Genomic DNA, 57,671 nt, shown 5'->3' with positions numbered 1-57,671 from the left:
TCAATGTCTTTTTTCTTTTTAAATGTTTGTATACTCAAAGTATAATTTTTCTGGTTTTCCATACATGTTAATTTCATTTTGATATAGGACAGCTAATGGCTGAGACATCTCAATGCTTTCCACATAGGATAATGAAGCAGTTGCTTCTATTTTTTCTTTAATCTCATTAGGAATGGCTGAGTAAGATAAGTTATTCATTTTACTTCCTAGTTTAGTATCTGTAGCAGCTTCATAATAAATCTCGGTAATTAAAAATTCATCATCTTCCGGATCATACATGTATCCTCGATTAACTGTAATCATATTATATAACTCCTCTCAAGTTTCATATTCTGATTCCTCGTGCTTTTAGCATTGCAACAAGTACTTTCCATATTTAGATTCCCTTTTTCTTCTCTTTCGAATGCCATTATGAATGGATACTTATTATCTTACTTCATCGTAAAATTTTGGAATTTCCAACAATATAAAGGTTTGATTTTATAGATAGTAAGTTCATAACTTTTAACGCGGTAATTAATTTTTTTCTTTTGAAAGTTTTAAATGATTTCTCCTATTGATAATGTTGGCTTATCTAAAGTAATTGCATGTTCATATTTCATCATAAATATCCTCTTTTCTAAATAAAAAGCACGAAATATGTGCGTTTATCCATATTTTTTTATGCTATGCTCTGTAAAACTTCATATAATCTCCCCTCTAAATTAAACAAAAAGCACAAAATATGTGTTTTCTCATTTAGCATACTTTTAGTCCTAAAAGTTTATGTATAAGTGATTCCTAACTCGAAGACAACACAAAAAGGACTTCTTCAAGTCGATTAAAATGTGCATAGCAAAATAAGCTATATATACACTAATCGGCTCAAAGAAGCCCTTTCATAATTGAAACAAGAATACAACTTGTTTCTAAAACTCAACCACAACACATAGGGTGTGGGAATAAACGGAATCAATTAAACAATAAATATAGATTTATATTAAACTATTTTTATATTATATTCAATTATTTTCAATAGAACAGGGATAAGAAGGAAGTTTATATGCAGATCCCACATGTATTGTATAATAATGCCCCTGAATCCCCTGCTATAAATCCCCTCTTATATTCAGTCCCTGGAGTTACTTCATGTACTGTATTTCAAAATATAGCTTTTCTGGCTTTTGATTTTGAACTAAATAACAAAGTATTTCCTTTATATTTTTTTCTTCTACTTCAACACTTTCCATATAGGTCATACTTTCGTTTTCCTGGACCTTTTGAAAAATAGCAACAGGTACTTTAACTGCATCAAATACACCCATTTTACTGCCTAACTTTTTTTCTGATGTACCATCATAGAAAATTTCATTTACTATTACCTCATTATCATCAGGATCGTACATGTACCCTCTTTGTATACGTAGCAATATAGTACTCCTTTCTTGTATATTCCTCCAATGAAATAACTATATTTGTATATAATGTTATTTTATTAACAGGTGTCAAAGAATATTATTTCGCAAAATCTGTGCTTTGTATAGAGGTAGATACAGGATTATTAATTTTGTTAAGTTTTTTTGAATACTCCAAGCTAATTATAAAATAAACAAGCCACCCTTAAAGCGAAAGCTTGTATGGTGGCTTAGTTTTCTATAAATAGCTTTGTATCTAATTGTTTGATCTCCCCTTCTGCAAGAGGTTGATAAAAAGCGTGTTGTAATCCTTGAAAATGTAAAGATTCCCCTATGCATAACAATACTTTACCAGGAATTAAATCAAGTAATAGTTCATTATTAATTTGCTTTGCTTGTTTTTTAGTAGAAACATAAATAACTAAGATTGTAGGGTTATTCCCTAAGTCCTGCATAATAACATCTTTTCCTGACTCTACAAAAGTCTTCCATCTAGCAATTATTCGTTTTAATCGATCCTTTTGATCAGATAATAAGGTGGAGTATACAACAAAGTTAAATTTACGTTCTTTTCCTCCATTTACTATAAAACTTAAAGAAGGGGTAAAAACCCCTTTACTAATAGATGGATGCATAATATGACCTAAAAATGAAGAAGCGTAGCGTAAATGACAAAGTAGGTCTATGTCATGCCAATAACGCAGGTGAACATATTTACCATGATTGTCAAGACGCTCTGGGGCAAAGAAGAACATATTTCCTTGCCAGTATTTTAGTAGTTTAAATCCATTATTTGATAAGGTATATGTTTCTTCAAAGATTTCTATATCCAAAATTTCTACTTGCCATTTTTCGATAAATTGATAGTAAAGTAATCCTTGAATTGCATTATTAATTTTCTTCCGCGAAAATTTATTCTTGAATAGATATAATAAATGATTAAACCGAACGGATGTATGAACACCAATAAAATTGAGTATAGCATATTGTTCCTCTGTTAAAAGCTGCTTAAACTTAACTAATTCGTCATAAGAGTGGAATACATAGGTTTTATCCAAATCATGTATCCGATATATTTGAAGTCCTTGTACATCCTCACTTGATAAATGAGGAATAGAAGGAATATAAGTATACATTTGTTTCTCTATTGTACGCATAATCATCGATTAAAATTGGTAAATTGACGAATTAGATTTTTTACTTTGGCCTTGCGGATAATTTAGGATACGTACAGTTCCTCTTCTATTTTTAGCATCAATATTAAGCAGCTCACATGTAACAATTGTTTGGTTTATTGCGTCATCCACGGTTGGATTTGCCAGATTACGACCTTTTAGCCCTTTAAACTGAATACCTGGTGCAACTTCTACGAAAATCCCAGCAATAGCATCTACACCTACAATTTTACCTACAAAGCGGTCACGTCGTTTGTTTAATTCTAATAATTTTTCCATTGGATCCGTTTCTAGTTTCTTTTTATTTCCTCTAAACTCGTAGCGCCCATCCTTTTCCACTACTTTATCGATGATAAGCTCTACAACATCACCAATAATAATATCCGCCGAGCGAACGAATGAATGGGACCATTGCGAGTATCTTACTCCCACTGTTACACCATGAACTTCAACCAGAATTGTTTGTGCAGATGGAATATGTCCAGAAACTGTTCCTGTGTATACTTTATTCCCCTCTTGTTCTACTATTTCTTCATATAATTTTCTTTGCAGTGCAAGTTCTCCTGCGGTGATAGATACAACAGCAAAGTTCCCTTCCTCAGTTCTTTGGAAATGCTCAATAATAACGGGTTTTGTTTTACCTATCAGCCATTGAGGATTTTTAGGAATATTTATACCTGCCTCTGTAAGTGGACAATATGCTGTCGTATGAGTACCAATTTGCATTGTGAGCACTTGTATCCGCTCAGATGTCCCGTTTTTAGTTGGGAATAATTTTTCAGATACTATGGTAATTAAGCCTTTCCCTACAGTACGTTCACGTTTCATACGAGCTAATTCTTCTAATTCATGTTCACGTATTCTTTCAAATTGATTGAAAGTTGATTCTATAAAGATGTCCTCTAGCGTGTTATCCGGTTCAAATGCCATCCCTAGTTCTTTTGTAATATGAGTATTTACCTTATCTTCAACCATTATATTTTCCTCCTAGAACGCAAAAAAGGACACACCTGTACCGTTGGAATGGTACGTAAGGTGTGTCCTTCACGTAAGTCATGTTTTATTTGTATAATTATTAATTAAAATATAACGTTTTTATGTAATTTGTGCAAGTATTATTTTTTGAAAAGGGAAAAGTTAAAATACTATATCTAACCTTTCCTCCTAATTTAAGTTAGATTTTCCCTAAAAATATAATCTTGAATAAAAATTTATTTTAGGTTTCTATAGGTATTAATCAAAAAAATCATCTAATTCCTTACTCATTACATTAGATGTATTTTTCTTTTGTTGCTGGTTTTTATTAAGTAGTGAATTTGTATTGTTATACGTATTCTTTTGTTTGGCTTTTAAGTTTTTTTTGCGTTCTTTATAGTCGATATGTTTATCTTCATGCTGCTCTTCATTATTTCTAGTGTTCTCTACCATATTCTTTTCTAAGTTTTGATGAACAGTAATGCTAATAGATTCGTAAACTTTTGCAACCTCTTCATCAAGTTTATTTTCTTTAGTGGGATTAACTGTTTTTGTAGCTGGTTTCAAATTAGTTTTCATATCTGTTTTTGTTTCCTCTAATACTGTGGTTATAAGTCCCTCTGTTAGAAGCTTTTTTTGCAATGGATGAGTTTCTACAGGAATTCCTAAATGAATTGGGTAATCTATATCCCTTTTTGGTTCCAACATAGTATTAGATACCTCTTTCTTCCGTTCTGCTAGCTCCATATTTTTTTTAGGACTTACAAGTTCCATATGTGTCTCCTTTGTTATATTCGGCAGCTCGTCATTCCGTTGTAAGGCATCTTGTAATCTTGAAGCACGTGTATAATCGATTTTAAATGCGTTCTGTAGTGCATTTATAGAAGCAGTCCCTGATTCCTTAACAAAGGATACTACATCATCGTATAGGATATCTTTAAAGAAGCTTGTTTCCTCTTGCTTGGCTTCTATGTCTTCGTTTGGAATGCTCTCTCCTCGTGAAGTTGTATTATCTAAATCTGTATTAGATGAAGGAGTAGTATTGATTTGAGAGCCCTTTAATAATATCGATGTACTATTATTGTTTGTTTCTATGGACTGATTTTGTCCTATTTTATCACCATGCATAGGTGGAAATGATTCTATCTGTTTTATATTATTTGCATCTACATGTTTCATAGGATTTGATTTTGCGATAGATTCTTCAATGAGTCGTAGACGTTCAGTTTCCCAATATTGTCCAGACTTAAGCTCTACTTGAATGATTGCTTGAGCAAATTCCTCTTTGGGTACAAAGTTACTAGTAATTTGTTGTACAGGTTGTACATGATTGTCTTGTACAATACGTGCAGCACAAATGAAGGCACCTTGTGCCATGATATCTCCTGGTGACATAACGACTTCTTTTAATTTTTGATATGTCGAACCTAAGCGACTAACGGGGTTCTCTTGCATAGGAGAGATCCCTTGTTCAGATTCGGATTCTTTAAATTCCTCTGTTTCACCAAACATGTCAGAGAAAATTTTCGCATCATATGGTGTTACATCACCAAATATCATCTTGTTACGGAACGAACCTAATAAAGTAAACATATACTGCTCTGTGAAATCTAAAGCTAATTGAGATAGTGTTTGACTTGCAATTGTCAGAATGACTTTATATTTACGAGATTGTGCAGGGAACTCTTTGAACGGGCGCACAAATGTGTAGCATCCTAGCCCGAGAGGGCTGGGGTAGCTACTAACCCTTACGGGTCGCGATAGGTAAAGCTTTGAATTTATCTCTACTTTTTCCCCCGCCCCACACCGTGCGTGCGACTTTCACCGCACACGGCGTTCCATCGGTTCAGATTGATAATCCCTAACAAATTCAGTTAGTATCATCCTTATACTTAACCTCGCGATTAAGATAAGGTGGACAATGGAGTATATTTCAAATATGTATCAGCTCACGGTATTTCGTTAGTTTCGGTAGTTCGTATAAGATACTGTCTTCTAAGTCTTTTTGATGTATAAGCTTATGGCATCTTATGCACATGGTGGCAAGATTGCTGAGTTTGTTGATTTTCTCTAAAGGTAGTCGATTATTAACGTGATGACAATGTATGTTAGTTGGGATCAACCCTGTCTTACATATGCGGCACTTTCCTTTGTCACGATTATATGCATAATCGCGATTAAGTATATATTCAAAGTTATAGAGCCGTTTGTTCCTAGTTTGTCTAAGCATTTGATACAAGACTATTTGGTTGATTTGATCGTTTGAATAAATGGTTGGTCTCATTTTCTTATCGCCCTTACCATGCCTTCTCGAATAAATCGCCCTTCCTATCTGTGTATAGGGAGTCGTATCGTAATTGTATAGGAGTGCTTTAGTACTAGGCGTAAAACTCATTTTGGTTAGTCCTATCTTAACTCCATCAACTTCAACGAAGGGAACTTTGGTTTTGTGCCCTTTATGTCTATCTTTACGGTTATCGAGGTTTTCAGCTGGGGTGAGCATTTTTTCAAATACCCCTCCACCATGTTTTCGTTTAATAGACTTGTAAAATGTATATCTTATTTTATCATCGCATCTAACAAAAATTCTGGCAGAATTTCCGATACGAAAATAGTTACTAATACCGATAATTTTGGTGTTTATAAGTTCTATTTTGGCGGCAACATCATAACAAGTGGTGGTTTTTCGAATATTGTAGACGTCTCGAAGAACTTCTCTCATTTTAGATGTTAATTTCTTTTTATTTGGGATAGCTTTACCTGCAATACGGTCTTTTAGTCTCATCTTCTCGGCTTTAATATCAAAACCGAGAAATCGAGCGGGCTTTTCCCTTAAATCGGTGATGAATGTTTTTTCTTTGGATAATTCTAATTTGAGTATGTGTTTGTAATATTTATCAATTTTGGTCAATAGAATTCTTGCTTGTACTGTATCCTCACATAAAATTATCCAGTCATCTGCATATCTAATAAGAAAACATTTCTTATGTCTTCTCCCTACTTTAGTAAGGCCCGAACGGAAAGCATGCTTGACGGTATAGCGGGCACGATGTTCCTCAAACTCTTTAGCTACCATCCAGTCAAAGTTGTTTAGGTATATGTTCGCTAATAGAGGCGATATAATCCCACCTTGAGGAGTTCCTATTTCTGTAGGAAGAATAACTTTATCCTCAAGCACACCTGCTCGCAACATTTTCTTAATGATAATTAGGAATCTTTTATCCTTGATGCCCATATTCCACATCATCTCGACGAGTTTATTATGATTGATATGGTCAAAGAAACTTTTGATATCCCCTTCAATAGCTATGTAAGTCTTTGATCTAGAGATGGTATTCAAGACCCTACCTATAGCATAATGACATGAGCGATAGGGACGAAAACCATAACTGTGATTGAAGAATTTTGCTTCTGCTATGGGTTCTAAAACAATCCTTGCTATTTCTTGGATTATCCTATCTATCATAGTTGGGATACCTAGAGGTCGTTTCTTTCCATTACCCTTGTTTATATATTCACGCCGAACAGGATTAGGTTTGTAATTATCTATATGTTGCCTGATAAGTTTAATAAGCTGTTTGGCTTCCATTTGCAGGTAATAGTTTACATCCTTTTTATCAATTCCGACTGTCATACTACCACGGTTACTTTTAATGTTATGAATTGCCGTTTTAATAGTTTGCTTATTTTTCATGAGCTCTATGATGCCATGAAAACAAGAATTTTCTTCTTTAGCCTTTTGATATATTAGGTCTAGTTTATTTTTGAGCTGAGTTTCATTTTCTATCAAATGTCCTTTAATCCTCATTACATCTCCCCGTTGTTTAAGTGATTGTAACGATGTGCTGTTTAATTCCCACTCTTGAAAGAGGTTCATTTAGACATTTGAAATACCCATTGTATTGTTCTGAATCGACTGGTCGCCTTCGCTCCACGGGCATTACCCCGTTTCTTCACTACTACGCGACCGCTGCCACTTACATTGCTTCAAGCAGGATCACACTCCCTATAGCAATGCAAGCTTCCCAAGTCCCATTAGTTCTATCCCTTGTTTTACAGTCCCTTAGGTGCCCACTTTACGCCGACGGTACTCACCAGTCTTGATTAGCTCAAACATACTGGTTCAACTCAATTAGCAACTACGAGACTAACTGAGCGCAAGGATTGGAATTACAAGCCTATCCTCGTTCCCGTTATTCCTTCCGTTTTCTCACATTAAGAAGGGATTCCCTCACGGCGCTTCTGACATGGATTTCTTTCGTCACCATAGGATTGTTTTTAAAGACCACCGCACCATATAGGCATTAGTGAGATATGCCATCAGGTTACGACCTTACCTAACTTCAGACCCTAACTCGTGTGGAAGTTAGCGCATGTAGGGGTATTATGGCTAGGATTAGTGAGCTATTATCCTAGAATGGGGTTTACACCCATAAAATTCGAACAAATAGTTAGGCTGTGTAAAAATTAGCCTCTCCATTTCACGCTACTGCGTTTATAGGAGAACTTGGCGTACCATAATCAGGGAATTCATCCACAATAATATGATGGTATGGTGAAATATTTGGTTCTCTTCGGAATACAGCATTTTGCATACTTAGTAATACGAATTTTCCTAGTACATTAGAAAGATCTGCAAGTTCTCCTTTGGCTGTATTTACTAGTAAAATACCACCTTGCTCTAAGTGAACATCAAAATCAAAATCTGATTTTCCAAATAAAACACGTCGTATTAAAACATTTGAGGCTAAATCTTTTAAGATGTTACGCAAACCTTTTACATATTCTTCTTCCCGGTCATAATGCATTGGTTTTCCACGATATTTTCCAGATTTATAAACGGCAGGTTCCCCATGGAAACCTGTTTTTTCACGAATGGTATTATCGAACCATTCATCGATACCTTTTATAATCTTATATTCGTTTTTTTGGTCACGTGAAGCAACACCACTTTGAACAAAATCATATAGTTTTTCTACCTGTACTTTTAATAGTTTGTGCATACAGTGTACACGTTCTACATCGTCGTACATATCTATTAAGTCATCAAAGGTCACATCTTTTTGTGGGTTATGTAGTTTTAATAAATAAATATGTTGCTTAAGGTGGTTCCGTTGTGCTTGTTCAAAGAATGCATTATTAGATTCCGACAAACCCTGGATAACCATTGCAAAAACCTCGGCTACTTTATCAACTGGTCCACGTAAAATATTAATGTTTTTGGTATCAGGGTTTGTGGGATCAATATAATAAATTGAACTTTCAGGAATCTTGTGTGCTTGTACTAATTTAAATACCTTTTGACATAAATCATTACTCGGTTCAATAACAGTTATCCCATTTAAAAATGTTCCTTTTACTTCTTCTGTATCATAATTATTCTTTTTATACGTATTTTCAAACTTATTTATAAAACGTACCATCCAGTGTAAATCTTGATTAATCATTGGAATAATTAAACTAGATGTCTTACCAGAACCAATAGGACCAATAATAATTTCATTTAGGGTTCTATCTTTCCCCTTAATTCGAATCATTTCTTTGTGCTTAATATGAGGACCTATCTCAACATCAGGATATATTTGTTCCTCTTGGCTATTAAACCACTTTTGCAACTTATGATTTTTATATTCGTATTTTTGTACCCACTTTAAGATTTCTTCTCTGTAACGGACAATATGGCCACTATACCAAAGAGTAAACAAAATCATAAATACGGTCGGTAAGAATACAAATATCATGGTGAGTGTATGGAAATTTCCTGTTAATACATCCCCCATTGCTTGATATTCACCAAAATTAACATGTTTTGCTTTATTCATAAGATAAGGAATAACTTTTGCATGGATAGGAGTAGTTGCAAACCATAAAAACTGAATATCTACTGCAATATGAGAAGCAATTAAAATTAATAACTTGCCATTTTGAAATTGCAAAGCTGGGATACGGCTGTAGAACCTAAAACTAAATTCTCCTAATAGCAAAGAGAAGAACATTAAAAATAGTGGTACATATGTAATTTCTATAGGATAAGACGGTGGTTCAAATGCATAGTAGAGTAACTGTATGTAGTTTGCCACACCAAATCCAAATGAAAGGATAAATCCGCTAATTAAGGCGATTGTAGTGTATAATGGTAATCTTTGCTTAGATGTCTCCATAAAGGTTCACCTACTTTTTACAGACATAGTTGAGCTTTATGGTGTAATGTAAAACGATTATGAAGTTCTGGCCTGAATTGTTCCTTTGATTTTTTTAGAAAGAACTTCGCTGCATCTTCAGTTTGTTTTAAATATAAGTCAATACTATCTCCTTCACACAATTGGTTATATTCTTCTTGAGAAAGTACTGCAATATTTATCTCTAGTTTGTTATTCGTCGCAGTTTCAATTATTACATCGTACCAATAATAATTAGGTTTCCCTGGAATTTTGATATCTTGTAGGGAAACGCAAAATTTAGCTCCCCCTTCTGTAATATGTTTAAGGACTAGTTCTGGAGTTTTAAATGCTTCTCTTGCTGAGAGCACTCCCCCAGTAGTAGTTGCAAATTGTAAGTTCATTGTCATTTTCCACTTCCACCTTTCTCCATACAAAAAAAGGTAAGCGACACCCACTGTAAAAACAGCGTGTGTCGCTTGCCTTAATTTCATATGTTCTGATTTGATTGTAGTTTTGAGTGTTTAGTTCAAACGTTATTCTATCACCTTAAATAATAAAAATCAATAAAGTTATATAAAATTATATGAAAAATAAACGATTAATATAATTCTACAAGTTTACGTCTTTTCGGATTAACGTTATTTGCAGCATGTACCATGATCTGTTCATCGGTTGCTATATTTGTATTTTGAATGGATAGAAGTAGTACATTATCATAAGTGTCCATCAGTAGAATATCTCTAGGATTTTCACGTTTAGGATAGATAACTACAAGCGGAATGCCTTCATCTCCATTCCTTCTTGAAAACACGACATCATCTAATCTTGCAATCATTCGGTAATCATTTTCATTTCCAAAAATAAAAAAGAAATCTTGAATAGAAGCTTTATCTCTCTTGTATGTGCGTCGAAGGCCACCATCTATTGATTCTTTAAACGTTTGAATTTTTTCGACAAAAGTGTAACGCCAATTAACATCTCCTACTGTACGTTGAGATAAAGGAAAAAGAATATCTTGTTCCCAGTTTTGATTATCATCTGTTCCTAGAATGATATCTGAAATAACATCCCCAGCATCTTTCAATGAGCAAATGTGTACATTTAGATTTGGTATATTCATTAATAATTCATGATGCTTCCGCATAGAAAATAATAGATTTTTCATACGTATGTATGGCGGTTCTGCATCTTCAGCAAGGAACATTGATTTGTCGTACATAACAAAGACAACCGTTACATCCTCATTTGTTTTTTTTGCATATTCTATGTACTTCTCTACTTTTTCAACTAAGGTAGAATTTGTCTCTTTGCACATGTCCATCTCAATATGGATATTTTTATCTTGGTATGAAATATGTTCATCAGGAATCAAGGTCAATTGGTTGTCCTCAATTTTTATATTTTTTTTCTGGTAAAAAGAACGAATATCCAATTCATATAATACTTCATTGGTTTGTGTCTTCTTTGTAGTCGCTAAAAGAGTACGGATCATGACTTCACGTGAACACATAGTGTGAAGAGAAGTTGTTCTTGAGTACCGTCTTTTTGAACTTTTTTTTGGAATTCTTCCTATTTCCAATAAGAATTCAATTGTCTTTTCTTTTAAGGAAAATAAAGCGCGTTTCGTAATACTATCAGCCCTTTTATCTATTCTTTTAGTTAGCATAGCTCCATATTGTGAGTAACGGTCAAGCTTTGTAAATATGCTAGCTTCAGAACATTCTCTTCCCTCAAATGCACTATATAACTGCGTGATTTGCCTTGTTGTAAGTGCTCTTTTGTAATATAAAACTGTAAAGACAAATATGTCAGCTTCTTTTAAGTGAAAATGTTTTTGGGTACCTGATCTTCTATATTTATACACTTTTTCGGACAATGCATACACCTCTTATATTGAATTAAACTAAATTAAATACTTATTATTTTTAATATACTATTACATTGATGTAGTGGTTGTAAAACCCGAAAAAATAAATAAGACATTTTAATTTTTAGAGGTACTTCATTTTGTACGTTGAAGTTGAGATGAAAACTACTCTTATAAATCTCTTATAAATTATTGATTTATAAGGCTTTATTAAATCGTTTGTTTTGTTAGGACGAGCTACTACTGGATACCTAACAATAGTTATAATGAAATTCTATTTATAAAATAATGTTATGACGTCCTAACATTTATTAGATAGCCAAACTACTATTTTAATTGATTAAAATTATTCAAGATTTATAAAAAGGTTTATTGATAATAAAGATTAATTTTTTCTATCCTTAATTCGAAATTTAACTTTTTATTTGTGATGAAACGCTCTTTTCAACTTCTGCTATTTGCTCAATGTAAAATTCCAACTTTTTCTTTTATGTTTTTTCTTGTATAGAATCATAAATTCACTTAGACAAATAATATTAATTGTTTCTACCAAATCATAAATAAGTTAACAATATGTCTATAGATACTTAACATATTGGTTTTAGTCACTTGAATTACCTTCACTTTTTCTTCGTTAAACAAGGAGTTATCTTAACTGAAATAATAAAATTGAACAGTTGTTAATTTTATGTGAGGTTGTAATTGCTATCATCATTCCTCCTGCATTACAAAAAAATTATTGTAATGTAAGTATCACTTTGATGTTAATAAGATGAGATTTCCCTTTTAATAATCTAGTTTGAACAAATGTTTCTTTTTTATAGTAGAGATGTGATTGTTAGCCTACTACTTTTAGAATGTCAAAGTTGATTTATCCTAGTCCTCCCTTTTTAATATGTAGAATATTGAGGGTATTGATGCTGTTCATATGAAATTAACAACCTCTTCTACTGGCTTTTGAGGAATGAATGAAATTGACAAGGAATTGAATTCAAATGAGGAAAAGAGGATAATTTTTCTTATAACATATATAATAATGTGAACTAACAAGTACTAAGTGAAGAACAGTACATTAACATAACATTAACAATGAGCGGTCTTATAAGTGATAAATCCCGTTAAAACAGCTAGGTAACAAAGAAAACCTTAGTGTGAATTGCTATAAGAATGTCTTGAAATCTCCCTAGTAATATAAATACACTCGAACAATATTTATTGTCGGAATATTAAAAAAGTTTTGTTGAATTATATAAGCTTTACAAATACGGTTTACATACAAGTTTTATATAAGAGTCTTATATAAAACTTGTATGTAAACTAGATAATTTGTTTTTCGATTTAACTACGATATAAAAGCATTATATTATACACTTTATATGTAAAGCTTATATATAAAGTGTATAATATTTACTGGAATTTTTACGCTAAAAAAATTGGTGGTTTTTAATCTGTTTTTTAGAATTTCGATTTGGTTTTTTTAATAATCTTTTTTGAAATGTCAATCACATGAAATTTAAGATTGATATAACATGTATACGCATTATATATAAGGCGTATACATAAACCCTTATAAAATATATATTAATTCTATTTTTAATTTTATAAGTCTTATATACAAGTCCTGTATATAAGTTTTATTTATAATGACTTGATATACGACGTGTAATGATGTACTATGTTTCTAGGAATAATTAACCAGTGTTCTAAGGGGGGGGACGACTTGAACGAAGTTTTAAGTGAAAAATATCAAACAATCAAGTTTGCAGATGAAGTAGTAAACATGTTTGCTGATATACTTGAACAAGATGAGATACTCTATAGTGTATTTCTATACATAGGAAACATAGTAAATAAACAATTTCAAGAGACGAAGTACATGAGGGGCATATCTATTAATGAAATAGTGGAAAATGTAGTTATTGATAGGAGAGTAAAGAAAAAAAAGGGAAAATCCTATTCTTTAGAGGTTGAACGTACGAATATATCTAGACGTTCAGCTGAAATAAGTGTGAGTACACTATCATCAATGTCTTTAATCTATGAAAAAACCATGCACCCATATAAATTTTTAATCTCAACTTATAGAGGGCAACAAGTACTGATTGAGTTAGGGAAAAGAAAAAAGATAAATAAGGAGAGATAAAATAATGGCAAAAAACTTCTTGAAGAATGAAGTGGCAGTTAAAATGACGATGGTCGGTTTTGGTCAAGCTGGTACTAGAATGGTAGATAAATTTGCGGAATATACACATACAGATGGTACAGCAGTATATAATTGCTTAGCACTAAATAGTAATGATGGAGATCTAGCTGAATTAAAAAATGTACCCAAAAGTAATCAAGTTTCACTGAAATTAGGTGGTTTAGGTAAGAATCCTGAGCGTGCAGTAAAAGTCCTTGATTCAAATGAGGAAGCAAAAGAAAAGCTAAAAGAATTTATTACTGAACGAGTAAGACCTTCGGATGAACTTGTTTTATTTTTTGCAGGTTTAGGTGGAGGAACTGGAACTTCTACAATCATTAAGGCTATTGAAGAATTTTCGGCTTTCCATAACAAGCCAGTAATCAGACAAGAATTACAAAAAGTTGCGCAGCTATATCCAATGTCTGAAATCAAGGCGAATCAAGCGAAGTTTGCGAGAATAGCCTTTGAAAATGCTATTGAGCGCAAAGACTTTATTAAAATGGGGATTGTTGTAACTCTTCCCGTCCGAGCAGATGGGCCTGATGTATTACGACAAGTAAATAAATTTTCACAGGAAATTTGGAAATTAGCAAATGATAAATCAAAAGGTGTAGCATTTGTTGTGTTTGCTGATAACCAGCATTTTTACGATGAATTTAAGGAATTGAATGAAAATGAGAAAAAAGGTATTGCTAATTCACGAGATTATGCAAATCAACGTATTAGTGAAATTATTCATGAGTTAAATACCGCTGCTAATGGATCTGGTACATCTGTAATACTGGATTCTCAAGATTTTAAACGTATTTTACTTGAGAAAACGGGCTGTTTAGTAATTAATAAGGTTTCACGTAATATGAATCAAATAGAAAATAGCCATGCAATTATAGAAATGTTCCAAGAATCATTAAGAGGAAGCTCTTTCCATCCCCCGATTGATTTGATGAAGAAGAACGATGATGGTTCTGTTGAAGCATCAAAAGTACATCATTTTGGTATGCTTGCTATCCTAGATGAGCAAAAGAATATTAATGATTCCTTTATGGATGACGCTAAGGTAGAAGTTTCAAATAATTTACCTATAAATGGTACAGTTTTTAATGGATATTTGGTAAGTAAGAATGATTTCTTAGGAACTGTATATACCTTCTATAAAACCGATGCATTACCATCGAGATTATCTAAAGGTTTAGTTGAAGAATTTAATGAATTTAAAGAAAGACAAAGCCAAATTCAGTATAAAAAGTCTCAAATTAGTACGATTGAAAGTATAGATGAGGATGAGGATTTAGGTTTTGCATTTGGAGATTTTATTGATATGGGTAGTGACGAAGAAAATAATAATGCTGGAGCAAATGAAGATGAAGATTTAGCAGATTTTCTAGATCCAGATAAGATGTTTGGTACTACAAAATAATAAAAAAGTCTGGACTAAGTTCCAGACTTTTTTATTATTCCACTGAATCCATAAGAGATTTTATATACTCAATAATATTATCTTGTATGTACTGCTCTATGAAGAGTTGTTTTTTACTCAAGTCTTCCTCTTTTTTAAACCAGCCTGCTTTTTTAGTGCGCTCTTCCTCAGGTTTATTATTCCATAAGCTCTCTGCTTGTTTTCTTAATTCCTGACGTGCCCTATGCTCAATAATAAAATTATCAAGCCTATCTTGGCGTTGACGCAATTTTAGCGTTTCTACATCTTCTGGTTGTGGTAACTGCTTTAATATACTTTCTACCCTCTCTTCATAATGAGATTCAATATGTTTTATTTTTTCTTCTAACTGTTTAGTTACCATTTTTTCAATAATTTCAGCAGTAGCTTGAAGGTTTAATTCAGTGGATACCTCATTTGTTTGATGTTCTGGTGAAACTGGTCTTAAATCAAATTGGTGTGGTAAAAGGTCAATAATTGCATCTAGAGACCATTTCTCATCCCTTTTCTGCTTTATAAATAGAGCAATTTCAAGATCTAAAGCATTATAGAGTTTTTCATTTGTATTTTGAGTTCTTAAAGTTTCATGAAGTCCCTTTTCTTCTAGGATATTGAACCAATTATAAACTGTATTATGATGACGTCCTACTAGTTTTGAGAATTCTGTTATCCGCCATGCTTTTTCGAAAACATTATCATCTAATATATCATCATCGTTAATTTGATGGTCTTGTTTTTCATTTTTTTGCTCAATCATTGTAACTACCTCCTCAAAAATCAACTCATAAATAACTAATTATAATTAACATGTGAGCTGAGATTAACATGTTAGCTAGTATTTCGATAATATTAGTAAAAATCCCTACCAATCCAGTGAATTACATGAAATATAGAATTAACATGTAAACGTATACTTGTTAACAAAACATTAACGTTTAGTATAGAATTCGGTGAATCAGTAACTTTATTACCAATTTGAAATATATAATTGGTAATGTTTTGTTAATGGGGATATATATATTATTGTAGTAGCGCTATTGATAGTTGCTATGAGATTAACAAATTAGGCTACTTAATATTAATGATAAGGAAATAAAGCTGTTTTGTAAATAAGTTATAAGGATATAATCCGGGTATATAACGGAAAATACACAAAGTAACGCCCAAAATCTAATTATCACGTATAAAAACTAGTAAAAAGTAAATAATATTAATGTAGAGTTAGTATTGTCCAATAAACAAAACGGTATTTAAGGATATAGGAGCACAATCATAATACTTCGAAGAGGTTCGTCCTACTCCCTATTTACTTGCTACATACAAGTTAGGATCTACTTATGTATATTAATTTAGTGTAGAATGTACAATTTAAGTTGTATATTGCATGTCGTGATAGAAATTTATGTAGTCAGTATCAACAAAATAATCTTTATCAGCATTAAAGAACAGATTGAGCCCGCGACTTGACATTAACATGAAACATGACATTGACATGAAATTAACACTACAACCACCTACTAATAACATACGAACACCTATTGTTAATGTTTTGTTAACTATAATAGATATAGATCAACCCTTTGTATACATGTTAATCTAAAAAGATTACCTTTTAACATGAAATGTGAACCATAAACGAAGGATTTTATAGATAATTTTGAGGAAGTTTTTAAGATACCAAGGTTCGACTTAGAATACTAGAATAATCCAAGTGATGTATTTTGTAGATATCCGATTTCTAGTATATGTTCGTATATATTAATAAGTTCATAAATAAGACAATGAGATTGATATGTTAACGAAAATTAGATAAGCATACTTCGAATATCCACAAAGATAACATTGACATGAAATAAGGTATTGCTATGAGATTGATACGACATTAACAAAAAAATATCCAAACAAAGGATAAATCATCCTAATTGTTAATGTTATGTTGATCAGAAATAGAAACCGCCATTTACATTTAGAGATATTAGTTATTCTAATGGGTATTTATGACTTAGATACCCATTAGAAAGTAATTAGTAATAAAATATAGCATGCGCTGGTTTGTTAGTTATTACATTCCAGTAACTAATGATAATAAATGTAAATCTACTAATTGGTTTTACGTTAATTTATATCTGAGTATCATTGGATTGATATAACATGTAAAATATCAATATGAAATTAACATCTACACATTTTTGTTTCGTTTCATATCAATGTCGGTTGATATGTTAATTTCATTCAAGGGTATTAGCGTTAGTTAATTGTTTATATGACATTAACAAATTCAGGTTGTGTACTTCAAATTGTGTTAAAAATTAAATGGAGATAGACTTTCTTTGAAACCTTCTTGATCAAGGAGGTTTATAAAAAGAACGTTGTAGCATATTGGGAGTTTTAGTTATAAATAGCAGTTGTAATACTTAGGTATACGACTTATTTATTTGGGCATACTATAAGTATGGGTTCTTTTCTATGATAAAAAAGTGCAGCTAATATCTTTACAATCTATAATTATAGATTGTAGTTTTTATAGTATTTGAGTAGAAGAAATGATTTTGTGCATCATTCCAATATAAGTATATACTAACTAGAAGTCATTTTAATTGTTACAAGAAAAATATGTTGTGGATGTATATTCATCATTAGCGTGCTTTTTTGTCTAATAACTAAAATAGGAACTTACAAGCTATTTTATAATATTTGTTTGCGAAATAATGTAATTAATAAATTAGCTTAGGTATGAACTGGTTGGGTTAGTTTAACTCGTATTCATCTCTCAATATGAAATTTCATGTCAATGTCAGTTGATATGTTAATATCAACCGAACGAGTTTGTGTCGCTTTATTGTTTACATAACATTAATATGCTTTAGTCGTTTGCTGTTAGTTATGCTATGAGTAATATAAAGATTATTTTATATTTAAAGTTCTCTAAGGTAAGGAATATATTAAATGAATGTTTTTTACTTTTGAAATTTAGTTGTTAATAAAAAAATCGAAATTTTGTTATGAAAATCCTATACTTAGATATACTAATAGTATTACCTGAATTAGGTTATTAAATGACATATGCAAAAAAGAAAAGGTTAATCAATTAGAAGCATTATTTTTGTGAGTTTATTTAATAATTGCGAAGTAGTATTGACATTTAGATATTATATAGATAATCTTATACATAAGTTTTATTGTTTAAAATTAATATACAAATCGAGAGATATTTAATTCTTGCTAAACGGACACACCGAGGGCATATACCTGCCATTGGTGTGTCTTTTTTTATTTAATAACTAGAAAATGATAAGGAGAGTATTAAAGAATGAATGAAATTATTAGTGAAAGTAAAAGAAGATTTGATAAATATTGTAAAGATAATCAAGTTTTTGAGGAGAGAATTAATTCTCTTATTAACTACTATTTTTTACTGCTTGCTGATCGTGTAAACATTTTACAAGATAGAGAATTTAATAACGAGGTCGAAGAGAAGCAATTTAAAAGCAATCTCAAAAGATTTGAAACATTATTCCCAGCTGCTGCTAAGAATGCATTTCTAAAAGGATATCAGCTTGGTTTAGAGTTTTTCAAACATCCAGAGACAGTGATTCCGGATTCTCTATTTATAAATCCTAATTTTGTACAAGATATTCCTTTTGCAATTGTAAATGCAGCGGAATTTAGCATTTATGAATTAGTTCGAACGGATGAAACACAAGAATTTAGTGTATTTGCTGTTCGAACGTATGAAGGCATTAAACCCATAATGGAACAAGTATTTTGTGAAATTGCATTGTTTGGTGCGGAAATTTCGCTTGAGCATGAACGTGAGGAAAGAGGACTGAAAGTAGTTGAAGGAAAAACAACTACTTTTACAAATGTTCCAGTAGATCGTTTATTTACAATTACTCCATCTGTAGCTGCTAATGTTGTGCATGCGGACGGCCGCTGTGAAATCTGGAGTCTAAACTGGAATACAAAATTAACTTTAGATAATCCTTTTATTGAATTAGCACAAGTAACCATTGTTTACAAAGACAAGACAGAAATACAAAAAAATCTTCGGGATGGATTTATATATGAACAAAGTTTATTTAGTGCGATACCGTTAGAAGAAATAGAGGATCGTTTAGAGGTTAGAGTCAAATATAACCTTATTGATAATATGCCATGTAATTTGGATGGATTTGAAATAGAATCACTTCTCACCGAACTATTAACAAAAATACAAAACGCAACAAAAGTGCCTTTTGAAAACATGCTATTACTTTAAATTGATTTTCTATCAAAGAGGAGTTTTTCATAATGAAAAAGATTGTATTAGCTATTAGTGATACTGTGTATACGGCATATTTACGTGAGGATTTTGTTGGTGCAGGATTTGAAGTAGCTGATAGTGATGTCATGCACATAAAGTATTTAGATGAAATTCTAGATACGGAGCAACCTGATATTCTATGTATTAATGACAAACGATTAAATATTGATGCGGGACACGAAGATAAGCGAGAATTAATTATTTTACAGAAGTTAAGAGACATTCGCTTTCAGCGGGATATTCGCATTGTAGTATTTACAGAGCGTGAAAATAATGATGAATTTTTATCGAAGCTGATTTATCTAGGTATCTATGACATTTTTAACTCTCGTAAAATTGATATTGATAATAAAGTCATCCCACAGCTGCTACAGGAATCGGATATTAAAAATGTGGTGGAAATTGTAGGAGCAAGTCAAGCACCGCAACATACGAAATTACCTGTAGTTCCTTTTGATGAGGAAGAAGAGAAAGTATCAAGTGAATTAGAGGAAGGTAACAACAGTGAATCACATTCTAATTTAAAATTATTTAAAAACAAACAAAAGCGTAAGTCTATTCAGGAAGAAACGCCAAAAGCGCCAATTATAAAAAAACAGTATAAATTGGCTTTTGAGCCAGTATATGAGAAACAAATTGGTATTGCTATTCCAAGAAGAACAATTGTTGTGGCCAACATGAATAGGAGAAGTGGTGCCACTTTTGTTTCACATCTTATAGCCGCTTACTTAAATGAGCTACAGATTGATGTGAATTATATAGAGAATCTATATGATGATGGTTATACGTATCCGTTATTAAAGGGATATACAGAAGCGCCAGAAAACTATCGTAGTGAATTTATGTTGCAGCGATATAAAGAGATGCTACAGAAGGAATCTGATATATTATTAATTCCAAAATGGAAGCAAGGAAGAATAAATTATATTGTAAAGAATCCTATAGTTGACCAAGAGCTTCAAAACGAAACAGAGCAGGACTTCGACCATTTTATTAAGGTTTTATTGGCCAACCAAGAAGCACCTATATCTATTATTGATGCAGGGAGCGATTGGGATAAAGATTTATACCATGAGATATGTGAAATGGCGGATTACATATTCTTTGTAGCGGAACCAGATCTGCATCAATTGCTAAAGATAGCGCATCCTCTTACACAAAAAGAGAGAAAGCTCGTTTCTTACTTAGCTTTAGAGAAAGTGAGGATCATTGGGAATAAGTTTTCTCCTGCACTTTTAAAGCATGAAATAGTAGAAGAATGCTTTGGAGATAAGGTATTAACTGCTTTACCACCATATGAAATAGAAGATGTGTTTGAGTCACAATTGAATAGTAATACGTTACTATCAAGTCGTAACTATTATAAAGAGTTAGAAGAAATAATGAAGGAAATAGCAGAGTTATTGCTACCAAATCAATTGTTGAATTCCAAAAAAAGTTCCATTTTAAGTGGATTTCGATTTCGAAAGTCTGAAAGTTAAGGAGGCTGAAGAGGAATGCAAAAGTTTATTGTTGCAGCAAGTATGTTGCTGTTATTTGTAGGTTGTCTATTCTTTGTAACTGATATGGTGATTGGAGATACAACACATACTGATAATAAATCGTCTTTAGAAAGGGGAGGCGAGATAGCTGTGGCTAAGTCTGTAAAAGTAGGTACTCTGCGTGCAGAAGAAGAAATAGCTATTGATCCAGAAAAAGCGAAACAAGAGTTTGAAAGGGCGTATAACGGTAATGCGGATTTTAAAGATCCCGCTTCAAAACGTAACTTCACTGTACATGATGTACAGGAAAAACCAGCAATGATTGCTGTCGAAGGTGATGCAGAAGCTGCTAGTTATTTTAAGCAATTTGATGAAAAAAAAGAAACGATAAAGAGTAAAGCGAGAAGTATTATTATTTATGATGCGAATGGAAAAGAAAAACAATTAGGTGGAAACGTAAAATAAAGAAAAAGAGTAGGTGCATTAAAAATGCAAAATACAGTAACTACGGCTCTATTCCTTACCTTTTCTTTATTATTAATTAGCCTTTTACCTGAAGGCGTTTTGTATGGAATACAGTTAGTGAAAGCACATAACTTTGCTGCTGATATAGTAGAAATCGCAGAAAATAAGGGTGGATTTCAATATGATTACAATGGAAAAAGGGTGGATTTAGTCCCTGGGATAGAGAAAAGAATGAAAGAAGAAAAGATGGATGGATGGAAGTATGAGTATACAAAGGGACGCATCGATCATAATCAATCCCTTTCTTTTAAGGTGAAAGCAGAACACCATTTCTTCATATTTAAGCTGATTGGTGTAGATGGCATAAAAGCTCCGATATGGGCGAGTAAAGAGGGATTGGGACAAGTATATTTTAAATAATGAAAATTCTAAGATTTATACTATAAAAGACTATGCTAAAAAGTATAGTTTTTTTGCCAGGAAAATATACCTATATAGAACAGAAGTTATAAAAAATGTTAATTAATTAATTTATATGTTAAATTATCTGGATTTTATGTTTAAATTAGGTAAAATAAAAGAATCTATGAAAAATTAATATATTTGGAGGAACAATCAATGGCTAACAAATTTTTAAAAACAGCAACAGCACTAACAATTATGGGTACATCATTACTAGGAGCAGGAGCATTTACTGCTAAGGCTGATAACACTGACTCATTAAAATTCAATGATGTTCCAGCAAATCACTGGTCTACAAAAGCAATTTATAATTTAACAAATCGTAAAATAGTGCAAGGGTACGGAAATAATATCTTTGGCTTTGGTGACAATGTAACTCGTGGGCAAGTTGCTCGTATGATTTATATGTACGTAAAACCAGCAGATGCAGATGCTAACTTCAAAAATCCTTTTACTGATATTAATGGACATTTGTTTGAAAAAGAAATCTTAGCACTTGCTAAAGCAGGACTTGTGAATGGATTTGGTGATGGGAAATATGGTCCAGATGATATTTTAACTCGTGAACAAATGGCACAAGTACTTACTAATGCTTTTAAATTTAAGTCAACAAAAACAACAACATTTACAGATGTTGATAAAAACTCATGGGCACTAAAAGCAATCAGCGCATTAGAGGAAAATGGAGTTACAATTGGTACAGGAGATAATATGTATTCTCCAAAGATGTTTGTAACACGTGAAGCGTATAGTCAGTTCTTATATAACTCTATTAATGCAGTTGAAAAAGAAATAAAACCAGAGGAAAAACCAGAAGTGAAGCCAGATTCAAAACCTGAAACGAAACCAGAAGAAAAACCAGAAACTAAACCTGAATTACCAAAGGGATTAGATGCAAGTCTTGTGGCAGAGGATTTCTCTTATTATCCTGAATCGTTAAATACACCGGTAGTACAGAAACAATTATCTCAAGAAGCACAGGGTATTTTGAAGGGAATTAATAGTAAATATAATACAAATCTTCAGTATAAAGATCCTGTACATATTGTAGATAAAAACATGTATCTTCCAGAAGGATCGATCGGAGCTCAATTTTCTGTAGCAGGGAGCCCAGATGATTTTAAAATTTTATTTTTAGATAACAATAAAGCAACAGTTGAATTGGCTAAAAGGTGGACTACTTTACTAAATGGTTTGAATTTAGATAAAGAGATTCAAGAAACGGTTGATGCAAAAACAATAAATAATTATCAAAAAGGAAACTACAAAATTCGCATAGGACAATCTATGACTGAACATACAATGTATATAAACGTTCAACCTAAATAATGATATAATAATTTATAAATATACTATGATTTCATAATGAAATACGTGAAGGACAAACCTTACGTACCTAACCAATGGTACAGGTTTGTCCTTTTTTATGTTTTAGGAGGGGAAATAGTGAAACTAAAAAGTAAAATATTGTTTGTTTGCACTTCAGTTTTGATAGCATTGCCTACAGTAGCTGAGGCGAAAAATGCTGATGTACCATTTTATAATGGGGATGATAATACTTTTGTAACATCGGATGACTTACAAATGACTGGTAAGTTTATTCGGCCAGGGAGTGGTTTTTCACCACCTGGTAGAGATTTATTATACAAAGGAGCTCTTCACTATCCAGCTGTTTATAATGGCTCTTTCAATTTTAGTAATCCATATGAAAATTTGGTTAAGAACGAAGACTTATCTGAACCTTATATTCGAATTGCAAATGAAGGTTATTGGAATAGCGCTGTTACAGTTGGAGATCGTATGGTTACAGAAGTAGAAAGAATGAATAATACTGTTATTGCCGATAAATATTGGGGAAATCCAGAGTTTGTACTAGAAAATATTAATCAACATTTAATAGATAATTTTAAAACGAAAGCACCATACGGTAAATTTTATTGGATTCGTGATGTTGCTTATTTATCAGGAGGATATGCTGGAGCAGGCAGTGTTAATGGAGTAAATAAATATAGCCTATGGTATGTAAGGACTAGTAAACCTGAAATAAAAGAATTTAAAGCGTCTAGTAGTAAAAAAAATGTGCCTGTTAAATTAACATTTAACGGTTTTGAGTATGTAAGTAAAAATAAGGGGTACAATGACCGAGATCCTAATGGAACAACAATAAACCCTTATCAAAAAGCTGCTGGAGAACGAAATCGTCTGAAATGGGTACTAGATATTACAAAAAATGGCGAAACAGTTCATCATCAAGAAATTTACCTGCGTTCAACTCCGCAAAAAGATAATCAAAAACCAAATGAAGGCGATGCAGGACGATTTACGAAAGAAGATGTAAGTTGGCAACCACGAATGTGCGGTCGTTTTACTGCGAAATTAAAAGTTCTTGATGCTGTTCAGAGGGAATCGAACGAGAAAACCGTTGATTTTACCGTAGATGGAAACTGTGGCACAGAAGTAACACCTAATCCAAATCCAGGTGATGAAGATGATTTTAAATATAAAATTGATTTCTCTGCTGACCGAATTGAAGGAGAAACAGCAAGAGAAGGAAAAGATATCAAAACAAGAGTAGATGTATCACGTGATACACTTAAACTAGAGCGTAATCAATATAGAGCAAAAGTAAACAACAATATTAATAAGTCTCAACAAGAAATAAACAGCACTGAATCTGATAGAGATAGTGCACAATCCAGCTTAAGTTATTGTCGTTGTAATCCAATTCATGAAGTAGATGCCGAGGGAAAGGACCACTATTATGATAGAGACTGCTCTTGGGAAGAAAATAAACTAGATAGTGCGGCAAGTAGGCTAGATAATGCAAGGCAGAAACTAGAAAAAGAGAAGAATAAAATTAAAAAGTTAGATGTATTAGAAGAAAAATATATGAATCCTGAAACAGTAGTTGTGTTAAAACATAACGGACAACAAGTAGCTTTACAAAAGGTAAGATTAACTGAGGGAGAAAAGAAAACCCTGAACCTTGACTGGCAACATAAAGGTAAAGGAACAATTCAAGCGGAAATTAACCCTGCTGGTAATCGTATAGACATCGAGGAAACTACGTACAAAAATAATCCTATTAAAACAGCAATCTATGAGCCTTCAAAAGAAAAGGCAATGTGTGGTGTAACGAGTGTAAAAGGTGTAGTAGAAACAGTAAGTGAACGTGTATCAAAAGAAGATATAACTGGGGAAATGTATTATGAAACTTTGACAGGGAGTATTGGTAATTTAGCTCCTTCTAAGCTACATTCTGGTTATGGATTTTCGTATGAAGTAAACGGTAAGTACAAAAATGATTGGAATGCGAATTACCCTGGTGTATTTACTGCTGCTAAGGCACAATACCCATTTGCAGACGAAGGATTAAAGTCTACTCAAGATTTAGAGAAGAAAGAACTTAAAGATACTACAGCAAAATTCCTACCTAAAAATATGTATTTATCTGAAGCAACAGGACATGTTTTTGATAGTAAAAGACCAACTAAGTCTTTATATTGGGATGGACAAGAGAAAATCATTGATGGTGGCCAAAAATGGTATTCACCACTGAAGACAAAAGATGGTGTATACACTTTTAATGTAGAAACAGCTCCAGCAGGTATCAATGAAATGAGTTTATGTTTAACTGAGCAAGTAGAGATTAAGGGTGTTGCGTATGATGATTTCATAAAAAGAAGAGTATTGCCTGACGATCCATTCCCTGGAGGAAGTGGAGTTGGTTGGAATTGGGTTGGTAAGGAAGAGGTACTTTATAAATTAACAGATTGGTATTACATGAGAAATAGGAAATGAGAATAAAATATAGTATAATTAGATGAATCAACACAATAAGATATCCTTCTTAAACTAGTAGCTGAATGGATAAACCAAAGGCACATCCCTTAATGGGATGTGTCTTTTTTTTGTAGAAAGGGGAATATTGAATGGATAAAAAGAAAAAACAACGTATGAAACATGTAATTTTGATTGGAATTATCGTAATGATTGCATCGTTATATATTGGAAGTGAATTTCAGGATCGGAATGGGAAAAGTTATGCTCCTGCAAAGTATTTTGAAACAGGAACAAAATTGATTTCGTTTTAATAATAATTTTGCCTCTTGCATCAACTATTGTGAACAGTATTTCCATGCGATCTCTTCTTTTCTCCATAAAATGAAAGAGAAAGGATAGCAACCGACACCTTGGAATATTCAGTTGTGTTAGATTAATTACAACATATTTTTGGGATGCTTAATAGGTTAGAAACCTTGTTATAACAGGGTTTTTGGAGCGAGGTTAATTATCGATTACGTGGTTTTTAAATAGAAAAAACAGATATTTTTTAGAAATGATTGACATGAAACTATATATATCATAATATTGAGATTGTAATATTAAAGAAAATAAATCCAACATTTTCATATAGACTTTAGATTAGCTAAAAGGACACACCTAAGGCGTTTTACGCCATAGGTGTGTCCTTTTTTGCGTTTAAAGGCTACATAAGGAGGAATATAAACATTGAAGCCGTCTAAGTTTCAAAAGAAGCAGATTACAGCGGTAGGTTTAGCTGCTATAACAGTAGCGGGTATCTATGGATACAATCATTTTGCAGTAGAAAATGCAGTAAAACCAACAAAAGTTGTTGTAGCTGCAAAGGATATACCTGCGCATACAGAGATTAAAGAAGAAATGCTAGTGGAACGAACATTACCTGGTGATGGGATTCCTCCAAATGCATTACGTGTAAGTAAAAAAGAGGTTATAGGTAAGTGGACAAATGATGGGCAGCCAATCACCGAAAATAGCTATCTTTTTAAAAATAAAGTAGTAAAGAAAGAGGAGTTACCTGACTCTGCCATTTTAAATTTGAAAGATGGAGAAGTTGCATTCCCGTTACTCGTTGATTTGGAAACAAGTTCAGGTAATAGTATCATTCCTAACACCTATGTGGACTTATATTTTAAGCAGGTTGTGAAGGACGGGGACAATGAGAAGGTAGTATTCGGTGGTCTTTTCCAACGTGTACGTGTTACTGCTGCAAAGGATAGCAATACAGAAGATGCATTTGTACTAGAAAAAAAAGAATCAAAAGAGGAACAAGAAGGAAAACAAAAGCCAAAAGTAACGCGATTATATACATTGGCTGTTTCACCAGAACAACTTCAATATCTAAATCGTGCGAAAACACTTGGAGATGTAATTCCTGTTGCAGTTGGACAAAAGGTAGAACAAACAGGGAAAGAATTAGAACCAGCAGAAGGATTTTCGCAAATATCTGATCAGAAAAATATTTTAGACTATGTAGAGAAGCATTCAACCAACCCCATATCTAAAAGTGTAAAAGAATATGTTGCACAGTATCTGAACGAATCCAAATAAGGAAGGGGCTTTTAAGATGGACCGGCAAGTAAGAATGGTTGCCTTTTATGCGACAAACGAAAACGTAGGAAAAAGTACGTTAAGTATTGCGATGGCAAATGAGTTAGCTCATTTAGGGAAAAAGGTGCTTTATGTAGAAGCGGACCAAGTAAGACCAAACTTCGCGGTTGGAACAGGTCTTAGCCATGAGAGTAAAAATATGCTAGGGCTTGTAAGAAAAGAAAATGAATACAATCTCTTGCAGTATATTTGTACCAAGCAAGATTTACTAGAAAAAAAAGTGAATCCAAGGTTGACGCAAAAATTACACGATAAGATGGATTTTCTGGTGTTTCCATCAGGTTATAGTTTAACTCAATTTCCAGAGATTCAAAACAAAGAATTGTTTGTAACGACATTTATCGAATCACTTGTAGATACAGAATATGACTACATCATCCTATCGGTACCAACTGAATTATCCGAGGTGCTTAGTTACCCAATCCTATACCAATCAGACCTTGTTGTTCATGTGCTAAATGGCAACCCTCGTGGTGCGTTAGCAATTAAAAGAGAATTACAACTAATAGAAGAAGCAAAGCTAACATTACCTCGTATGATTCATGTTTTGAATATGGGAGACGAGGACTATGTAGAAGATATTGAAAAGCTTTCTTCCCAAAACATTGCAGTGACAATTCCGTATGACAGAGATCGTACGAGTTATGAATGGGGGATGCAATTTGGTTCCCCGCAAATTAATGCAAAGGTCCATCATATTATGGAAGCAGCTGGCCTTGATATTCCATCCCAGCACTCCTCTATGAAAAAGGGTCTCTTTGGTTTACGAAATTAAAAAGGTGGCAAGTAGTATGTGGGGCTATTTACAGGAAAAACAAGTATCCTTAAAGCGAAATCGAGTGGATTTATATCACTTTGGTTATAGGATTCGTTCTAAATCGGTTCGAAAGTTAGGAACAACTACAGCTCAACAAATTAAAGATATTACAGATGAAATTCGTGCATTTTTAGTAAAAGAACATCGTGATATCTTAAGCGAATCCTTTATGAATAAAGAGAAGAGAACAGCTGTGGAGCAAATTATTAAAGGCTTTTTACTAAGCAATCAAGTCGTTGTTTCAGATGTACCTTCGGAACAGTTACTAAATATGGTGTGTGATGAAATTGTTGGATTTGGGATTATAGAACCTTTAAAAGAAGATAAGGATGTAACTGATATTTATATCAATGGCACAAAAGAAATCATTTACGAAAAAATCGGAGAGGGAGAATGTACATTTCCTTACCGATTTGAGACAGAAGAAGAAGTGAAAGCCCTAGCTTATAAGATGGTAAACAGTACATCAGAGTCATTAAATACAGCAAAGCCATATGTTGACTGCGTATTTCCGTATATACGTATCAATATTGCGTTAGATGAACTTGGGGGACTCGGAACAACGATAACGATTCGTAAGAATGCGGATCACCTTCGTGCTTCTGAAGAGCGGATGTTATCTACCAATCAAGCATCGAAAGAAATGTTGAACTTTTTGGCTGCAGCTGTGAAAGCCAAAATGAATATTTTAGTTGCTGGAGCTACGGGTACAGGGAAATCAGAGTTTATGAAATATCTTGCTTCTCACATTCCGAAAGGAAAGAAAAAAGAACGTACTCTTGTAGTAGAAGATAACCCTGAATTATATTTGCATCGCATTTTTCCAGAACATCATTTTGTTCCGATGCAGTGTAGGGCATCGGAAGTAGAAGAAAATGCAATCGACTTTGATAGATTGTTAACAAATGCTTTACGTCAAGGGCCCAAGCGATTAATTGTAGGGGAATCGAGGGGGAAAGAAGCGTTAAAAATGATTAACTTTTTCCAAACAGGACATCCTGGTTTCACTTCTGTCCATGCAAGAAGTGCAAAAGAAGCAGTTAGGCGTTTAATGCTTATGTGTCTGCAAAGTGGTGCGAATATTGATGCCCAGTATTTATATGAATTGATTTCACAGACATTTGATGTAATTGTCTTTTTGGAAAAGAAAGATGATGGAAATCGTTATATTACAGAGATGATTGAACTATTGGATTATCAGGAAGATATACAGTTTAATCCATTGTCTCAGTTTATGCCAACATATGAGAAACAAGATGAAATGAATGAAAGAATAGGGAAAATTCATGGCCAACATATTATTACAGCAAAAATGTCAGCTGAAATGGAGAAGAAATTCCGTTCTTCTACTGTAAATCCAGCTCTTTATGCGCCATTCCTTTCACAAAAGGAGGTGCAGTATGCATAGTTTGTTAGCCTATGGATGTATATTTTTAATCTTTATTAGTGTAGGATTGCTCGTTTTACTTTTTGCGAAATCTAAAGGTTCTGCTCTTTCTCAATTTGTTCAAGAAAATGAGAAAGAAGAAAGGCGCTTGGAATTAAGAAATATCAAAGGGATACGAATGTATTTGCCACAATCCGTTATCCAAGAAGCCCAAAAGTACGAGTGGAAATTAACAAAAAGTATGTACTGGGTATATACGATTCTTTCCGGAATGAGTATTGCAGCAGTATTCTATTTTTCTTTTGGTAGAGATCCTTTTACACTGATTACCGTTTTATCTGGATTTTTAGTTCCAAGGTTTCTTCTTTATCGAAGAAAAAAATGTTACTACTTGGTTGTCATTGACCGTCTTTCTATCTATATGAAAGCTGTAGCAAATGCACTTCAAATTAGTAACAATGCAAAACGGGTATTAGTTCAGGTGAAGCCAATGATGCATGAAAGCATTCAAGAAGAAATAGAGAAAGTTTCTCTTTTATTAGAAGGTGGAACCACAATGCATCGTGCATTTAGAGGATTCAATGAAACGTTTAACTTTAGAGAATTGGTTTTCTTCCATGAAATGTTGGAAGTGTGCAGCCGAGAAGGTGGAACAAATTCAGTTCAAGTCTTACTAGATATTGCAGAAGATTTCGAAAAACAAAAGCTATACCTGGCAAGATTGCGTTCTAGTTTGTCGCAAGCGCAACGTGCCTTTGTACAGAACTGCTTAATTGTCATTGCTATGCCGATTGTTATTATGTTGATGTCAAAAGAAGCATATGGATTTTTAGCAGGTTCTATGATGGGAAAAATCGCGTTAGCGGTAAATATGTTCATTGTCTTTTTCTTAGCAATCCGTGTAGAAAAGATTGCAAATTATAACCCAACAGAAAGAGGGGAATAAGGTGGCTACGATTTTAGCTGTAGTGGTATTCGTTGTCATGTACTGGGTATTCTCTACCTTTCTACAAAGTAAAAAAGATAGCGGTAGCTTACTTACGAACTATGTAGAAAATGCAAAACGAATTGAAAAGAAGAATTTAAATCAGATGATGCTCGCGCCCTTCCAGTCGTTATCACATAAGTACCTGACAGAAGAAAAGAAAGAGCAGATTCAGAAAAAATTAGAAGAAGCTGGCCTGGATACGAAACCAGAAGAATATTTAAAGATGAAGGTAGCATATCCCATCATTTTCACCTCTGTTTTCTTGATATGTACGGTGTTCCATGATTACTACTTATTTAAAGTGGGAGTTTTGATTTCACCACTGCTTTACTTCTATCCTGATTATCTATCAAAGAGAAGAATCAAGCAGGCGATAGAAGCTAGGAAGTTCGAATTACCAGAGTATCTAATTCCTATGCTGCAGCTGTTAAAAACACATACAACATTAGAAGCAGTAAAAAAGGCAGAGATATATGCTGGAAGACATCTTCGTCCGTATGTATCTACACTTACTGCGGAATTAGAAATGTATGCTGGCTCGGATCAACCATTTCGAAACTTTGCTGCTGCTTTAAATAGTCCAGAAGTAAATACCTTTACGATTGCATTGCAACAAGCGCAAAAAACGGACAAGGTACAGAGTCTTCGTATTATGGATGCACAGATTAAAATGCTGCGTGAGTTAAAACATGAGAACTATAACCGTCTCATTCAAAATAAGCCGATGGAAATGAATAAATTTAACGTCGCAGTTATTGGATGTATTGTGATTTATCCAATGGTGATTGTTATTCAATCCTTAATGCAAGGATTTGCAAGTTTATAGTAGATGTTATCAAAAATGGAATAGGTAAAGGAGCATTACACATGTTAACAAAAATGAAGAATTGGTTAAAAAACGAAGACTCACAATTATCATCAGAAAACGGTATGTTAATCGCGTTAGCGGTGATTATCGTATTAGTAATTGGCCCGTTTGTATGGAAAGCAATTCAAGGCGGGTATGATACAATTCTAGCTCGATTTACAAAAGCATCAAACAATGCAGATGTGAATTCTTGGAACAAGTAATAGAAGTTTTAGATGAATGATGTTTATTACGTATAGCTCAAATAAATGGAGAAGGGAGATTCAATCATGTTAGCAAAAATGAAAAATTGGTTAAAAAATGAGGATTCGCAACTATCATCAGAAAACGGTATGTTAATCGCTCTGGCGGTAATTATCGTATTAGTAATTGGCCCATTTGTATGGAAGGCGATCCAAGGTGGTTATGATACGATCCTGGCAAGATTCACAAAAGCATCAAGCAATGCAGACGTAAATTCTTGGAATAAGTAATTAAAGATTTAAATAGATAAGTTCTAATTTTAGTAGATACTTAAAATTGATATATAAAGGAGACGAAATGAAATGTTAGCAAAAATGAAAAGTTGGTTAAAAAACGAAGACTCACAATTATCATCAGAAAACGGTATGTTAATCGCGTTAGCGGTGATTATTGTATTAGTAATTGGCCCGTTCGTATGGAAAGCAATCCAAGGTGGTTATGATACAATTCTAGCTCGATTCACAAAAGCATCAAGCAATGCAGATGTTGATTCTTGGAACAAAAAATAAATATAAAAATAAACGAGGGGGCTACTCTAAAAGTGGTTCCCTTTTTTACACAGTATTTTTATATGAAATTAAGAGGGGAGTAAAGAAAATGAGCCTGTATATCATGGGATTATTTCTAAGTTATATGGTACTTAATGTATTTACCGACTTAAAGTATAGAAAAACAAAAAATATATGGCATTTCATTTTTTTAGTAGTAGGTTTAGGTATCACGTATTTTGCTGGAATACGAACGGGAAAAGAGATTGTAATTGTACTAACTATGGCCTTAGTATGTGGCTTATTGTTAGAGACATTTAAATTTTCTTCACCCGGTGATACGAAAATGCTTGTGGTGGCAGCTCTATATGTTAGCGATGTAGCAGAGGAATCGGCTATGCTTACCGCTATTACATTAACAGCTTTCCATTTACTATTCTTTTGGATTGCTAGCGTGTATCGTTTAATTAAAATTCTAGGGTTTGTAGGAGCGATTAAAGACCAATTGGAGCATGCTGCTTAAAACTACCAAAGAAAGAAATACAGCTGATACAGAGCTTTCCAGGGGCTTGTTCTATTTTATTAGGAGCAATTGTGTATATTGCTTTCACTATTTATCAAAATGGAGGTATCTTGGCTTGAACAGTAGAATCATTCATCAAAGAGAAACCTATATTTACTTTACAATTTTTGCGCTAATAGGCATTATTATTTTAAACATGTTTATTAATATATTGTTTGTATTAGCATATCCTTTACTAATAGGATTAATTGTGCAGGTTATCTTGTTGCAGAAGATAAAGGAGCCATTTTATCGGAGCGGGAAAGAATTAACAGAACAGTTAAAACTAAAAAATATGTTTCTAGTAGAATCAAATATTTTAGGAGATGAAGAAGGAACAGTTTATGAGGTGCATCAAATGCCTTTTACAATCTCTAATGGATTAATTAAAAAAGATACGACTTATAAAGTGATAAAACAAGAGTATGAGAGAAAAGTCAAAGAGGATTTAACGAAAATTTCTAAATGGCAAGTTACAACAAAAGCTAGACTTGTTACGACAACTCATTTTCGTTTATATACAATTTGGCAGAAAAATAGTACCGGTTATCAATTGAAAAAAATTGAGGAGTGTGTTGATCCATACGCCAAGATGAACCTTATACAATGGATGATTGCTTCATTTTGTACGACTGGTCGTATTAAGTACGATAAGAAACCAAAAGAGTGGGCAAGCTATGAATGGATTACTTTAAAGTAAATAAAAAAGACAGAAAATAATAAAATGTACCCTATAGAATTGACACTTGAAAAAAGTCTATTCTATAGGGTACATTTTACATTGTATGAGTTTTTTCTCTTTGTGTAGTTTTTCAATAAAAAGAGTGCTTTTAAAGGCGCCCAATGAACAAGATTTATATAAAAAAGGTGCACAAGATATGGTATATATGCGTCTTAAAATTGGTGCAGATTTAAGACAAAATCCTTATTTGAAAACAAGAAGCCCTAGAGTTAGGGCTCTAGGGCTTCTTATTTTGGTATTCTCACATGGTTTTTCAAAAAGAATAGAACATATTGAAGATAACATGTGAATGTTTCATAAATGTATCAAAAAAGTGAACAAAATTGCTATTGCAGAAGAAGCAGAAATAAAGTTTCTAATACGTAAGTACGTGAAAGGTATTATTTCCAGGGGATAAAATGCGCGTGGGACACCTAATCATTATTTTATCAGAGGAAAAGAATATGTTATGAACTTGGTTGAATGAAAAAATGAAAATTTTACTTTTAGATTGAAACTAAACAAAAACGCTGTTTGAATAAAAGAAGTTAAATAAGGATGAAGAATAGTCATCTCTTATGCTGGGGAGGTTAACGGATATCCAAATTAAATAAGGGTGATTATGTGTTAAAAGGTAAAGTGATTAGTTTGTTTTTTGGAATTGTAATGGTAGTTTTATTTTTAAATCCGTTAGATATCAAAGCGGTTAATAGTAATGATCAAGAGTTGTATGATTCTTATAATACTTTATTAGCACCATATGCAAGTCAAGTTATCAGAAGGAAGCTTGGACCAGATCATCAGTATAGTTTAACGGATACAAAAATTATAAAAATTGAACGTTTCCCAGAAGAAAACTTTAATTTTATTGTTAGAGTTCAATATAAAACTTATATAGGAGCTCATAACCCTCCGAATGGCATAGAAACTATTACTTTTAATATAGATCCAAGTGGAGTAAAGGTTATAAATTTTGTTCATAAAGATACTTAAAGAAGAAGTAATATTCTTTATACATTGATGAAATGAATATTTGAATTAAAAAATGTAATAAAAATTTCATTTTGTATTAAGTTGGAATATAAAAAGAGCACTTAGTAAAGTGCTCTCGTGACGAGCCTCATTTTATAACGATTATTTTATAAAGAAAGGAACTCAGAATATTATATATACGCCAGTCAATTGAGTACCTTGTACAAATAAAGAGCAGCTAGCAAAAGCTAACTGCTCAGGTAATGGAATATGGTTCGAAATGGGTTGTCTACAGTATTGACGGAATATTGGTTTTTATTCGTGAAGAATTACGTTTAACTTAATGCATAGCCAACGGTCAAAGTTAGTGTTAAAAACACTGATAATAAAAGTGTTAGTAGAATGGTTGCTATGCTTCTAAGCATCGCAACCCAATTATTTATTTTAGAAAATCCTTTCATACCAGCAAAAAAAGTTCCTATTGTTAAAACTAGTAAAAAAAATAAAGGGTGGATAGGTAGCGAATTCATAATAAACATTTTCGTTTCAGATGAGGCTATCGAACCAATTTCAAGATATAAGAGGAATAAACCAATGCAAATAAAAGAAAAAATAAAGGACCATAGATTGATGTTATGTTTCATTGCTTTCTCCTATGTAATTAAAATATTTACATTTGATTTTACTGGAAAATTAAAGAAAAAGATAGCGATTATAAATCGAAATGAATTTTTTAACAAAATAATACTTTTAATAGAAAGTGAGGAATAACAATGGGACTAGGAAACCGCGGAATGGTATTTGAAATGCTTATCAATCTAGCGAACGAAATGTATCAAAGAGGGGGAGTGGCGCTTATAAACAAGCGTCCGACTCCTGTGAAGGTGTTAAAAAGTAAAGGTGGCCGTGTACTAAATGGATTCTATGAAGCTAAAAGTACAGTTGACTATGACGGTGTGTATAAGGGACGAGCTATCACATTTGAAGCGAAGTCTACAGAGAAAGATACACGTTTTGATTTGAAGAACATTGCACAGTATCAATTGGATTACCTGGAGAAAGCGGAGAAGATGGGAGCAATATGTTTCTTCCTTATTGAGTTTAGCAAGGACAAGTCAGTATTCGTGGTACCACTATCAGTCATTCAATCTTATGTAAGGATGTCTCATCAACCTAAAGGCAAGAAGTCTATACCAGGAGCAGATTTTGATATTTATGGGTATTTAGTAGAACAGACAGAACGAGCGCCAGTGGATTACTTGCAATACGTTGATGAAGCAGTAGCACCAGTTATGTTTGATGGAATGATTCAGTTTGATCAGGACCATCAAAGGGGAGCAAATAACATTGAAACAGCAAAAGAGAAGATGGCTAACAATAAACGTAAGTTATTAAAGGCTTAATGGATAACGGAACCATGCAGAGTGGATGGTGGGGGCTACTCGCTATGCATGTTTCCCTTATTCAACAAAGAGATAGTAAAATTTCACGTACCTTACGTGATGTTAAAAAGACAAATTCAGAAATAGTGGATTCCTTCATGGAGAGACAATTAACTTTATTACCGGCTATTGATAGAGAGACAGAAAAACAGGTTCAGAAAGAAGTAGTGAAAATACTAAAGGAATACCGTGCATTAAAAACGCGCTTTGAAAATGAAATGGAGTTAAAACACGAAGGAATTAGTCTGTTTCCGGAGATTAGAGATACGAGACATGTTAGCAATATCAAGTTCAAGCAGATCGATAAGGCTTTACAGTACGTTTTAGACTATGACGAGGCGGAAATTATTAAGAGGAAGTACTTAAATGCGGATAAGCCGATAGATAGCTTTATTTACACTGAATTATCGATGAAGAAAGTATAAGAAGAAAAATGCGATTCGATTGATTGCTACATCGTTAGGAATGATTTAATAATACAAAAAAGCCAAAGTGATAGTTTTTAGTTGACTATCCATTTGGCTTTTGATGTTTTATTTTTTAGGCATCCACGTATGTCCGCAATTCATGCAACCATTGACAATATTTTTTCTACCAACAAATCCACTGAATAAAGTTATCGGTGGTCCTAGAAGTATAATAAGAAAACCAAGAAGTGCAGAAAGTCCAACAACTCCATCCATAGAATTTCGAGGAACTATAACATATAAAAAATTAGAAACTATTCCAATAGTTATAAGTGTACCTAACAGAAGAAACAGAATAAAAAACGCCCTTTTGAAATTATAACCACGCTTATTACCGACTATTTGATCTGATTTACATTTCCTACAAACAACGCGCCGTGTTACTTTTTCTTGTTGTACCGTCATGTCTAACCATCCTTACTTTTATAAAATTATAATAGTTCAATTATATGATATTAATACCCAAACAAGATACATATATTATCAAAAAAAGAAGAAATATAATAAATTGGAATGTTTATGTTTTTCAAAACATCGAAAAAATGCCGACAAAAATGGGGACTAAATAGGGGGAATTTTGATAATGAAATCAATGGTATTCTTAATGTACAAGCCCTTTGACAACCGCATATCGAAGAGGATTAGTACACCTATAAGTGAAACGTTCTGATGCGAGAATGTCACGGTAACGTATACCGCATAATAGGGCGGGCAAGGCGGTACGAACCCGCGTTAAGACGAAAAGACCAATGAAAACATATTCCAGTGTAGTGGGTGTGAGATAACTCGCATTCGTCATGCTGTTTCTATTGTATTTATCAATCAGCTCGGAATGCGTCCTCTGGGTTGATAATAAATATAAGTCTATTCCCTCTAATATGTCGGTTCTTGAAAATGGAATGGGGGTGGTTGCTCATGATTGAGTGACACTTGCATTCTAAAAAGCTAAAAAGTATACGTATCTCGTACATTAGTAATTACTCACGATTCTTATTAATGACCAAAACGAGGGCAAAGAGTTCCACTCTTTGTTTGAGCCAATACAGCGGAAACATTCCCCTTGCGTCCCTGCGACAGCTGATGTATTGACCAGTTCCACGAAGCATAAACAAGAGAGTCCCTAGCTCTTTTTGAACCGATGACAGCTCTTACGCATGGAGCAACTACTGAACGTCGTCGGTTGAAAGAGGTTATGGAAGCTCTTGCTCTTCTCCCAGTCACCGAACGTAAAGCGCGCAGCTAATAAGAGCTAAAAAATTACATGATGCGGTGGCTTGGAGAAGGTTGAGAGTAATCTTGACCTTGAAATGATTGCGAAATTCCCCTTTCGTGAATGATTTCTCCCATCCCCTTTAATATTTTTATAAGCCGTGAAAGAGCTGTCACTTAGGTGATGGCTTTTTTCTATTGTAGGATATTCTTCTTTCTTGTCGAATGTTATAAGGTAAGGAGAAAAAAGGAAATGGTTTTATGGGTTTTAAAGAAAGTAAGGAAGTCATCGTATTCACGCCAAAGATAGAACATTATTACTTGAAGGTAAAAGTAGATATTCCGGATCTTAATGGAATATTTAAACCAGTAGTATGGAACTGGGAAATAAAGATAGCAACAGATGATAATGGCAAATATTATGGAACGGCTATTGAAAGAAAGAATAACAAAGTAATTCATTGAACTGAATTACACAGTCATGATTACGTTAAGGAAATGAAAGAATTATGTGTTGATTATTCAACACATTTTAATAAATAATACAAGAAGCATCCAAAGCGGGTGCTTTTTTCTTTGTTATATAGAAATTACACATTAAACGTATTTAAATACTGTTTTAGTTATAATATGAATTGACCATCAATGGTACAGATAACGGATGTTTTTCTATTTAGATTAGATGTTAAATGTACCGTGAAACTCTTGGAAATACAATGATGGAAAAATATAGTGATATTGGTATATCGTAGGGTAATGCGCAATTGTAGGAGTAAAAGAATTATACCCAGGTTGCATACCATATTGATCATATGAAGGATGATGAGGTAAATGTTGCCAAGTCGAAGCTGGAGCTACAACAATCCTCATCGGTAAAGGATTCATAATATAATCACCCCTAAAGTAGTGTTCATGTAATAGGGTATGCACTTACTGAGTATAGATGTGCATAATCTAGGTCTATAAACATAATAATCAACGGACAGAAAATAGGGTTACTAATCTTATGATATGTCCATTATGGGTGTTTTATTTTACTATGTAGATAGAACAAACATGTGTATAGCAATTATCGTAGGCGCTACCATGATCTGGGTGGCGTCTTGTTTGTTGTTAAGGAAAGATAAGGCGTGAGATAAACTTGCAAATTGAAATATTATTAGTTTGAAACATAGACTAGTAAACAAACTATTTCTACCTTTTAATCATAGAATATGATGAATTCTATTTTTAGAGGAGGGAATCATATCTATGAGATGGGATAATAATTTTGGGCATTCTCGAGATTGTAATAGATTTTGGGATGATTTAGTATTTTACGGATGCGGTCGTAGACGTAGAAGAAACGATTTTAACGACTGTCATTGTAGACGAGACTGCGATTGTGATGAGTGTCGTCGCAGACGTAATCATGATCACGATCGCGGTCATAATCACGATGATCGTTGAGATTGGTAAAGTCTTTGGAAAGAGTGCTTTGAAGAAAAGCACTTTTTTTTGTTCAGGAATTTTCTGGTCTTACTTGTTAAGAGAAAATAGGGAAAATCAAAAAGAGAGCTAATGCCCTCTTTTTGATGTGGTAATTAATCGCAGGTTGGTATTCCAAGCAATCTTAAAGCTAATGCTACTTGAAGAGAAATCTCTAATCTAGCAATCTACTATAGTATATGAATGAGACGTTAATATGTAATAGTTGGATTAATGGATTTAATAGATTAGCCCATTTAAACAAAACAAACGAACAAATAAATATAGGGATGAGATATTTCTGTAAATTGAAATATTATTAGTCTAAAACATAAAATATAGACTAGTAAACAAGCTGTTTTCACCTTTTAATCATAGAATATGATGAATTCTATTTTTAGAGGAGGGAATCATATCTATGGGATGGAATAATAATTTTGGACATTCTCGAGATTGTAATAGATTTTGGGATGATTTAGTATTTTGCGGATGCGGTCGTAGACGTAGAAGAAACGATTTTAACGACTGTCATTGTAGACGCGATTGCGATTGTGATGAGTGTCGTCGTAGACGTGATCATGACCGCAATCGTGATCATGATCATGGTGAACATCGAGATTGGTAAAGTCTTTTGAAGGAGTGCATATCTTAATAGCACTCTTTTTTATTTTATAAAGAATTCACTTTAAACATTTCTTATAACTAAGAATACTTATGTAAATATGGGAAACATATTTGATTCTTGGAATGAGGGGATCGATGTGGATATAACGCAAAGTATTGCAAGAATAGTTGTTAATGGGATAGATCTTCCGTTTACTTCAGTTAGAACAACTGCATGGATTAATGGACCTGCAAATGATTTAATTGTTACGACTAGGCAAAGAGTGAATGAGCTTTATCGTGTTATGTGGTCGCGGGTGCCAGTTATGCTAAAAATGTATTTCATTCAGGGGGCGGACATAGTAAGATTTGCTAGAGTTGCAGGAGTTGATAAAAGTATAACGGGAGAATATATATATCATTTTATTTGGTGATAAGACAAACTTTAAGTAACCTAACAGCTGCTTTTTTATTTTATAAAAAAAGAACCTGCAAATCTGCAGATTCTCCTGATAATGATTTATGGAGCAAGACCCGAAAATATAATATAATAATTCGAAAATGAGTTCAAGTAAATAAAAAGAACCCGCTGGAGTTCGGGTCCTTTCAGAAGTGATGATGTATTCTCGGCTTGGGAACTGAGAAAAACACAAAAATATAATACATCGAGTTTTAGAGAATTTCAATATTAAATTAAATATTATCGTGGAGGGAGTTATATCATTTGATGAAGAAAACAAGGTAGTGATAAAGCATATGAATTTTAAAAAAATGAGCGGGATATCTTAAGAAAACATAAAATTATTGAAATTTTTGTATGAATTCATTAATATGGAATTATATTTATTGTTTAATTGATTCCGTTTATTCCCACACCTTATTGTTTTGTGGTTGAGTTGTAGAAGCAAGTTGCGTCTTGTTTCATTTATGAAAGGGCTTTTTTGAGCCGATTAGTGTATATATAGCTTATTTTGCTATGCACATTTTTAATCGACTTGAAGAAGCCCTTTTTGTATTGTCTTCAAGTTAGGAATCATTTGTAAAAAGGTCTTTAGATTTAGGTATACAAATAAAAAAGGGAGAATCTATTTGTATCATGTCTATTTCAATGGATGTATACGAGATTTCCTTTTTTATTGGAGAGATGCTTTAGAGGAAAAGTTATAGCTTTACTGCAATCCGTGATTTTCTAGAAATGGATGCGCATTCTACACAGCTATCATGTAAAAACTGCAGATGTAGATTGTCTTTTTAAGAAAGATGATCTTGCAATGATTGTGCATCATGATTGAGTGTTAGAAGTGGTTAAGCGTGCAGAAAAAAGTAAACTTTCTAAAGGTAGATTGAAAAAGATAGAGTTTGTAATTCTATCTTTTTCTTATATTCAATTACTACAGAGGATTTAAATTCACTAAAAGAAAGGTAGAAGACAATATGAATACATCTATGAAAAAAAATCTAGTAAATTTACGAGTTGATTTTGCTTTCAAGCGCTTGTTTGGAGTAGAAGGAAACGAGGATATACTCATTGGTTTTCTTAATGCGGTATTACAATCCTCTTTAGATGAGAAAATCATTTCTTTGCATTTGGATGATCCGCATCTTCCAAGGGAGCAAAAGGATGATAAATTGTCTATTTTAGATTTGCGAGCTACTCTGAATAATGGTATAAAATTAAATATAGAGATACAGGTTCGCGACAAAAAAGACATGATCGAGCGATCTTTGTTCTACTGGGCTGGCATGTATTATTCTCAAATGACTCAGGGGATGAAGTATACAGAATTAAGACCAACTATTTGTATTAATATAGTAGATTTCATTCTGTTTCCAGGAGAAGAGGACTTTCATAATGTCGGTGTAGTCATGAACAAAAAATCGGAGCACATAATTTCAGAGAATATGCAATTGCACTTTCTTGAGATTCCAAAAGTAATTCGAGAATGGCAAGAAGATCGAATGGATCCATGGGAGGATATATTAGCACGTTGGCTATTATTATTTCCTGCATATGAAGATGAGAAATTAACTACAATCCTGGAGGGAATCGCGATGGAAAAAGATCCAGTTTTGAAAAAGGCAATAGAGGATTGGGAGCGTTTAAGTAGTGATAAAGACTTTTTACGCTTATATGAGGCGAGAGAGAAGGCAATAAAAGATAGAATATCAGAAATAGAGACAGCAGAAGAAAAAGCAGCAAAAGAAGCTAGAATAGAAATGATTCATAATTTAATTAAAGTAGGTGTACCTATAGAGAAGATAGCGGAAGCCACTGAATTAAGTGTCGAAAAGGTTAATGAAATTTTAAGAAACAAAGAGTAGATAGAAGTAGTGAAAAACAGGTACTTGTGAAAAACGCACAATTACCTGTTTTTTGTTTCTAATGAATAGTTTGATAAACACAAGGCTTAGACACTCCTTAATAGGTAGTATACTCTTATTAAGGAGCATAATAAGTTGTTGGAGGGATTAAAATGAATAAGAAAAAAGAAGCGCATACCCTTAGAGATAAAATAGAATCATGTTGCTCACTGAAAGAAGATATGAATGCTTTAGGTCTTAAGGACGGTAATATGGTACGATCCTAACAAAGAGGGTATAAATAAAGGTGTAAACAAGGACTTGTTTTTATAAAAACGTATTGATATAATATAAAAGTAATAAGATTTTACAATAAAAAATATAAAATTAATCAGTTCGCATATAAGAGAAGACCTCAATATGCGCCATGTCCTTAGGGGACGTGTGCGTGTATTGAGGTCTTTTTGCGTTTTGCGAGCAAAAACACCTGGAGGTGCAGGAATTATGTTGAATTGGTTGTCTGCAAAACTTATGACAACATCAGTAGGAGATTTCTTACTGGCAAAAAGTAGCTTTACGAAGGGGCTTGGTGGTAGTGGCAGTGGTGCCAATGCTGAAACCGTCCAAAAAAGCATGAACACTTTGGTGAAAACCTTAATTGGTTTTGGGGGAATATGGGTGGCAGCTTGCGTTGTATTTGCAGCTATTAAACTATCTGGTGCACAAGGGAAGAATCCTGAAAACCGTACACAAGCTATGATTGGTTTAGCCTGCGCAGCAATTGGAGGCTTTGTCATGATCAAAGCTTACGATATCGCTGCTTGGGTTACGACAATCTAACATAAGAGAAGCTCTCCTCGATTTGGGGAGAGCTTCTCTTATACAAGGGAGGAAAAAGAATGAGAAAAGTAACTGTTCCTGTTGATATGACTTCGGAGCAAAAAACACTATTAGGAGTGCTGAGCAAACGCCAATTGATTTATCTATTGGGTGGCGGAGCATCCCTTTATTTATATGTACCATTCTTATGGCGGTTATTTGCACCTATTGATGCGGTAGTAGCATTTTTTATTTGCTTAATTTTAGCACTACCAACGGTAGTAAGTGTAATAGCGTTTGCGTTTATATATAAAGAAAAACAACACATGTATCTAGATAAGTATTTAATTATTAAAATGCGTAGCCGCTCCGAAAAAGGTAAGTGGAGAAAAGGGTACGAGCCAACTACATGGGCAAAGGAGAATCTGTAAATGTTAGAAATGATATATTTTGCGGCGATAGCCATTGTAGGATTTTTCTTTTATCGGAAAATGAATGGAAAACCGCTGTTTGGTTCTAAGAAAAAAGGGAAAAAGCAAGGTGGAGTAGAGAAACACACTACTGAAAAAGCTGGAAAGAAAAATAAAAAAAATATGTCTGCTGAATCGGAAATTGATGAGGATAATGTTGACTTCTTTCGTACTTTTGTAGAAGACATTAAGGAAATTGATAATCATATGATTCGGTATCATGATGACATATTTGTCCTGATTGCGGAAGCACATCCAGTTAACTATTATTTACTTTCCAATATGGAACAAGAAGCGATTGATATCAAAATTGAATCATGGTTAACCACATTAGAGTTTAATACGAAAGTATATATTCAAAGTAAGTTTGTAGATTTAACAGATCCTGTACGAAAAATGACAGAAACGATGAAAGGTGCGAAGGACCTTACACCAGAGACGGTTCTATATGGTCAAGAAGTTATTGATAATTTAGAGTACTGGCAACGTTCGCAACCTCGATATGAACAAAAACGTTATTTAATTTATCCATACAAGGTTGATATTAGTACGATTACGGCTGATACAGAGGACGAGTTAGAAGAAAAGATTGTAGATAAGGCATTTAACGAACTATATCGTCGTTATAATGCATCTCGAAATCTACTATCGAAAGCAAAAATTAATGTAGAAATGTTAACGAAAGATAAATTAATAGAACTTTTATATGTAGCATTTAACCGTCGTAAAGCTATAAAAGCTCGTTTCCAGGATTTAATTGAAAACGAGAATTTCTCCCTCTATTCAACAGGGGAAACGAATGAAAGAAAACTAGAGTTAATGAAGAAAGTGCTAGCGGAAGAAAAGGCAGAAAAATCAAATAACGGGGTGGCGTAAACATGAAGTTGTTCGGAAAAAAGAAAAAGGAAAAGAAAAAAATAGAAGCAGAAGAGAGGGACGAATTGGAGCTAGAGGAGGAAGAGTTGGAAGAAGAGGAAATACCGACGCAATTAGACAATCAAACAACAGTGTTTGATGTTATTGCTCCAGAAGGAATGAAAATTGATGCAGAAGATTATGGGGTCATTAAACAATCTTTAGGAAGTAATACGTTCTTTCGTCCGTTTTATATTCCACGTGATGGGTACCCGCGTATGATGCAAACCAATTGGCTCAACATGTTAACTTCGGCTGGGGAAGTGGATGTCATGATCGATATTCATAAAGAACCAAAAGCTAAAGCAATGCGATCATTAGATATGCAGCTGACGATGTTACGTTCCAATCTTTCTTTCCAACGTACACGAGGCAACATTGACCAAGAAAAAGACTTAGATGCAAAAATTCAAGATACAAACAATTTAATGGATGAAATCCAGTTCAATGAAAACGACTCCTATATGGTGAGTACAATGGGTGTTGCTTACGCAGAATCAAAGAAAGAATTGGACGTTTTATGTGAGTATATTGAAGATGAAATGCAAGCATCTCACTTTAAGATAGCAAGTACTTGGAACCGTGTGAAGAGTGGTTTGAAAGCTGTTATGCCGCTAGGAGCACTAAATACGTTACAAGATACCTATCGAAATATCGATAGACGTGCGTTATGTACATTTGCACCTTTTGTGTCAGGTTCCGGAAGGTTTAATGGTGGGATACCAATAGGAAAGAACAAAATTACTGGGCAAGTAGAATTTTTAAATTCATTCGGGAATGCAGATTATCGTCCTCCAAACTATAACATTGGTGTAACAGGGATCTCAGGTTCCGGAAAAAGTTTACTTTTAAAAATGAAGTTAGCTCGTGAAACGTCACTTGCAGATACGCATGCAATGATTATCGATCCAGAAGGAGAATTCGTAAAAATTACAAAACGTCTAGGTGGTATTAATTTAAATATTTCACCTGAAAGTAATATCATTATCAATCCTTGTGCAATCGCTGTAACAGAACTTCAGATTACGGATAAAGATGAAGAGCTAGAAGCACTTGAACAATATGATAAGAAAGAACTTGTAGAGCGTGATGGCATGAAGTATGTGAGATTTGTACCAATTTTAGAGAAAATCAATGAAATACTAGGTTTCTTTGACATTATTATTCGCGGGCAAGACTTTGATCAACCAGGATTAAATGTATTCCAACGTACTATGCTAGAAGATGCAATCCGTGAAGTGTTTGATAAACATGGTATTACTTCACATCCTTCCTCTTTATATACAGATGAAGTGAAGAAAGTGGATGGACAGTTAATTCAGTCTCAAGTGAGAAAGCCAGAGCCAGAGTTAAAAGAAATCTATGATGTCATAGTAGAACATCATGGAGACGATGTAAAAGCAGAAGAGTTAATTGCTGCGATTCGACCATTCTTACGCGATGGTTCAAAACCATTATTTGATGGACAAAGTCATTTTGGTCGTGGCGTAGAAACACAGTTAAATGAATCTCGTGTTGTTAATTTTAATATTAGTCATTTAGAAGAAGGATTCTTAAAACCAATCGCTTTCCACGTTATCTTGAACTATATTTGGGAGCATTGGATTAAGAGTCCAGAACACGCTATCAAGCGAAAAGTATTATATGTCGATGAGATGTGGCAGTTTATCGACTATGAACAAACGGTTAACTTCCTGGAAAAAGTAGCACGTCGTTCACGTAAAAGAAATGCTGGTATGTGTTGGGCGAGTCAGGACTTCGTTCGTATTTTAGAAAATGTAAAAGCTCGTGGTATCTTGCAATCTACTTTCTCTTATTTCTTCTTAGAACAAAATAAGATTGATAAGAAAAAGATCCAGGAGAACTTTAACTTAACTGCTGGGGAGCTTGATATTATTCTCAACAACCCTGGAAAAGGAGAAGGGATTTTCCGAGTAGGAGATAGTTCGGTTTGGATTCAAACTGATCCATCTGACAAAGAAATGATGTTCATTGAATCGAATGAAGCGGTACTACAAGAGCTTTTAAACAATATGAAGAAAGTACAAGGGTACGCAGGATAATAGCGTACTCTTAAAAAGGAAGGTGAAATTATGCTTGAGAAAATAGTAGAGTGGGTCGGAGGCTTAATTATTGCTATAGTAAAGGCTTTTCTTAGTCCGGTGTATGCAACTTTGGATCCGCTGCCAGTTTTAGTGTTTGGAGGAGAGGGAACAGAAGGAAAGGGGACAAACTTAGATTTCTTATTTTCAGGTAATTCTTTAACCAAAGTATTAGACACAGGCATGCCTGTCATGTTCAAGCTTGTTGCTTTTTGTGTCCTTGTCAGTGTAGTTATTACGGCGGCAAAATATTCGGCAACAGCTATTAATCCTAATAATAGAACAGCATTAATAGAGTATGCGAAGGATTTAATGATCATTTCAATTTTTCTTTGGCACCTCGATTACTTCTACACACTCATATTTGAAATCAATTCTTGGATAATAATAGAGTTTAGAGACGCTGTTAATGTAGCAAGTGGGGGGAATTTTGATCCAGATAAGGGTACTAAATTTCTACAACCTGGATTTGGTGGGGCTGGACTTACCATTACTGAGCTGGGTTTGAAAGGTCATGAAAATGACTATATGTTTATTATATTTGGTTTGTTTATAGAAGCTGGTCTCATCGTCTGGGCAAACTTTTACTACTTAATGCGAGCGGTGTCACTATACGTTTTAATGTTAATTGGTCCGTTAATGGTAGGTATGTGGCTATTTCCACAAAAGAAACAACAGACATTATATTGGATACGTGAATTTATAGGAGCGGTGTTCATACAAGCAATTCATGCGATTACCTTATGGCTCATTATTTCTTTAATTGGAGCAGCAAATAGTCCGTTAATCAAATTAATTTTACTTGCTATGTTTATCCCAATAGGTGAGATTGTGAAAAGTTTTATTGGCCTTAGTACCAATGCATCAGGTGGTATTCATAGAGCAGGTACGATGATGGGTATGGGTGCTTTAGCAAGTGTGGCTGGACTGGTTAAAGGTGTTCGTGATGACTATCGTAATTCAAAAGCAAAACCTGATGATAAAGGGGATAAAGAAAAGACAAAAGAAGATGCTGATAACCCGAAAGATGCATTAGGAGCGAATTTAGGGACAGATGTTGGTACAACATCTCGTGCAGCTCGTATGTTAAAAGCTGGTCAAATTGGAAGTTCAATTGGTAAAGCGGCTGGTGGACTTGCAGGTATGACAGCAGGAGCTGGTCTTGGACCAGAAGGAATGGCAATAGGGACATTCGCTGGCAGTAAAGCGGGCGGATTTACTGGTGCAGTTACTGGAAGATCTGCTGCTGCAGTTGGCGAAGGGGCTGTAGCCTTAGGAAAACATATTGGTTCGAGTGTAAAGAAGGGTGCGGATACGTATTCAAATCTAAATGACGAATCTTATCCAGAACTAACCGATGAAGATATCGCACAGGATTTAGCTACAAAAGATTTTGAAAATTGGAAAGCGGATAATCCCGATTCTGCAGTTGCAAGTCGCTTAAAACAAGCATTCCCTAGTGCTTCCGATGCAGAGATTGCTAAAAAAGTAGCGAAAACAAACAATGATCAGATGTCTCGTTTCTCAAATCAGCGGAAACAAGATTTACAAAATATGAAGAAAACCGCTACACCATATGGAAATGCTAGAGATTTAGTTAACGCTGCAACGAATGCATTCCAAAAGGGGTATGAGGCAGACCATAAAGATACGTTTATGAGTCAGTTACCAGAAAATATGTCAGCAGAAGAGAAAGAGAAACACTGGAACGACCATCTGAACACCAAAGTACAAGGATTTAGAAACCACGCAGAACAGGCGGCAACAAAAGTGGGAGCTATGCCAGTTAATGCGAAGGATAAGCAAGGAAATAATCTGTTTGATAAATCCTATGTGAATAAAGATGCGTTTGCTTCTCGACTTGCATTAGGAAAAGTCGGAAAAGCAGTCGAGGATGTAAAAGGAGAAACGTTAGAAAGTGGCCATCAAAATATGGGACAAGTAGGTGCTCTTGTCGGTGCTTCTACTGCTGCATTTAAGAAAGCGTATAGTGCAGACCATAAGGCTGGATTTATGAAACAATTCCCGGCAGATATGCCGCAACAAGAAAAAGAAGCAGCATGGAATAAGCATTTAGATCAAAAAGTACAAGGATTTCAAAATCATGCGCAACAAGCGGCGGAATCAGCTGGTATTGTACAGCAAAAAGACGGTACAAACTATGCGAATAAAGAAGCTTTCGCTTCTCATTTATCACAACAGTTACAAAAAGATCCTGGTTTAAATGCTATGGGTGTATCTAGTGTGGCAGGCATTCAGAAGGCAGTCAACGGTGTGAAAACGCACGGTTTGACAAGTGGAACAGGAAGCCAGCAAGCAAAACAAGTAAGTAATGTTGGGAACCTGATACAAGCCTCTACAGAATCCTTTAAACAAGGCTATGCAGCAGAACAACAGGCAAGCTTTATGAAAAACTTGTCTCCAACTATGTCTCAACCACAAAAAGAGCAAGCTTGGCAGTCGCACCTGAATGAAAAAGGAAATGAATTTAAAGCAGTCGCACAACAAGCGGCAGTACAAGCGGGAGCGATGCCCGTACGGGCAAAAGATACGAGTGGTAAGAGTCTACATAATCAATCGTATATTAGTAAAGATGCCTTTACTTCGCAATTAACGAAAGGTTTACAAAGCCATGCAAGTCTTGGAACGGTGAGCCAACAAGTAGGTTCTGGAATTACTAGTGCGATTCAAGGTGTTCGTTCACATGGTGTTGCGACGGGTGGCGCAATTAATAAAGCTGTATATGCAGCGACACAAACGCAAGCGAGTATAGCACGTTCAGGAGATCTTTCCGTTGCGGAAATTGAACGTTCTTATGCAGATGCATCAACAAGTGTAGCAAATATTGCACAAAGTGCTGGTAAAATGTCTATCCCAACTTCTGCAGTGGGACGTATGACACAGCAAAGTACAAAACTTGGCATGAGTGTAATAGAAGGTGCGAAACACCTTATGCTTGCGGATCGCATTGATACGGTATCAAATGCATACTTTAGTGCTGCGAGTGTTGTACAACAATCCGGAGGGAATGCAGTACAAAGAGTGATAAGTGGGACTACTGCTGCTGTTAATACATCATTAGGTGGGAATGCAGCAGAGCGTCACTATAATGTGACAAAAGGCTTAAGTTACGCTGCAGGTGTTATTGGTGGTGCGGGCGCTTATCAAGCAACTGCACGTATGGTAAGTAAACATAATCCGTATAACAGTGCAGTTCGTACAGAAGCAAAAGAGATTCAGGAAATTCAACAGATGGTACCGACAACACCAGATCATACAGGCGCGCAATCGGTTGTAAAAGGTGCCGTACGTCTTGTGACGACAAATAATAAATCTTGGATTGAAGCAAAAGACGCTAGTGGTATGACGCAAGTTGTATCTCGTTATGGTAGTGGAGATAGCAGTATACGATCTGGACAAGTCGTATATCAGGACTTAAATATTTCAGATGGACAATTAACGCAGTATCGTAATGGTGCGAAAGCATCTCCGGCTTATATACAAGATTCAACTGGTGGAAAAATCAATATCAATCGCTCGATCAATGTAAATCCAAATCAATTAGTAGGAAACCAAAATCAAAGACCGTTACAACAGAAACCGGTATTTAATGAACCACCACTTACGGTCAATCACAAAGTAGACAATGGTCACTTCTATATGTCTGATTTAGACCAAGGTGGCTATAAGAATGTACAAATGGTTGTAGAAAGAGATCGTAGTTACATGGTTGCGACAACAACAGACGGTACAGTGTCACGTATTTCGCCATTCGGAAAAGGAGATACGCGTTTACAAGCAAACCAAAGGATAGAAAGAGCTTGTGAAGTGAAAGACAGTAGTATTAAGCCAAGAGAAGAAATCTTAGTAACACAAACACAGGAAGAAGTAGTCCGTACAGAGACGCATTTAAATTTATCAGAACATGACCCACAAAATCTGATTCCATTTGCGCCAAACCCTCGCTTAGCACAGCGAAGAGGAAGAAATTCTCAAAATGGAAAATATGGTGTGATAAGTCTATGAGTCAAAATCCTAACGATCCAAATGAACAGAAAAAAAGTAATCCTTTAAAAGATGTAGCTTCCCACTTTATTAAGAAAAAAGGGATGCAAGCGCGCGGGAAGATGGCAAAATTAGCAGGAAAAGCAGGAAGGGCGGCAGCGAAAGCTGCTGCCAAAATGCTAAAAGCAGGTATATTAAAAATTGTGGGTGCTGTTGTGGCAGCGGTTGGAGTACCTGCCGCTTTAATTATGGGAGTAATTATTGCTGTGTGTGTGATTTTAGTCTCTTTTGTACCTTTTACCGATGATGAAGGTAAGACAGAGGAACAAGTAAAAAAATATATGGAAGTTTCAATGGCATTGAATGTGGATTGGAAAGAGGTTGTCGCATTTGATATGGCGCGATACGATAATGATTTGACTGGTAAAGATCCGCACGATGCTATATCATATTTCTTGGATATCCAATATGAAGAATATACGGAAAAAGAGGTATGTGAGGCAGGACCGAATGGTCCTTGCGAAAAAAAGAAAAAGGAGATGCAAAAAACAAAATCTGAAAGTTACTCCGGACCAGATGTAAAAAAGATATTAGGAGATACAGATTTTAAGAAAAAAATAGATGAGATTAATGCGAGTGGAAGTAAAAAAGTGACAACATCTTCTCATGGGCTAGAGAAAGCGATGGAACTCGCAAAGTTTAGTAAAAGTCAAAAAGAGCGTGCGCGTGAGATATTAGAAGCCGGGATGTTAGAAGGTATGTATGGACATCTTGCTCCTACTACTGGTGGATTTATTGGTGGTATGTGTGTAGGTAATGTGAGTCCTGGCGGAGAGCCTGTTAACCTTAATGCAAAAGTTACAGGATATCTTCCTAAGATTAAAGAAATGGCAGAAAAACATGGTGTTGCTCAATATGTTGGTATTTTGGCTGCTCAAATGATGCAGGAGTCACAAGGAGAGGGAAATGACCCGATGCAAGCGGCAGAAGGGAGTCATGGAAACTTAAGTTCATATTGTGTAGGTCTAAAAGGAAGTGCCCGTATAGGGTGTATTAAAGACCCGAATATTTCCATTGAAGCAGGCGTACAAGAGTTTAAAGATGTGTTAGGAAAGGCAAATGGAGATATAGCACTTGCCTTACAGAGTTATAATTACGGTCCTGGATTTATTAGTTATGCATTAGCAAGAGGTGGATATTCAGAAGAAACAGCTATTGCGTTTTCTAGGGAGCATGCTGATGAAAATAGAGCTGGGTGCAAAGATCCAAACAATTTTAGAACTAAAGTCGGAGCGTGCTATGGGGATTATGTGCGCCCATAAGGGGGCAAGGAAAAACGGTGATTGCAAGCTGTTAGGTCAACCCTAAAAGACCTAGTATCACTTGGCTAACCTTGGAGGGAAACTGAAAGGGGACAACAGCATGCTAAGAAAGCCGTAAGTTGGCTAAACATCAAGTCAAGACTGAGCGGCAAGATATAAAGTATAGATAAGGATGAAGGCTAAACTGCTTGAATGATAGCACAAGGGAGGCCACCGTAACTAGTCTCGAAAGATGTTTATAAACGAGATTCAACAGATATCATAAAGATAGTATGAGTCATCTTATATGAATAGGGTTATCTGTTGCCCACTTCTATATGGAAGAAAAGTGTGAACGTCACATCCGACACTATACGTGCAAATTCCTTGTTTACTAAATGGGGATTGTCTAAGTTAGAATGTCTGCGAGGCTATTGAGGATAACTTCAAGATGTAACAGTCAAGAAGTATGGCTCATGAATATCTAATATGACAACGGAGCCTTCGTAGTAGTCAGAGCTAGGGAAAGCCTAGTACAGGGCGAAGGAAGGCAGTCTGTTAGCTTATTACCAAATTGGGGAGGTGCGAAAGGCACTATGCAATGTCCAAAAATAGTACTAAGCAATCTGCGAACGAAGAGTCTTAATAAGGAATATCAATATACAAGACTTTATCGTAATTTATATAACCCAGATTTCTTTTTATTAGCATACGATAATCTAAGTAAAAATGATGGCGCATTAACGATAGGAGTAGACCAAAGGTCTATTGATGGTTTTTCTATGAAGGAAGTGGAAGACTTGATAAGTGTTTTAAAAAGTAAAAGCTATCAACCATATCCATCTAGAAGAACCTATATTGAAAAGAAAAATGGCAAGAAAAGGCCATTAGGAATTCCTAGCTTTTATGATAAATTAGTCCAAGAAGTTATACGTATGATACTAGAAGCAATATATGATTCAAGCTTTTCTAGTTCATCACATGGATACCGAAAAGGAAAGGGATGCCATAGTGCGTTATTAGAGATAAAGCGCACATTTACAGGTAGTAAATGGTTTATCGAAGGAGATATTAAAGGATTTTTCGACAATATTGAACATCATACTCTAGTTACAATTCTTAAAAGAAGAATAAAGGATGAGGCGTTTATAGAGTTGATCTGGAAATTCTTACGAGCTGGATATTTAGAAGAATGGAAATTTCATAATACCTATAGTGGAGCACCTCAAGGTGGAATCATTAGTCCAATACTTTCTAATATTTATCTAAATGAATTAGATGCTTATATGAAAAAGTATCAGGATAGATTTGAATCAGGGAAAAAGCGACAAATAAATAAAGAGTATAGTAATTTACAGTATAAAGTGCGGAAGATTCAAGAGAAAATCGATACTGCCTATCTAAATGGAGAAGTAACACGAATTACGGAACTAAAAGAACAACACAAAGTTTTGAAAGGGAAGTTGTTACAAACACCTTATAATAATCCAATGGATGAAAATTATAGAAGGCTCAAATATGTAAGATATGCGGATGACTTTCTTATTGGAGTAATAGGTTCTAAAGAGGATGCAATTCTTATTAAAAATGAGATAGCTTCATTTTTGAAAGAAGAGCTAAAACTAGAATTATCTATGGAAAAGACTCTGATAACAAATGCCTTCAAGAAACACGCTAAATTTCTAGGATTTGAAATTAAAGTGTTTAAAAGTGAAGCAACACGCATTAACAGTCTTGGGAGAGCTTCTAGGGTTCTTAACGGTAAAATTCAATTAAAAATGCCACATGAGGCATGGATAAAGAAACTTCAAAAGTATCAGGCCATTAAAATGTGTGCCGATGGCACTTGGAAACCTCAGCCAAGAGGATATTTCCAACACAATGAAGATTTAGAGATTATCACGCAATATAATAGCGAAATTCGAGGGTTATACAATTACTATCGACTAGCTGAAAATGTGAGCAATCACATGCACCGCTTTGCATATTTCATGTATTATTCAATGTTGAAAACTTTTGCGTCAAAATACAGAACACGTACGAAACAAATTCGAAAGAAATACGAAAAGTACGGACAATTTACTGTACAGTATGAGACAAAGAAAGGAATGAATAAAGTTCATTTCATTGAAAGAAAGTTTCCAATGACAAGAAATTTATCACTAGAAGGAACAGACATTTTACCAAATACTCGGCATGTAATGAGTACGACTAAATTGTCAGATAGAATCAAGGCGGAAACATGTGAACTATGCAGAGCTAGCAATGTTGTGATACATATGCATCACATTAAGAGATTAAAGAATCTACGAGCAAAGTCAAATAAATCATATCTTGAACAACAAATGATAGCGAGAAATCGAAAGACTATCGCACTCTGTAAAGAGTGTCATATGAAAAGACACAAGGGCGAGATATAAAATGCAGAAGACAGATGGAGAGCCGGATACATTGAGAGATGTAAGTCCGGTTCGGGGAGGAACATTTGGAAACCTATCACAGGAATGTAATAAGGCGCTGGATGTTTACTCTACACTTACGTTTCCAAAGTTTTGAAATACTACAAAGATTTAGGTTGTGTAGCAGATGTATCTGGCGAATGGATATCTGATAAAGGTTGGAAATGGCCAACGAAAAGCGGGCGTATTACAGGTACATTTGATGAAATTCATGCTAGCAAACCGCATAATGCTGTAGATATTGGGGCCATGACCGCCGGAAAACCAGGAGACCCCGTCTGGTCGATGGAAGCTGGTATGGTTACGGATAAAACAGGAAATGTAAACAACGGTGGTTTAGGAGTCTATGTTGACCATGGAAATGGCATTGTATCTCGTTACTTACATTTGAGTAAAATCTTAGTTGCACCAGGAACTATGGTAACAAAAGGACAGATTATTGGGGAAATGGGGGGATCTAACTATGTCGGTGGTATTCTTAATATGTTTGGATACGCTGTCCATTTAGATTTCCAAATTCGTATTAATGACCAGCCAACGGATCCAATGAAATTCTTTAAGAAAAATGATGATCCAGGGTTATCATCAGGTGGTGTTCCTACAATGACAAATGCTAAACGACAAAAGGTATTAGAAGAAGCAAAAAAATGGCTTGGGCAAGGGAAAGTGAGCTATGTATCCGGTGCTAGAAATCCAGCTGCAGGTAGTGCAGATTGTTCTGGATTCACACAATATGTATTTAAAACCAGTATAGGTGTCCAGCTAGGAGATTGGACAGGTGCTCAAATTGGAAAAGGAAAACAGGTGCCAGATATCGGTCGTGCACAACTAGGAGATTTAATTTTCTATGAAAATCCGAACCATGTATCTATTTATTTAGGAAATCAGAAAATGATTCATATTGGTGATAATAAAGGTGTACAAATTACAGGTCTAAACTATACTGCTAGAGGACAACATATGACGCAAATACGTAATGTTATAGACTGATTTGGGATGTGAAGAAATGAAGAAAGTCATGAATATGTTAGCGAATCTGCCTCGTAAGTACTTAGTTATATTGGGGATTATTGTGTTAGTAGTAGGCGTTGCTACTTATAATACTATTCATCGTTACATGATGAAATCTCAAGTACAAGAGGAAGAACAAGTAAATCAAGATGAAATCGAGATGCTTGGAGATAAGCCAAAGGGATTTGATACAAAAGAAGAGGAATATATCGCAAAGACAAAAACTGTAGAGGATTTACTACGAAAAATTTCTAATAGTAGTTATGATGTACCGTACTTGTTTACAAAGGCTGGATTTGGTATTGAACCAATGAAAATGACAAGCAATGAGCGTATGCTGGCTACAGAAGCTGTTCAAAGGTATTTCCTAAATGGGGATAAGTTTTACAATGCGCGAATTACCAAAATTGACCGTGGGAAAAAAGTAGATACGTTTCATATTGAAGTTTTAATTCAACAGGTAAACTTCTTAGAACCACGACAATTTAAAGTGCAGGTAAACAAATATGCACAAATTGTAACACCAATTGCAAAAATTCCACATGGACAAGAAGAAGTACCTGTGGATTAAGAAGGAAATGAGGGTTGTGGAAGAAAAAACACAACCCTTTTATAAAAAAATAAAGAGTACCTAATTTTTTTATTTAATATTCGTAATTTTCCGATATAATAAAACCATAGTTAAATGAAATTTGCATATAAAGCTAAAACGATGTGGGTATGGAGAAATACAAATGAGAATGTTAATTGGAACAGCTGCGAATTATGTTTCTGGGTATTATATAGGACGAAATTCTGGATTATTAGGAACGTTGCTTGGCTGGGCTTTTCTGTTGGGTGGTGGCTATCTGTTAATAGAAAATTGGGATAGTATCACAGTATGGATGCATAGTTTGAATATTGTACAAGGACTAGATGGTTACGAAGACATGAGCAATGGCTTTATTTTTATCTGCTTGGTAGTAAGTGGCTTTATTCTCATCTTGTTGTCACCGATTTTCGTTATATTATTAGTAATTTGTTTCGTGTTGATGAATATTTTAGCTTGTACACTTGTGTTATTAACATCACCAAGTACATACATAAAGAAGAAAGATAAGGAGAGTGAATGGGGATGAGTACAATTCTAGTTTTAGGTGGATCAAATGGAAGAACGTTAGAGAAGTAGGCCAAAAAAAAGAGACTGCCAGGTTATTTTCCATGATGGGAAAAATCACGGAGGCGTAAAGAAAACCTTTCGAAGTGTTATAAAAAAATGTGATGTTATTGTCATTCAAAAAGGTGCATGTGGCCATGTATCTATTGATGTAGCAAAAGAGTAAGCAAAGAAGTATGATGTCCCCTTTTTATTTAATCAAGGGTTTGGGGGAACTGGTGCGCTTGAAATAGGATTAAAGCATTTGCAGGCTGCATGAGGTTTGATACATATGAATGGAATAATTATCCTTAAATTAATATATAATATTAAAAAAGGTAGTGGCACGCAAGTGGTTTTTCTAGAAGAGTTTAGAGGGTACTTTGCAGTTAAGTTTTTACAACAAATTAGTTATTAGAAAACTAAGCAAATTAGTTATTTGGGAGAGATTAGTAGCTGAAATGCTAGATATCTAGCATTTCAGTGGGGTGTTTATCCATTTTCATTATGGGAGTTTTTCAACTTGCTATTAGAAGAAATAACTCCACAAAATATAGCAATAAAAATTGCGGCCCAGGTTCCCATAGACATAGAGATTCCTCCTAGTAGTAAAATGAATTACTTCTATATTTTAACATTATTAAATGTTCTGTTGTTAAAAAATTGAGATATTACACAAATGAGATTTTATAAAACTAAACAAAATCCTTATTTAAATAGAGAAGCCCTAGAGTTAAGGGGTCTAGGGCTTCAGGTCTGAGTATATCTCACACGGTATTATAAAGAGAAAAGAACGTATTGAAGATAACATATGAATGTTTCATAAACGTATCAAAAAAGTGAACAAATTTTTTATTTTATTAATTTGTAGGTTGATACAGTTCCCCAAACGAAAAGAACCAAGTAGAAAAGTCTTTGTAGTAGGCCTGCAGGTAAGGGGAAAAGAAAAACAAGCGAGATAAGGATTGTTATTACTATTAAGCTTATTAAACAGAAATATGTCCATTTTCTAGCTTTTTTAAGATTCTTAGCAAAAATAAATAGTCCTGGAAATACAGTAAGCATACCTATCCAAACTAGAATAGAATGTCCAATTAGGTTTACATCTGCAGGAATTAATCCTGAAACTATAGTGGAGACTCCTATTATAAGTATAAAAAGTGTTGCTATTTTATTAATTTTTGTTTTTTCTAGATGTTGTGAAATATATAGTACTCCAATACAAAATGTTATTCCATTAAGAATAAAGAGTAAATTCATCCAAAAGTGATTAGGGGAGCATATTTCATAAGGGGCTATTTCGTAGGTGAATTCTCCACAGGTTGTTACACCTAGATCACTCATTGCATGATGCAAATAGTTATAAGGTACTGTAGAAGTGAAAATAAAGAAAGGTTCAATTAAAAAGTATAGGCAAGTTGCAATCCAGCTAAATAAGCCAATCCTGTTTGATATATACATTAGATTCCTCCCTTGAAAAAAATATATTTCCATTATAGGTGGTTACATCATTAAAAGTAAAAAATTTCAGGTTAAGAGTCGATAACCCTGTTTAATAATATAGGGTTTTCTAGACAAATGTG

General features: G+C 34.2%; 46 protein-coding genes and 8 pseudogenes. 39 read left to right on the top strand and 15 right to left on the bottom strand.

Going from position 1 to position 57,671, the window contains the following annotated elements; genetic code table 11:
- Nucleotides 1-18: 18 nt before the first annotated feature.
- The 9 genes and pseudogenes from NST86_RS30305 to NST86_RS30265 form a co-directional block, all read right to left on the bottom strand.
- Nucleotides 19-303 (bottom strand): hypothetical protein, encoded by a 285-nt coding sequence (locus NST86_RS30305; protein ID WP_000633825.1) that lies wholly within the window; start codon nt 301-303, stop codon nt 19-21.
- A gap of 818 nt (nt 304-1,121) precedes the next feature.
- Complete coding sequence (locus tag NST86_RS30300) at nt 1,122-1,409, bottom strand: hypothetical protein (protein WP_002083359.1); 288 nt, start codon at nt 1,407-1,409, stop codon at nt 1,122-1,124.
- Nucleotides 1,410-1,624: 215 nt separating this feature from the next.
- On the bottom strand, nt 1,625-2,551 hold the full coding sequence (locus NST86_RS30295; protein WP_033685861.1) for a hypothetical protein: 927 nt from the start codon (nt 2,549-2,551) through the stop codon (nt 1,625-1,627).
- A gap of 9 nt (nt 2,552-2,560) precedes the next feature.
- Entirely contained in the window at nt 2,561-3,544 is a 984-nt protein-coding gene (locus tag NST86_RS30290; protein WP_000228952.1) for a hypothetical protein, read from the bottom strand.
- 258 nt (nt 3,545-3,802) lie between these two features.
- Nucleotides 3,803-5,245: pseudogene (locus NST86_RS30285) on the bottom strand (DNA translocase FtsK); the annotation flags it as partial.
- Between the two features lie 232 nt (nt 5,246-5,477).
- Nucleotides 5,478-7,352 (bottom strand): group II intron reverse transcriptase/maturase, encoded by a 1,875-nt coding sequence (gene ltrA / locus NST86_RS30280; RefSeq protein WP_086423309.1) that lies wholly within the window; start codon nt 7,350-7,352, stop codon nt 5,478-5,480.
- A gap of 673 nt (nt 7,353-8,025) precedes the next feature.
- Nucleotides 8,026-9,705, bottom strand: coding sequence for a conjugal transfer protein TraG (locus NST86_RS30275; RefSeq protein ID WP_340935131.1), 1,680 nt, complete (start codon nt 9,703-9,705; stop codon nt 8,026-8,028).
- Nucleotides 9,706-9,722: 17 nt separating this feature from the next.
- The gene (locus tag NST86_RS30270; protein ID WP_340935129.1) at nt 9,723-10,196 is read right to left on the bottom strand and encodes a hypothetical protein; all 474 of its coding nucleotides are present in this window, start codon (nt 10,194-10,196) and stop codon (nt 9,723-9,725) included.
- Between the two features lie 107 nt (nt 10,197-10,303).
- Nucleotides 10,304-11,581 carry a replication-relaxation family protein gene (locus NST86_RS30265; protein ID WP_086423525.1) on the bottom strand — a complete coding sequence of 426 codons (1,278 nt, stop codon included), beginning with the start codon at nt 11,579-11,581 and terminating at the stop codon, nt 10,304-10,306.
- Between the two features lie 1,711 nt (nt 11,582-13,292).
- Here NST86_RS30265 and NST86_RS30260 point away from each other — a divergent pair.
- Nucleotides 13,293-13,715 (top strand): hypothetical protein, encoded by a 423-nt coding sequence (locus NST86_RS30260; protein WP_001006726.1) that lies wholly within the window; start codon nt 13,293-13,295, stop codon nt 13,713-13,715.
- A 4-nt stretch (nt 13,716-13,719) separates the two neighbouring features.
- Nucleotides 13,720-15,174, top strand: a complete 1,455-nt coding sequence (locus NST86_RS30255) for a cell division protein FtsZ (protein ID WP_001097031.1) — start codon at nt 13,720-13,722, stop codon at nt 15,172-15,174.
- 34 nt (nt 15,175-15,208) lie between these two features.
- Here the strand turns inward: NST86_RS30255 and NST86_RS30250 are convergent, their stop codons facing one another.
- Complete coding sequence (locus tag NST86_RS30250; protein ID WP_086423526.1) at nt 15,209-15,949, bottom strand: MerR family transcriptional regulator; 741 nt, start codon at nt 15,947-15,949, stop codon at nt 15,209-15,211.
- Nucleotides 15,950-18,502: 2,553 nt separating this feature from the next.
- On the opposite strand from NST86_RS30250, the gene NST86_RS30245 reads away from it, so the two are divergent.
- The 18 genes and pseudogenes from NST86_RS30245 to NST86_RS30160 all read left to right on the top strand — a co-directional run bounded on the left by NST86_RS30245 (nt 18,503) and on the right by NST86_RS30160 (nt 34,403).
- Nucleotides 18,503-19,450, top strand: a complete 948-nt coding sequence (locus NST86_RS30245) for a hypothetical protein (protein ID WP_001002554.1) — start codon at nt 18,503-18,505, stop codon at nt 19,448-19,450.
- 32 nt (nt 19,451-19,482) lie between these two features.
- Nucleotides 19,483-20,976 (top strand): hypothetical protein, encoded by a 1,494-nt coding sequence (locus tag NST86_RS30240; RefSeq protein ID WP_086423527.1) that lies wholly within the window; start codon nt 19,483-19,485, stop codon nt 20,974-20,976.
- Between the two features lie 15 nt (nt 20,977-20,991).
- Nucleotides 20,992-21,441 (top strand): hypothetical protein, encoded by a 450-nt coding sequence (locus tag NST86_RS30235; protein ID WP_086423528.1) that lies wholly within the window; start codon nt 20,992-20,994, stop codon nt 21,439-21,441.
- A gap of 24 nt (nt 21,442-21,465) precedes the next feature.
- Nucleotides 21,466-21,861 carry a DUF4320 family protein gene (locus NST86_RS30230; protein WP_001181726.1) on the top strand — a complete coding sequence of 132 codons (396 nt, stop codon included), beginning with the start codon at nt 21,466-21,468 and terminating at the stop codon, nt 21,859-21,861.
- 198 nt (nt 21,862-22,059) lie between these two features.
- Nucleotides 22,060-23,232, top strand: a complete 1,173-nt coding sequence (locus NST86_RS30225) for an S-layer homology domain-containing protein (RefSeq protein WP_086423529.1) — start codon at nt 22,060-22,062, stop codon at nt 23,230-23,232.
- 117 nt (nt 23,233-23,349) lie between these two features.
- Nucleotides 23,350-25,704: a hypothetical protein gene (locus tag NST86_RS30220; RefSeq protein WP_340935123.1), complete on the top strand. Its 2,355-nt coding sequence runs from the start codon at nt 23,350-23,352 to the stop codon at nt 25,702-25,704.
- 131 nt (nt 25,705-25,835) lie between these two features.
- Complete coding sequence (locus NST86_RS30215; RefSeq protein ID WP_175463802.1) at nt 25,836-25,997, top strand: hypothetical protein; 162 nt, start codon at nt 25,836-25,838, stop codon at nt 25,995-25,997.
- 418 nt (nt 25,998-26,415) lie between these two features.
- Nucleotides 26,416-27,276 carry a Flp pilus assembly protein CpaB gene (gene cpaB, locus NST86_RS30210; RefSeq protein ID WP_000804789.1) on the top strand — a complete coding sequence of 287 codons (861 nt, stop codon included), beginning with the start codon at nt 26,416-26,418 and terminating at the stop codon, nt 27,274-27,276.
- A gap of 16 nt (nt 27,277-27,292) precedes the next feature.
- A complete protein-coding gene (locus tag NST86_RS30205; RefSeq protein WP_086423471.1) occupies nt 27,293-28,111 on the top strand; it encodes an AAA family ATPase in 819 nt (272 codons plus the stop codon).
- A 16-nt stretch (nt 28,112-28,127) separates the two neighbouring features.
- The gene (locus NST86_RS30200; RefSeq protein ID WP_340935119.1) at nt 28,128-29,561 is read left to right on the top strand and encodes a CpaF family protein; all 1,434 of its coding nucleotides are present in this window, start codon (nt 28,128-28,130) and stop codon (nt 29,559-29,561) included.
- Nucleotides 29,554-30,486 carry a type II secretion system F family protein gene (locus tag NST86_RS30195; protein ID WP_340935117.1) on the top strand — a complete coding sequence of 311 codons (933 nt, stop codon included), beginning with the start codon at nt 29,554-29,556 and terminating at the stop codon, nt 30,484-30,486. The genes NST86_RS30200 and NST86_RS30195 overlap by 8 nt, the downstream gene beginning before the upstream one ends.
- Before the next feature lies 1 nt (nt 30,487).
- On the top strand, nt 30,488-31,354 hold the full coding sequence (locus tag NST86_RS30190) for a hypothetical protein (protein ID WP_340935115.1): 867 nt from the start codon (nt 30,488-30,490) through the stop codon (nt 31,352-31,354).
- 41 nt (nt 31,355-31,395) lie between these two features.
- Nucleotides 31,396-31,599 carry a hypothetical protein gene (locus NST86_RS30185; RefSeq protein WP_000956352.1) on the top strand — a complete coding sequence of 68 codons (204 nt, stop codon included), beginning with the start codon at nt 31,396-31,398 and terminating at the stop codon, nt 31,597-31,599.
- A 66-nt stretch (nt 31,600-31,665) separates the two neighbouring features.
- Complete coding sequence (locus NST86_RS30180; protein ID WP_000879955.1) at nt 31,666-31,869, top strand: hypothetical protein; 204 nt, start codon at nt 31,666-31,668, stop codon at nt 31,867-31,869.
- Nucleotides 31,870-31,941: 72 nt separating this feature from the next.
- Nucleotides 31,942-32,148 (top strand): hypothetical protein, encoded by a 207-nt coding sequence (locus tag NST86_RS30175; protein ID WP_000879960.1) that lies wholly within the window; start codon nt 31,942-31,944, stop codon nt 32,146-32,148.
- Nucleotides 32,149-32,236: 88 nt separating this feature from the next.
- Nucleotides 32,237-32,769 (top strand): annotated as a pseudogene (locus NST86_RS30170) (hypothetical protein).
- Entirely contained in the window at nt 32,766-33,389 is a 624-nt protein-coding gene (locus NST86_RS30165; RefSeq protein ID WP_086423457.1) for a hypothetical protein, read from the top strand. Before NST86_RS30170 ends, NST86_RS30165 begins: the two are co-directional and overlap by 4 nt.
- Before the next feature lie 645 nt (nt 33,390-34,034).
- Entirely contained in the window at nt 34,035-34,403 is a 369-nt protein-coding gene (locus tag NST86_RS30160) for a DUF3888 domain-containing protein (RefSeq protein WP_086423455.1), read from the top strand.
- Between the two features lie 314 nt (nt 34,404-34,717).
- On the opposite strand, the gene NST86_RS30155 is transcribed toward NST86_RS30160, so the two are convergent.
- On the bottom strand, nt 34,718-35,026 hold the full coding sequence (locus NST86_RS30155; protein WP_086423454.1) for a hypothetical protein: 309 nt from the start codon (nt 35,024-35,026) through the stop codon (nt 34,718-34,720).
- Between the two features lie 129 nt (nt 35,027-35,155).
- Here NST86_RS30155 and NST86_RS30150 point away from each other — a divergent pair, with 129 nt between their 5' ends.
- Nucleotides 35,156-35,785, top strand: coding sequence for a Holliday junction resolvase RecU (locus NST86_RS30150; protein WP_086423453.1), 630 nt, complete (start codon nt 35,156-35,158; stop codon nt 35,783-35,785).
- Nucleotides 35,786-35,922: 137 nt separating this feature from the next.
- A pseudogene (locus NST86_RS30145) lies at nt 35,923-36,298 on the top strand (ArpU family transcriptional regulator).
- A 59-nt stretch (nt 36,299-36,357) separates the two neighbouring features.
- Here NST86_RS30145 and NST86_RS30140 read toward each other — a convergent pair.
- On the bottom strand, nt 36,358-36,696 hold the full coding sequence (locus NST86_RS30140) for a hypothetical protein (protein WP_086423452.1): 339 nt from the start codon (nt 36,694-36,696) through the stop codon (nt 36,358-36,360).
- A gap of 1,065 nt (nt 36,697-37,761) precedes the next feature.
- On the opposite strand from NST86_RS30140, the gene NST86_RS30135 reads away from it, so the two are divergent.
- Entirely contained in the window at nt 37,762-37,965 is a 204-nt protein-coding gene (locus NST86_RS30135) for a hypothetical protein (protein WP_086423451.1), read from the top strand.
- A gap of 213 nt (nt 37,966-38,178) precedes the next feature.
- Here the strand turns inward: NST86_RS30135 and NST86_RS30130 are convergent, their stop codons facing one another.
- A complete protein-coding gene (locus NST86_RS30130; RefSeq protein WP_086423450.1) occupies nt 38,179-38,385 on the bottom strand; it encodes a hypothetical protein in 207 nt (68 codons plus the stop codon).
- 366 nt (nt 38,386-38,751) lie between these two features.
- Between NST86_RS30130 and NST86_RS30125 the strand changes: the two genes are divergently transcribed.
- Nucleotides 38,752-38,949, top strand: a complete 198-nt coding sequence (locus NST86_RS30125; protein WP_086423449.1) for a hypothetical protein — start codon at nt 38,752-38,754, stop codon at nt 38,947-38,949.
- A 134-nt stretch (nt 38,950-39,083) separates the two neighbouring features.
- Here the strand turns inward: NST86_RS30125 and NST86_RS30120 are convergent.
- Nucleotides 39,084-39,155: pseudogene (locus tag NST86_RS30120) on the bottom strand (DUF3956 family protein); the annotation flags it as partial.
- 230 nt (nt 39,156-39,385) lie between these two features.
- On the opposite strand from NST86_RS30120, the gene NST86_RS30115 reads away from it, so the two are divergent.
- The 15 genes and pseudogenes from NST86_RS30115 (at nt 39,386) to NST86_RS30050 (ending at nt 56,368) form a co-directional block, all read left to right on the top strand.
- Nucleotides 39,386-39,592, top strand: a complete 207-nt coding sequence (locus NST86_RS30115) for a hypothetical protein (RefSeq protein WP_016090324.1) — start codon at nt 39,386-39,388, stop codon at nt 39,590-39,592.
- 97 nt (nt 39,593-39,689) lie between these two features.
- Entirely contained in the window at nt 39,690-40,004 is a 315-nt protein-coding gene (locus tag NST86_RS30110; RefSeq protein ID WP_086423448.1) for a hypothetical protein, read from the top strand.
- 625 nt (nt 40,005-40,629) lie between these two features.
- Nucleotides 40,630-40,976: pseudogene (locus tag NST86_RS34965) on the top strand (hypothetical protein); the annotation flags it as partial.
- 28 nt (nt 40,977-41,004) lie between these two features.
- A complete protein-coding gene (locus tag NST86_RS30105) occupies nt 41,005-41,892 on the top strand; it encodes an Rpn family recombination-promoting nuclease/putative transposase (RefSeq protein ID WP_086423447.1) in 888 nt (295 codons plus the stop codon).
- Nucleotides 41,893-42,291: 399 nt separating this feature from the next.
- Nucleotides 42,292-42,711: a hypothetical protein gene (locus NST86_RS30100; RefSeq protein ID WP_016083212.1), complete on the top strand. Its 420-nt coding sequence runs from the start codon at nt 42,292-42,294 to the stop codon at nt 42,709-42,711.
- Between the two features lie 59 nt (nt 42,712-42,770).
- On the top strand, nt 42,771-43,121 hold the full coding sequence (locus NST86_RS30095; protein ID WP_001233534.1) for a PrgI family protein: 351 nt from the start codon (nt 42,771-42,773) through the stop codon (nt 43,119-43,121).
- Nucleotides 43,122-44,036 (top strand): hypothetical protein, encoded by a 915-nt coding sequence (locus NST86_RS30090; RefSeq protein ID WP_086423446.1) that lies wholly within the window; start codon nt 43,122-43,124, stop codon nt 44,034-44,036.
- Nucleotides 44,037-44,038: 2 nt separating this feature from the next.
- Nucleotides 44,039-46,138 (top strand): VirB4 family type IV secretion system protein, encoded by a 2,100-nt coding sequence (locus tag NST86_RS30085; RefSeq protein ID WP_074625666.1) that lies wholly within the window; start codon nt 44,039-44,041, stop codon nt 46,136-46,138.
- 30 nt (nt 46,139-46,168) lie between these two features.
- Complete coding sequence (locus NST86_RS30080; RefSeq protein ID WP_086423445.1) at nt 46,169-50,203, top strand: hypothetical protein; 4,035 nt, start codon at nt 46,169-46,171, stop codon at nt 50,201-50,203.
- Nucleotides 50,200-51,492, top strand: a pseudogene (locus NST86_RS30075) (lysozyme family protein); the annotation flags it as partial. The gene NST86_RS30080 and the pseudogene NST86_RS30075, both read left to right, overlap by 4 nt.
- Nucleotides 51,493-52,079: 587 nt before the next feature.
- Entirely contained in the window at nt 52,080-53,903 is a 1,824-nt protein-coding gene (locus NST86_RS30070) for a reverse transcriptase/maturase family protein (RefSeq protein WP_001149933.1), read from the top strand.
- Nucleotides 53,904-54,014: 111 nt separating this feature from the next.
- Nucleotides 54,015-54,932, top strand: a pseudogene (locus tag NST86_RS30065) (NlpC/P60 family protein); the annotation flags it as partial.
- A 16-nt stretch (nt 54,933-54,948) separates the two neighbouring features.
- Entirely contained in the window at nt 54,949-55,524 is a 576-nt protein-coding gene (locus NST86_RS30060) for a hypothetical protein (RefSeq protein ID WP_000757463.1), read from the top strand.
- A gap of 163 nt (nt 55,525-55,687) precedes the next feature.
- Nucleotides 55,688-56,071 (top strand): hypothetical protein, encoded by a 384-nt coding sequence (locus tag NST86_RS30055; protein ID WP_086423443.1) that lies wholly within the window; start codon nt 55,688-55,690, stop codon nt 56,069-56,071.
- Nucleotides 56,068-56,368: pseudogene (locus tag NST86_RS30050) on the top strand (DUF2325 domain-containing protein). The gene NST86_RS30055 and the pseudogene NST86_RS30050 overlap by 4 nt, the downstream one beginning before the upstream one ends.
- Before the next feature lie 572 nt (nt 56,369-56,940).
- Here NST86_RS30050 and NST86_RS30045 read toward each other — a convergent pair.
- On the bottom strand, nt 56,941-57,549 hold the full coding sequence (locus NST86_RS30045; RefSeq protein WP_086420060.1) for a DUF998 domain-containing protein: 609 nt from the start codon (nt 57,547-57,549) through the stop codon (nt 56,941-56,943).
- Nucleotides 57,550-57,671 lie beyond the last annotated feature (122 nt).

It is taken from the genome of Bacillus sp. FSL L8-0199 (assembly GCF_038005705.1).
Lineage (GTDB): Bacteria > Bacillota > Bacilli > Bacillales > Bacillaceae_G > Bacillus_A > Bacillus_A cereus.
This window is presented reverse-complemented; position numbering and strand designations above follow the sequence as displayed.

Excerpts from the sequence above, each read along its gene's own strand:
- NST86_RS30305 (WP_000633825.1), bottom strand. The coding sequence starts at position 303 with ATGATTACAGTTAATCGAGGATACATGTATGATCCGGAAGATGATGAA.
- NST86_RS30295 (WP_033685861.1), bottom strand. The coding sequence starts at position 2,551 with ATGCGTACAATAGAGAAACAAATGTATACTTATATTCCTTCTATTCCT.
- NST86_RS30290 (WP_000228952.1), bottom strand. The coding sequence starts at position 3,544 with ATGGTTGAAGATAAGGTAAATACTCATATTACAAAAGAACTAGGGATG.
- ltrA (WP_086423309.1), bottom strand. The coding sequence starts at position 7,352 with ATGAGGATTAAAGGACATTTGATAGAAAATGAAACTCAGCTCAAAAAT.
- NST86_RS30275 (WP_340935131.1), bottom strand. The coding sequence starts at position 9,705 with ATGGAGACATCTAAGCAAAGATTACCATTATACACTACAATCGCCTTA.
- NST86_RS30270 (WP_340935129.1), bottom strand. The coding sequence starts at position 10,196 with ATGAAATTAAGGCAAGCGACACACGCTGTTTTTACAGTGGGTGTCGCT.
- NST86_RS30255 (WP_001097031.1), top strand. The coding sequence starts at position 13,720 with ATGGCAAAAAACTTCTTGAAGAATGAAGTGGCAGTTAAAATGACGATG.
- NST86_RS30250 (WP_086423526.1), bottom strand. The coding sequence starts at position 15,949 with ATGATTGAGCAAAAAAATGAAAAACAAGACCATCAAATTAACGATGAT.
- NST86_RS30245 (WP_001002554.1), top strand. The coding sequence starts at position 18,503 with ATGAATGAAATTATTAGTGAAAGTAAAAGAAGATTTGATAAATATTGT.
- NST86_RS30240 (WP_086423527.1), top strand. The coding sequence starts at position 19,483 with ATGAAAAAGATTGTATTAGCTATTAGTGATACTGTGTATACGGCATAT.
- NST86_RS30235 (WP_086423528.1), top strand. The coding sequence starts at position 20,992 with ATGCAAAAGTTTATTGTTGCAGCAAGTATGTTGCTGTTATTTGTAGGT.
- NST86_RS30230 (WP_001181726.1), top strand. The coding sequence starts at position 21,466 with ATGCAAAATACAGTAACTACGGCTCTATTCCTTACCTTTTCTTTATTA.
- NST86_RS30225 (WP_086423529.1), top strand. The coding sequence starts at position 22,060 with ATGGCTAACAAATTTTTAAAAACAGCAACAGCACTAACAATTATGGGT.
- NST86_RS30215 (WP_175463802.1), top strand. The coding sequence starts at position 25,836 with ATGGATAAAAAGAAAAAACAACGTATGAAACATGTAATTTTGATTGGA.
- NST86_RS30205 (WP_086423471.1), top strand. The coding sequence starts at position 27,293 with ATGGACCGGCAAGTAAGAATGGTTGCCTTTTATGCGACAAACGAAAAC.
- NST86_RS30200 (WP_340935119.1), top strand. The coding sequence starts at position 28,128 with ATGTGGGGCTATTTACAGGAAAAACAAGTATCCTTAAAGCGAAATCGA.
- NST86_RS30195 (WP_340935117.1), top strand. The coding sequence starts at position 29,554 with ATGCATAGTTTGTTAGCCTATGGATGTATATTTTTAATCTTTATTAGT.
- NST86_RS30185 (WP_000956352.1), top strand. The coding sequence starts at position 31,396 with ATGTTAACAAAAATGAAGAATTGGTTAAAAAACGAAGACTCACAATTA.
- NST86_RS30180 (WP_000879955.1), top strand. The coding sequence starts at position 31,666 with ATGTTAGCAAAAATGAAAAATTGGTTAAAAAATGAGGATTCGCAACTA.
- NST86_RS30175 (WP_000879960.1), top strand. The coding sequence starts at position 31,942 with ATGTTAGCAAAAATGAAAAGTTGGTTAAAAAACGAAGACTCACAATTA.
- NST86_RS30155 (WP_086423454.1), bottom strand. The coding sequence starts at position 35,026 with ATGAAACATAACATCAATCTATGGTCCTTTATTTTTTCTTTTATTTGC.
- NST86_RS30150 (WP_086423453.1), top strand. The coding sequence starts at position 35,156 with ATGGGACTAGGAAACCGCGGAATGGTATTTGAAATGCTTATCAATCTA.
- NST86_RS30140 (WP_086423452.1), bottom strand. The coding sequence starts at position 36,696 with ATGACGGTACAACAAGAAAAAGTAACACGGCGCGTTGTTTGTAGGAAA.
- NST86_RS30135 (WP_086423451.1), top strand. The coding sequence starts at position 37,762 with ATGGGTTTTAAAGAAAGTAAGGAAGTCATCGTATTCACGCCAAAGATA.
- NST86_RS30130 (WP_086423450.1), bottom strand. The coding sequence starts at position 38,385 with ATGAATCCTTTACCGATGAGGATTGTTGTAGCTCCAGCTTCGACTTGG.
- NST86_RS30125 (WP_086423449.1), top strand. The coding sequence starts at position 38,752 with ATGAGATGGGATAATAATTTTGGGCATTCTCGAGATTGTAATAGATTT.
- NST86_RS30115 (WP_016090324.1), top strand. The coding sequence starts at position 39,386 with ATGGGATGGAATAATAATTTTGGACATTCTCGAGATTGTAATAGATTT.
- NST86_RS30110 (WP_086423448.1), top strand. The coding sequence starts at position 39,690 with ATGGGAAACATATTTGATTCTTGGAATGAGGGGATCGATGTGGATATA.
- NST86_RS30105 (WP_086423447.1), top strand. The coding sequence starts at position 41,005 with ATGAATACATCTATGAAAAAAAATCTAGTAAATTTACGAGTTGATTTT.
- NST86_RS30100 (WP_016083212.1), top strand. The coding sequence starts at position 42,292 with ATGCGCCATGTCCTTAGGGGACGTGTGCGTGTATTGAGGTCTTTTTGC.
- NST86_RS30095 (WP_001233534.1), top strand. The coding sequence starts at position 42,771 with ATGAGAAAAGTAACTGTTCCTGTTGATATGACTTCGGAGCAAAAAACA.
- NST86_RS30090 (WP_086423446.1), top strand. The coding sequence starts at position 43,122 with ATGTTAGAAATGATATATTTTGCGGCGATAGCCATTGTAGGATTTTTC.
- NST86_RS30085 (WP_074625666.1), top strand. The coding sequence starts at position 44,039 with ATGAAGTTGTTCGGAAAAAAGAAAAAGGAAAAGAAAAAAATAGAAGCA.
- NST86_RS30080 (WP_086423445.1), top strand. The coding sequence starts at position 46,169 with ATGCTTGAGAAAATAGTAGAGTGGGTCGGAGGCTTAATTATTGCTATA.
- NST86_RS30070 (WP_001149933.1), top strand. The coding sequence starts at position 52,080 with ATGCAATGTCCAAAAATAGTACTAAGCAATCTGCGAACGAAGAGTCTT.
- NST86_RS30060 (WP_000757463.1), top strand. The coding sequence starts at position 54,949 with ATGAAGAAAGTCATGAATATGTTAGCGAATCTGCCTCGTAAGTACTTA.
- NST86_RS30055 (WP_086423443.1), top strand. The coding sequence starts at position 55,688 with ATGAGAATGTTAATTGGAACAGCTGCGAATTATGTTTCTGGGTATTAT.
- NST86_RS30045 (WP_086420060.1), bottom strand. The coding sequence starts at position 57,549 with ATGTATATATCAAACAGGATTGGCTTATTTAGCTGGATTGCAACTTGC.